General features: G+C 59.6%; 53 protein-coding genes (2 of these 53 running past the window's edge). 26 read left to right on the forward strand and 27 right to left on the reverse strand.

The window, feature by feature from the left end:
- From PspS49_RS12095 to PspS49_RS12110, 4 genes are all read right to left on the reverse strand, one after another.
- Positions 1-49: the 5' end (the start) of a monovalent cation/H+ antiporter subunit D gene (locus tag PspS49_RS12095; protein ID WP_160039455.1), read on the reverse strand. It extends 1,631 nt beyond the left edge of the window; only the first 49 of its 1,680 coding nucleotides appear in the window; it begins with the start codon at positions 47-49; the stop codon falls past the left edge of the window.
- Entirely contained in the window at positions 46-390 is a 345-nt protein-coding gene (locus tag PspS49_RS12100) for a Na+/H+ antiporter subunit C (RefSeq protein ID WP_007910763.1), read from the reverse strand. The genes PspS49_RS12095 and PspS49_RS12100 overlap by 4 nt, the downstream gene beginning before the upstream one ends.
- Positions 390-3,308, reverse strand: coding sequence for a monovalent cation/H+ antiporter subunit A (locus PspS49_RS12105; protein ID WP_160039457.1), 2,919 nt, complete (start codon positions 3,306-3,308; stop codon positions 390-392). The genes PspS49_RS12100 and PspS49_RS12105 overlap by 1 nt, the downstream gene beginning before the upstream one ends.
- A 247-nt stretch (positions 3,309-3,555) precedes the next feature.
- Positions 3,556-4,491, reverse strand: coding sequence for a DMT family transporter (locus PspS49_RS12110; RefSeq protein ID WP_150773917.1), 936 nt, complete (start codon positions 4,489-4,491; stop codon positions 3,556-3,558).
- An 85-nt stretch (positions 4,492-4,576) separates the two neighbouring features.
- Here PspS49_RS12110 and PspS49_RS12115 point away from each other — a divergent pair, with 85 nt between their 5' ends.
- The 3 genes from PspS49_RS12115 to PspS49_RS12125 all read left to right on the forward strand — a co-directional run bounded on the left by PspS49_RS12115 (position 4,577) and on the right by PspS49_RS12125 (position 7,009).
- The gene (locus tag PspS49_RS12115; protein ID WP_127926819.1) at positions 4,577-5,140 is read left to right on the forward strand and encodes an XRE family transcriptional regulator; all 564 of its coding nucleotides are present in this window, start codon (positions 4,577-4,579) and stop codon (positions 5,138-5,140) included.
- Positions 5,141-6,535 (forward strand): FAD/NAD(P)-binding protein, encoded by a 1,395-nt coding sequence (locus tag PspS49_RS12120; protein ID WP_160039459.1) that lies wholly within the window; start codon positions 5,141-5,143, stop codon positions 6,533-6,535. It begins immediately after the preceding gene.
- A 135-nt stretch (positions 6,536-6,670) separates the two neighbouring features.
- Positions 6,671-7,009, forward strand: coding sequence for a hypothetical protein (locus tag PspS49_RS12125; protein ID WP_127926821.1), 339 nt, complete (start codon positions 6,671-6,673; stop codon positions 7,007-7,009).
- Positions 7,010-7,128: 119 nt separating this feature from the next.
- Here PspS49_RS12125 and ppnN read toward each other — a convergent pair whose 3' ends face one another.
- Positions 7,129-8,502, reverse strand: a complete 1,374-nt coding sequence (gene ppnN / locus PspS49_RS12130; protein WP_034152412.1) for a nucleotide 5'-monophosphate nucleosidase PpnN — start codon at positions 8,500-8,502, stop codon at positions 7,129-7,131.
- Positions 8,503-8,725: 223 nt separating this feature from the next.
- Here ppnN and PspS49_RS12135 point away from each other — a divergent pair, with 223 nt between their 5' ends.
- Entirely contained in the window at positions 8,726-9,253 is a 528-nt protein-coding gene (locus PspS49_RS12135) for a DUF3087 domain-containing protein (protein ID WP_150751862.1), read from the forward strand.
- A gap of 19 nt (positions 9,254-9,272) precedes the next feature.
- Here the strand turns inward: PspS49_RS12135 and PspS49_RS12140 are convergent, their stop codons facing one another.
- The gene (locus PspS49_RS12140) at positions 9,273-10,160 is read right to left on the reverse strand and encodes an NAD(P)/FAD-dependent oxidoreductase (protein WP_150751863.1); all 888 of its coding nucleotides are present in this window, start codon (positions 10,158-10,160) and stop codon (positions 9,273-9,275) included.
- Between the two features lie 133 nt (positions 10,161-10,293).
- On the opposite strand from PspS49_RS12140, the gene PspS49_RS12145 reads away from it, so the two are divergent.
- Positions 10,294-10,734: an Rrf2 family transcriptional regulator gene (locus PspS49_RS12145; RefSeq protein WP_095120329.1), complete on the forward strand. Its 441-nt coding sequence runs from the start codon at positions 10,294-10,296 to the stop codon at positions 10,732-10,734.
- Here PspS49_RS12145 and PspS49_RS12150 read toward each other — a convergent pair.
- Entirely contained in the window at positions 10,731-11,114 is a 384-nt protein-coding gene (locus PspS49_RS12150; protein ID WP_127926825.1) for a DUF2784 domain-containing protein, read from the reverse strand. The genes PspS49_RS12145 and PspS49_RS12150 overlap by 4 nt on opposite strands.
- A gap of 186 nt (positions 11,115-11,300) precedes the next feature.
- On the opposite strand from PspS49_RS12150, the gene PspS49_RS12155 reads away from it, so the two are divergent.
- Both PspS49_RS12155 and PspS49_RS12160 read left to right on the forward strand, forming a co-directional pair.
- Positions 11,301-11,999 (forward strand): AzlC family ABC transporter permease, encoded by a 699-nt coding sequence (locus PspS49_RS12155; protein WP_127926826.1) that lies wholly within the window; start codon positions 11,301-11,303, stop codon positions 11,997-11,999.
- Entirely contained in the window at positions 11,999-12,310 is a 312-nt protein-coding gene (locus tag PspS49_RS12160; protein WP_174244501.1) for an AzlD domain-containing protein, read from the forward strand. Before PspS49_RS12155 ends, PspS49_RS12160 begins: the two co-directional genes overlap by 1 nt.
- 247 nt (positions 12,311-12,557) lie before the next feature.
- Here the strand turns inward: PspS49_RS12160 and PspS49_RS12165 are convergent, their stop codons facing one another.
- From PspS49_RS12165 to PspS49_RS12180, 4 genes are all read right to left on the reverse strand, one after another.
- On the reverse strand, positions 12,558-12,830 hold the full coding sequence (locus PspS49_RS12165) for a hypothetical protein (RefSeq protein WP_077573339.1): 273 nt from the start codon (positions 12,828-12,830) through the stop codon (positions 12,558-12,560).
- 331 nt (positions 12,831-13,161) lie between these two features.
- The gene (locus PspS49_RS12170) at positions 13,162-13,842 is read right to left on the reverse strand and encodes an SOS response-associated peptidase family protein (protein WP_160039461.1); all 681 of its coding nucleotides are present in this window, start codon (positions 13,840-13,842) and stop codon (positions 13,162-13,164) included.
- Positions 13,843-13,871: 29 nt separating this feature from the next.
- Positions 13,872-14,714: an ABC transporter permease gene (locus PspS49_RS12175; protein ID WP_150773910.1), complete on the reverse strand. Its 843-nt coding sequence runs from the start codon at positions 14,712-14,714 to the stop codon at positions 13,872-13,874.
- A 61-nt stretch (positions 14,715-14,775) separates the two neighbouring features.
- Positions 14,776-15,756, reverse strand: coding sequence for an aliphatic sulfonate ABC transporter substrate-binding protein (locus tag PspS49_RS12180; protein WP_127926829.1), 981 nt, complete (start codon positions 15,754-15,756; stop codon positions 14,776-14,778).
- Positions 15,757-16,050: 294 nt separating this feature from the next.
- Here PspS49_RS12180 and PspS49_RS12185 point away from each other — a divergent pair, with 294 nt between their 5' ends.
- The 3 genes from PspS49_RS12185 to PspS49_RS12195 all read left to right on the forward strand — a co-directional run bounded on the left by PspS49_RS12185 (position 16,051) and on the right by PspS49_RS12195 (position 18,373).
- Entirely contained in the window at positions 16,051-16,998 is a 948-nt protein-coding gene (locus tag PspS49_RS12185; protein WP_150751869.1) for an ABC transporter substrate-binding protein, read from the forward strand.
- Between the two features lie 131 nt (positions 16,999-17,129).
- A complete protein-coding gene (locus tag PspS49_RS12190; RefSeq protein ID WP_160039463.1) occupies positions 17,130-18,029 on the forward strand; it encodes a polysaccharide deacetylase family protein in 900 nt (299 codons plus the stop codon).
- A 101-nt stretch (positions 18,030-18,130) separates the two neighbouring features.
- A complete protein-coding gene (locus PspS49_RS12195; protein ID WP_127926832.1) occupies positions 18,131-18,373 on the forward strand; it encodes a DUF1652 domain-containing protein in 243 nt (80 codons plus the stop codon).
- A 4-nt stretch (positions 18,374-18,377) separates the two neighbouring features.
- Here the strand turns inward: PspS49_RS12195 and PspS49_RS12200 are convergent, their stop codons facing one another.
- Positions 18,378-18,740 carry an NUDIX hydrolase gene (locus PspS49_RS12200; RefSeq protein WP_127926833.1) on the reverse strand — a complete coding sequence of 121 codons (363 nt, stop codon included), beginning with the start codon at positions 18,738-18,740 and terminating at the stop codon, positions 18,378-18,380.
- A gap of 223 nt (positions 18,741-18,963) precedes the next feature.
- Here PspS49_RS12200 and PspS49_RS12210 point away from each other — a divergent pair, with 223 nt between their 5' ends.
- Positions 18,964-19,161: a DUF2188 domain-containing protein gene (locus tag PspS49_RS12210; protein ID WP_127926834.1), complete on the forward strand. Its 198-nt coding sequence runs from the start codon at positions 18,964-18,966 to the stop codon at positions 19,159-19,161.
- A 64-nt stretch (positions 19,162-19,225) separates the two neighbouring features.
- On the opposite strand, the gene PspS49_RS12215 is transcribed toward PspS49_RS12210, so the two are convergent.
- The gene (locus PspS49_RS12215; RefSeq protein ID WP_065259780.1) at positions 19,226-19,465 is read right to left on the reverse strand and encodes a hypothetical protein; all 240 of its coding nucleotides are present in this window, start codon (positions 19,463-19,465) and stop codon (positions 19,226-19,228) included.
- Positions 19,466-19,649: 184 nt separating this feature from the next.
- Here PspS49_RS12215 and PspS49_RS12220 point away from each other — a divergent pair, with 184 nt between their 5' ends.
- Positions 19,650-19,985: a hypothetical protein gene (locus PspS49_RS12220; protein WP_127926835.1), complete on the forward strand. Its 336-nt coding sequence runs from the start codon at positions 19,650-19,652 to the stop codon at positions 19,983-19,985.
- A gap of 266 nt (positions 19,986-20,251) precedes the next feature.
- Positions 20,252-20,857 carry a DUF6338 family protein gene (locus tag PspS49_RS12225; protein ID WP_150773903.1) on the forward strand — a complete coding sequence of 202 codons (606 nt, stop codon included), beginning with the start codon at positions 20,252-20,254 and terminating at the stop codon, positions 20,855-20,857.
- Positions 20,858-20,995: 138 nt separating this feature from the next.
- On the opposite strand, the gene PspS49_RS12230 is transcribed toward PspS49_RS12225, so the two are convergent.
- Entirely contained in the window at positions 20,996-21,895 is a 900-nt protein-coding gene (locus PspS49_RS12230) for a LysR substrate-binding domain-containing protein (protein ID WP_127926836.1), read from the reverse strand.
- 118 nt (positions 21,896-22,013) lie between these two features.
- On the opposite strand from PspS49_RS12230, the gene PspS49_RS12235 reads away from it, so the two are divergent.
- A complete protein-coding gene (locus PspS49_RS12235; protein WP_127926837.1) occupies positions 22,014-23,381 on the forward strand; it encodes an MFS transporter in 1,368 nt (455 codons plus the stop codon).
- 30 nt (positions 23,382-23,411) lie between these two features.
- Entirely contained in the window at positions 23,412-24,686 is a 1,275-nt protein-coding gene (locus tag PspS49_RS12240; RefSeq protein WP_160039467.1) for a glucarate dehydratase family protein, read from the forward strand.
- Positions 24,687-24,783: 97 nt separating this feature from the next.
- Here the strand turns inward: PspS49_RS12240 and PspS49_RS12245 are convergent, their stop codons facing one another.
- Positions 24,784-25,668, reverse strand: coding sequence for a LysR substrate-binding domain-containing protein (locus PspS49_RS12245; RefSeq protein WP_150773901.1), 885 nt, complete (start codon positions 25,666-25,668; stop codon positions 24,784-24,786).
- A gap of 157 nt (positions 25,669-25,825) precedes the next feature.
- Between PspS49_RS12245 and PspS49_RS12250 the strand changes: the two genes are divergently transcribed.
- Complete coding sequence (locus tag PspS49_RS12250; RefSeq protein ID WP_160039469.1) at positions 25,826-28,852, forward strand: FAD-binding and (Fe-S)-binding domain-containing protein; 3,027 nt, start codon at positions 25,826-25,828, stop codon at positions 28,850-28,852.
- Here the strand turns inward: PspS49_RS12250 and PspS49_RS12255 are convergent.
- Together PspS49_RS12255 and PspS49_RS12260 are read right to left on the reverse strand one after the other, a co-directional pair.
- Positions 28,785-29,471, reverse strand: a complete 687-nt coding sequence (locus PspS49_RS12255) for a paraquat-inducible protein A (RefSeq protein ID WP_160039471.1) — start codon at positions 29,469-29,471, stop codon at positions 28,785-28,787. The two genes, PspS49_RS12250 and PspS49_RS12255, sit on opposite strands and share 68 nt — an antisense overlap.
- Positions 29,468-30,064 carry a paraquat-inducible protein A gene (locus PspS49_RS12260; protein WP_077573324.1) on the reverse strand — a complete coding sequence of 199 codons (597 nt, stop codon included), beginning with the start codon at positions 30,062-30,064 and terminating at the stop codon, positions 29,468-29,470. The genes PspS49_RS12255 and PspS49_RS12260 overlap by 4 nt, the downstream gene beginning before the upstream one ends.
- A 217-nt stretch (positions 30,065-30,281) precedes the next feature.
- On the opposite strand from PspS49_RS12260, the gene PspS49_RS12265 reads away from it, so the two are divergent.
- Positions 30,282-31,451 (forward strand): DUF1624 domain-containing protein, encoded by a 1,170-nt coding sequence (locus PspS49_RS12265; protein ID WP_160039473.1) that lies wholly within the window; start codon positions 30,282-30,284, stop codon positions 31,449-31,451.
- Positions 31,452-31,455: 4 nt separating this feature from the next.
- On the opposite strand, the gene PspS49_RS12270 is transcribed toward PspS49_RS12265, so the two are convergent.
- Positions 31,456-32,346, reverse strand: coding sequence for a LysR family transcriptional regulator (locus tag PspS49_RS12270; RefSeq protein WP_160039475.1), 891 nt, complete (start codon positions 32,344-32,346; stop codon positions 31,456-31,458).
- A 131-nt stretch (positions 32,347-32,477) separates the two neighbouring features.
- Between PspS49_RS12270 and PspS49_RS12275 the strand changes: the two genes are divergently transcribed.
- Positions 32,478-33,308 (forward strand): oxidoreductase, encoded by an 831-nt coding sequence (locus PspS49_RS12275; RefSeq protein WP_160039477.1) that lies wholly within the window; start codon positions 32,478-32,480, stop codon positions 33,306-33,308.
- A gap of 132 nt (positions 33,309-33,440) precedes the next feature.
- The gene (locus PspS49_RS12280) at positions 33,441-34,985 is read left to right on the forward strand and encodes an MFS transporter (protein ID WP_160039479.1); all 1,545 of its coding nucleotides are present in this window, start codon (positions 33,441-33,443) and stop codon (positions 34,983-34,985) included.
- 157 nt (positions 34,986-35,142) lie between these two features.
- Here the strand turns inward: PspS49_RS12280 and PspS49_RS12285 are convergent, their stop codons facing one another.
- Positions 35,143-36,534: an aldehyde dehydrogenase family protein gene (locus tag PspS49_RS12285; RefSeq protein ID WP_160039481.1), complete on the reverse strand. Its 1,392-nt coding sequence runs from the start codon at positions 36,532-36,534 to the stop codon at positions 35,143-35,145.
- A gap of 103 nt (positions 36,535-36,637) precedes the next feature.
- Between PspS49_RS12285 and PspS49_RS12290 the strand changes: the two genes are divergently transcribed.
- Complete coding sequence (locus tag PspS49_RS12290) at positions 36,638-37,516, forward strand: LysR family transcriptional regulator (RefSeq protein ID WP_026000443.1); 879 nt, start codon at positions 36,638-36,640, stop codon at positions 37,514-37,516.
- A gap of 41 nt (positions 37,517-37,557) precedes the next feature.
- On the opposite strand, the gene PspS49_RS12295 is transcribed toward PspS49_RS12290, so the two are convergent.
- The gene (locus PspS49_RS12295; protein ID WP_160039483.1) at positions 37,558-38,181 is read right to left on the reverse strand and encodes a glutathione S-transferase; all 624 of its coding nucleotides are present in this window, start codon (positions 38,179-38,181) and stop codon (positions 37,558-37,560) included.
- Between the two features lie 100 nt (positions 38,182-38,281).
- Complete coding sequence (locus tag PspS49_RS12300) at positions 38,282-39,697, reverse strand: cytosine permease (protein WP_160039485.1); 1,416 nt, start codon at positions 39,695-39,697, stop codon at positions 38,282-38,284.
- A gap of 235 nt (positions 39,698-39,932) precedes the next feature.
- On the opposite strand from PspS49_RS12300, the gene PspS49_RS12305 reads away from it, so the two are divergent.
- Positions 39,933-40,844 (forward strand): LysR family transcriptional regulator, encoded by a 912-nt coding sequence (locus PspS49_RS12305; RefSeq protein ID WP_160039487.1) that lies wholly within the window; start codon positions 39,933-39,935, stop codon positions 40,842-40,844.
- Between the two features lie 18 nt (positions 40,845-40,862).
- On the opposite strand, the gene argE is transcribed toward PspS49_RS12305, so the two are convergent.
- From argE to PspS49_RS12335, 6 genes are all read right to left on the reverse strand, one after another.
- The gene (gene argE / locus PspS49_RS12310; RefSeq protein WP_160039489.1) at positions 40,863-42,011 is read right to left on the reverse strand and encodes an acetylornithine deacetylase; all 1,149 of its coding nucleotides are present in this window, start codon (positions 42,009-42,011) and stop codon (positions 40,863-40,865) included.
- Positions 42,008-42,685 carry a DUF1028 domain-containing protein gene (locus PspS49_RS12315; RefSeq protein ID WP_034152378.1) on the reverse strand — a complete coding sequence of 226 codons (678 nt, stop codon included), beginning with the start codon at positions 42,683-42,685 and terminating at the stop codon, positions 42,008-42,010. Before PspS49_RS12315 ends, argE begins: the two co-directional genes overlap by 4 nt.
- 120 nt (positions 42,686-42,805) lie before the next feature.
- Positions 42,806-43,222, reverse strand: a complete 417-nt coding sequence (locus PspS49_RS12320) for a RidA family protein (protein WP_160039491.1) — start codon at positions 43,220-43,222, stop codon at positions 42,806-42,808.
- Positions 43,223-43,279: 57 nt separating this feature from the next.
- Positions 43,280-44,599: an NAD(P)/FAD-dependent oxidoreductase gene (locus PspS49_RS12325; protein ID WP_160039493.1), complete on the reverse strand. Its 1,320-nt coding sequence runs from the start codon at positions 44,597-44,599 to the stop codon at positions 43,280-43,282.
- Between the two features lie 206 nt (positions 44,600-44,805).
- Entirely contained in the window at positions 44,806-45,072 is a 267-nt protein-coding gene (locus tag PspS49_RS12330; RefSeq protein ID WP_160039495.1) for a DUF4880 domain-containing protein, read from the reverse strand.
- A gap of 63 nt (positions 45,073-45,135) precedes the next feature.
- Entirely contained in the window at positions 45,136-45,954 is an 819-nt protein-coding gene (locus PspS49_RS12335; RefSeq protein WP_160039497.1) for an alpha/beta hydrolase, read from the reverse strand.
- Between the two features lie 182 nt (positions 45,955-46,136).
- Here PspS49_RS12335 and PspS49_RS12340 point away from each other — a divergent pair, with 182 nt between their 5' ends.
- The 5 genes from PspS49_RS12340 to PspS49_RS12360 all read left to right on the forward strand — a co-directional run.
- Positions 46,137-46,586 (forward strand): helix-turn-helix domain-containing protein, encoded by a 450-nt coding sequence (locus tag PspS49_RS12340; protein WP_095125772.1) that lies wholly within the window; start codon positions 46,137-46,139, stop codon positions 46,584-46,586.
- A 97-nt stretch (positions 46,587-46,683) separates the two neighbouring features.
- A complete protein-coding gene (locus PspS49_RS12345; protein ID WP_160039499.1) occupies positions 46,684-47,232 on the forward strand; it encodes a hypothetical protein in 549 nt (182 codons plus the stop codon).
- A gap of 48 nt (positions 47,233-47,280) precedes the next feature.
- Positions 47,281-47,691: a lipocalin family protein gene (locus PspS49_RS12350; protein ID WP_095050056.1), complete on the forward strand. Its 411-nt coding sequence runs from the start codon at positions 47,281-47,283 to the stop codon at positions 47,689-47,691.
- A 155-nt stretch (positions 47,692-47,846) separates the two neighbouring features.
- Positions 47,847-49,553, forward strand: a complete 1,707-nt coding sequence (locus tag PspS49_RS12355) for a ShlB/FhaC/HecB family hemolysin secretion/activation protein (protein WP_160039501.1) — start codon at positions 47,847-47,849, stop codon at positions 49,551-49,553.
- Between the two features lie 24 nt (positions 49,554-49,577).
- Positions 49,578-56,854: the 5' portion of a toxin C-terminal domain-containing protein gene (locus PspS49_RS12360; RefSeq protein ID WP_160039503.1), read on the forward strand. 3,229 nt of this gene lie beyond the right edge of the window; 7,277 of the gene's 10,506 nt are visible here — the first part of the coding sequence; it begins with the start codon at positions 49,578-49,580; its stop codon lies beyond the right edge, outside the window.

A 56,854-nucleotide genomic window follows, 5' to 3' on the forward strand; every position in this document is an offset into this window, starting at 1 on the left:
GCAGCGGCAGCAGAATCGGTGCGGCGATCAGGTGAGTCATCGCCATCATTCTTTAGGCTCCCGGCCGTCGACGTGGTCGGTGCCGGTCAGGCCGCGCGAGGCGAGCAGAACGACGAGGAACAGCGCGGTCATGGCGAAGCTGATGACGATCGCGGTGAGTACCAGTGCCTGTGGCAGCGGGTCGGTGTAGTGCAGCAAGTCTTGGGTGACGCCATCCTTGATTACCGGCTCCTTGCCGATGAACAGGCTGCCCATGCTGAAGATGAACAGGTTGACGCCGTACGACAGCAGGCACAGGCCCATGACCACTTGGAACGTCCGTGGGCGCAGGATCAACCAGACGCCGGACGCGGCGAGCACGCCGATGGCGATTGCGATGACTTCTTCCATCAGACGGCTCCTTTGCTGGCGACGGACTTGGGCAGCGATGCGGTCTTGTGACCCCGCACCGATTGGTGGGCGAGGGCGGTGAGGATCAACAAGGTCGAACCGACCACCACGCCGTACACGCCAACGTCGAAGAACAGCGCGCTGGCGATATGGATGTCACCCAGCACTGGCAAAGTGAAATGCCAGGTGTGAGTGGTGAGGAACGGATAGCCGACCAGCATCGCCCCCAGGCCGGTGGCGGTGGCGAACAGTAACCCGGTGCCCATCCAGCGCAGCGGCCGTAGACTCATTTGCGCCTCGACCCACTGTGTACCGGCGACCATGTATTGCAGGATGAACGCCACCGACATCACCAGACCGGCGACGAAACCGCCACCCGGCTGGTTGTGCCCGCGCATGAACAGGTAGAACGACACCACCAGCGCAATTGGCAGCAACAGACGCACCAGCACTGCCGGCACCATCATGAAGCCGAGCGCGGTGTCGCTGGCCGAACGCGGGTTGACCAGATCGGTGACCACGTCCGGCGCCAGCAAGCGTTGCTGGGCGGGCAGTTGCAGGCTCTCTTTCGGTGGGCGGAAACGCCGCAGCAGGGCGAACACGGTCAGCGCCACGGCGACCAGCACGGTGATTTCACCGAGGGTGTCGAAGCCACGGAAATCCACTAGCATTACGTTGACTACGTTGCTGCCGCCGCCCTCGGGCATGGCGCGGCTGAGGTAGAACGAGGATATGTCGTTCGGCGTCTGCCGCGTGAGCATGGCGTAGGACAGCAGCGCCATGCCACCACCGACGGCAATCGACAGCAGCAAGTCGCGCAGGCGGCGAATGCGCGCCTTGCGCAGGCTGCTTGGCAGTGGCGAGACTTCTTCGATACGGCGTGGCAACCAGCGCAGGCCGAGCAGGATCAGCACGGTGGTGACCACTTCGACCGCCAGTTGTGTCAGGGCCAGATCGGGCGCGGAGAACCAGACGAAGGTCACGCAGGTCATCAGCCCACAAACGCTGACCATGGTCAGAGCAGCGAGACGGTGATACTTGGCCTGCCACGCGGCGCCGAGGGCACAGGCAATCGCCAGCAGCCACAAGGTCACAAAAACGATCGAGCCGGGAATCTTCGGCCGGTCGCCCCAACTCAGGCTGCTGTGCAGCATCGGGATCAGGCCGGCGAGCACCGCCGCCAGTACCATCAGGAACAATTGCATCTGCAGGCGCTTGGTGCCGAGGCGCCGCTCGAGGCGGCGGGCCATGCGCATCATCACTACCAGACTGCGCTCGAACAGGCGCTTGCCGTTGAAACGACCTACCAGCGGCGGGTATTTGAAACGTCCGCGCTTGAGCTGATTGCGCAGCAACAGATAGACGACGATGCCGCCAGACATGGCGATCAGGCTCATGATCATTGGCGCGTTGAGGCCGTGCCAGATCGCCAGACTGTATTCCGGCAGCGTGCCGCCAACCACTGGCAATGCAGCAGCGGCAAGCAATGGACCGACGATCTGCGCCGGGAAAATCCCCACCAGCAAGCAAGTGAACACCAGCAACTCGACCGGCGCCCGCATCCAGCGCGGCGGCTCGTGCGGGGTGTGCGGCAGGTCGGTGGCCGGCGGGCCGAAGAACACATCGACGGTGAAGCGCAGCGAGTAGGCAACGCTGAATGTGCCGGCGATGGTCGCGACAATCGGCAGCGCCGCTTCGACCCAGGCCGTGGCATTGATGAACACGGTTTCGGCGAAGAACATCTCTTTCGACAGGAAACCGTTGAGCAATGGCACGCCCGCCATCGAGGCACTGGCAACCATGGCCAGCGTCGCGGTGAACGGAATCAGTTTGATCAGGCCGCTGAGTTTGCGGATATCGCGAGTGCCACTTTCGTGGTCGATGATGCCCGCCGCCATGAACAGCGAGGCCTTGAACGTCGCGTGGTTGAGGATGTGGAATACCGCCGCCACTGCCGCCAGCGGACTGTTCAGGCCGAGTAACAGGGTAATCAGGCCTAGATGGCTGATAGTCGAGTAAGCGAGCAGACCTTTGAGGTCGTTCTGGAACATCGCGCAATACGCGCCGAGCAACAGCGTACACGCGCCGGCCCCGCTGACGATGTAGAACCATTCTTCACTGCCGGACAACGACGGCCACAGGCGCGCGAGCAGGAAAACCCCGGCCTTGACCATGGTGGCCGAGTGCAGATAGGCGGAGACGGGTGTCGGCGCCGCCATTGCGTGCGGCAACCAGAAGTGGAAAGGGAACTGCGCACTTTTGCTGAGTGCGCCGATAAGAATCAGAGGAAGGAGAATAGGGTAGAGGGCGTGTGCACGAATCATGTCGCCGGCGGCCAGGACCTTGTCGAGGTCATAGCTGCCGACGACATGGCCGAGAATCATGACCCCCGCCAGCAGGCATAATCCGCCGGCACCAGTGACCATCAGCGCCATGTAGGCGCCGCGACGGGCGTCCGCGCGGTGGTGCCAATAGCCGATCAACAGGAACGAGAAGAGGCTGGTCAGCTCCCAGAAAAACACGATCTGAATCAGATTGCCGGAGATCACCAGACCGAGCATGGCGCCCATGAACGCCAGGAAAAACGCGAAGAAACGCGGCACCGGATCGTCCGGCGACATGTAATAACGGGCATATAAAGAGACGAGGGTGCCGATGCCCAGCACCAGCATCGAGAACAGCCAAGCGAAGCCGTCCATGCGCAGAACGAAGTTCAGACCGAGGCTGGGCAGCCACATGAACTCTTCGCGGATCACACCGCCGTGGGCGATTTGTGGGTACAACAGCGCGACTTGGACGGTACCGATCAAAGCGACCAGGCCAGCCAACAGGGACTCGGTATTACGCGCATTGTGAGGCAGCACCGCTGCCAGACAGCTGCCAATGAATGGCAGAAGCAGTAGAACTATCAGGGACATAGGCTTCTAATCTGCGGAAGTTTGTGAAGCATCATACGTGCCAGCTCCCCGATCACCAAACGCCAGGATGTCTCAGAATCCTACAAAGTAGTCTGGAATTTTCTGTTTGGCATTGTTTCAGGAAGGTCGATGTTGCTTGGAATGGCCTCATCGCGAGCAGGCGAAGGCCTACATTTGGAATGCGTTCCCCTGTAGGAGTGAGCCTGCTCGCGATAGCAATAATTCAGACTGTGAAGATTTCGGAGCTTTATCCCTGTGCTTCCCGCTCCAGCTCCGCTTCGGCTTCCGCGACCTTACCCTTGGTCTTCAACTCACTGACAATCACCGCCGCCACAATCAACCCCGCACCCACCAGCGCAATCGCCGGCAAGCGCTCTCCGGCAATCCGCCCGACAATCCCGGCCCACACCGGCTCGCCCGCATAGATCAACGTCGCCCGGGTTGGCGAGACACTCTTCTGCGCCCAGTTCATCGCCACCTGAATCGCTGCGCTCGCTGCGCCCAATCCCAGCGCAGTCACCAGCAAGGTCCAGGAAAAATCCGGAATGGCTTCACCGGTCGGCACCACCAGCAGGAACGACAGCACCGATGTGGTTGCCAATTGCACGACAGTCACTCGGCGCACATCCACCTGGCCGGCGTAGGTGCTGATCAGAATGATTTCGGCGGCAATGGCAATAGCGCTGATCAGCGTGGCGATTTCGCCCGGACTGAAATTCAGCGCTGCGCCGGATGGACCCGACAACAGCATCAAACCGGTAAACGCCAACATGATACCGATGCTCGGCATCAGTCCCGGCCGACGACCGAGCACCAGCCATTGCAGCAACGGCACAAATGGCACATACAGCGCAGTAATGAACGCCGACTGACTGCTCGGGATCGTTTGTAAACCGACCGTCTGCAGGCCGTAACCGAGCATGATCGCCACGCCGATGAAGGCGCCAGCCTTGAGTTCGAACAGCGTCAGTTCGCGCAGATGACGCCATGAGAACAGTGCGACGATAGCCGCCGCAGCGGCGAAGCGCAGGCCGACAAAAAACATCGGGCCGCTGACGGTCATCGCATGCTGAACCAGCAGGAAAGTACCGCCCCAGATCATGGTGATCAGCACCAGCACGCACTCGGCTTTGCTGAAACGAGAGAAACGAAGGGGAGTGGGGGAGCTGTTCTGCGACGTCATGACCTTGCGCACTATAAAAAGGAGGCCGCACAATGCGCCCAACGTTGCGCAGTATACTGCGCAACCTCACTGAGTGAGCAATATAGTGCACAAAGATTCAACGCAACGGGCGTCCGTCCTGCAACACGTCAGCCTGAATGTGCGACGCCTACGTCATGCCGCCGACATGAGCCAGACTGCGCTGGCGGAAAAATCCGGGGTCAGCCGGCGCATGCTGGTGGCGATCGAGGCGGGCGAGAAGAATGTCAGCCTGACCACGCTGGATCGCGTCGCCGAGGCGCTCGATGTGGCGTTCAGCGATCTGATCCAGGCGCCGGATGCCCGCGACCCGAGCCGCATCAACGAGGTGGCATGGGCGGGCACCCACCCGGGCAGCAAAGCGGTGTTGCTTTCCAAAGCCACGGCGACCCGCGAAGTCGAGCAATGGGAGTGGTGCCTGCAACCCGGCGAGGTCTATCCGTCGCAAGCGGATGCCGAGGGCTGGAGCGAGCAGATTTTCGTCTTTGAAGGTTGCCTGACCCTGATGCTCGGCGATCAGCCGCAGCACATCGGTACAGGTGAGTTCTTCATGTTTGCCAGTAACCAGCCGCATTCCTATCGCAATGATGGGGAAGTTGCGGCGCGGTTTGTGCGTAATGTGGTGATTTGAATGAGTCAGAGCGCAGACATCCTGATTATCGGCGGTGGCCTCAGCGGCACGATGTTGGCGGTGCAATTATTGCGACTGCCTGGCCGGCGCAAGGTCCTCATCGTTGAACCGCGTGCGGAACTGGGACGGGGCGAGGCGTACAGCGCGGTCGAGTTAGGTCACACACTCAATGGCAACGCCGCACGCATGAGTGTTGATCCGGATAATCCTGATGATTTGACGCAATGGCTGACCGAGCACATTGCCGGTGGTGGCTGGCCTGAATCGGCCGAGCAGGATGTGCCGGTCAGCGAACTGTTCCCGCCGCGTGGTTTGTTTGGTGTCTATGTGCAGCAACGTCTGGCTGAAGCGCGCACTGTCGGGGCGCATTATGGTTCGAGCGTTGAACACATTCGCGCGGAGGTCGTCGACCTGCAAGTCGAGGCCGATTCGGTGCAGCTCATACTGAGCAATGGTCAGGCACTGCGCGGTGGCTACGCGGTCTTGGCGACTGGAATGTTCCCTGCCGCGCGAACCCCGCAGAAAACCTCCAGCGGTCTCAACGCCACCGCGCTCGATCCTTGGGATGTCGCAGCCATGCGCCAGCTCGATCCGCAATCCACCGTGATGATCATTGGCTCCGGCCTGACCATGGTCGATGCCGTGGTATCGCTGGAGCAAGCCGGACATCGCGGGCCGATTGAAGTGTTTTCGCGGCATGGTTTGTTGCCCCATGTTCGCCGACAACCGCCGGCCTGGGTGGATTTTCTTGGCGACGATCACAGTATTCGCACGCCCCGACAGTTATTGCGCGAGTTGCGTCGGCAATGCCGGGCAGCCATTGCGCAAGGCATCGATTGGCAGGCACCGCTGGACACAGTCCGCGTACACATCGCCCGGCTGTGGAGTCAGGCGACTGACCAGCAGCGTCGACAATTCGTACGGCATGTGCGGCCGTGGTGGGAAAGCCATCATCACCGTTCACCGCCGTTGAGCGCGAAGCTGGTTGAGCGATTGCACAAAGAAGGGCGTTTGCGGATTCAGGCGGCGTCTTTCAAGGGGCTGGAGCCGAATGTGGAAGGTGGAGTGAGTATTCGCATTCGGCGTCGCGGTGAGTCGCAAACCTGCGTGGTGCAGGGCGCCGCGTTGGTCAACTCCAGTGGCATCGAATACGACTGGCGTCGGGTGGCGCGACCGTTGCCGCAACAGGTGCTGGCGCGCGGTCTGGTGCAGCCGGGACCGTTGGCGTTGGGGATTGCGGCGGCGGTGGATGGTGCGGTGCTGGATGCCGAAGGGCTTGCGGCTGACCGATTGTTTGCCATGGGGCCGCCATTGCGCGGGATGTCGTGGGAGAGCACGGCGGTGACGGATGTGGCGTTGCAGGCGAAGGCGTTGGCTTTACGACTGGTGCGTTAAAGCCGAGGTTGCCGTTGGTCGGAATAAAGACCCCACCTGTAATTTCTGACAGTTGTGGATCTTCGCCGGCATGGGCCTAATCGCTTCGTACGCGATAGCTTCGCGTGCTCAACCAATTTTTAAAGGAATAAAGAGATGGCTAAGGCTCTTGAACCACTTGTAATCAACGAAGCTGTAGACGGCATCATAAAACTGACCGATGTCCCAGATGGCGCTACTGCACGGATCCCGCCGGGTCCTCTGGCGGAGGATGGTCCCATTACCCCATTTTTCGTTCAGGTTGTTTTAGATGGCAAGTTGATCGGTGAAGGATTTACCGGTACCACTCCTCATTCGGAGACTATCGAAATAAAGGTGTCTCGCGCAGACTTACTGAAAAACATAGGCCCGCAGGGCGCTGAGTTTGCCTATAGGGTGGATTTGGGCGGAAATCCAGTGGACGCACCTTTTACGAAGTACGAAATTACTCATTAGGTTAGATGTCTGTCTGGAGAATCCATTGGCATCCGGCGTTTAGGGCGCCGCATGTCAATGGGAGTCTAACTTTGATCGCTTGCAAAACAGCTCCCAAGGTTTTGGGTGTGCTGTAAGTGTTACGCCACCACCCTATAGCAAGGCACATACGCCGCGCCGCCCGGCAGTTTCATCCGGTGCTGGGCGACGAAGGCTTTGAGCAGCGCATCGAGCGGTTGCATGATCGCCGCATCACCACGGATCTGGTACGGCCCGTGTTCTTCGATCAGGCGAATGCCCTTGTCCTTGACGTTACCGGCGACAATGCCGGAGAACGCCCGACGCAGGTTCGCCGCCAGTTCGTGCGGTGGCTGGTCGCGGTGCAGTTTCAGGTTGGCCATGTTTTCGTGGGTCGGATCGAACGGGCGCTGGAAGCCTTCGTCGATTTTCAGCAGCCAGTTGAAGTGGAACGCGTCGTTGCGCTCGCGGCGGAACTGCTTAACCGCTTTCAGCCCCTGAGTCATCTGCCGTGCCACTTCGGCCGGGTCGTCGATGATGATTTCGTAGTGTTGCTTGGCTGCTTCACCCAGGGTGGCGGTGACGAAGGCGTCGAGCTGTTCCAGATACGGCGCGGCGTGCTTCGGCCCGGTGAGGATCACCGGGAACGGCAGGCCCTTGTTGTCCGGGTGCATCAGGATGCCCAGCAGGTAGAGGAATTCCTCAGCGGTACCGGCACCGCCCGGGAAGATGATGATGCCGTGGCCGACACGCACGAAGGCTTCCAGACGTTTTTCGATGTCCGGCAGAATCACCAGCTCGTTGACGATCGGGTTCGGCGCTTCGGCGGCAATGATGCCCGGCTCGGTCAGGCCGAGATAACGACCGCCGTGAATACGCTGTTTGGCGTGGGCGATGGTTGCGCCTTTCATCGGGCCTTTCATCACGCCCGGGCCGCAACCGGTGCAGATGTCGAGGCTGCGCAGGCCCAGTTCGTGGCCGACTTTCTTGGTGTATTTGTATTCTTCGGTGTTGATCGAGTGACCGCCCCAGCACACAACGATTTTCGGCTCGACGCCGGGACGCAGAGTGCGTGCGTTGCGCAGCAGGTGGAAGACGTAGTCGCTGATGCCTTGCGAGGTGCTGAGGTCGATGCGTTGGCTGTCGAGTTCGTTTTCGGTGTAGACGATGTCGCGCAGGGCGCTGAAGAGCATTTCGCGGGTGCTGGCGATCATTTCGCCGTCGACGAAGGCGTCGGCCGGAGCGTTCAGCAGCTCCAGGCGCACGCCGCGATCCTGTTGGTGAATGCGGATTTCGAAGTCCTTGTAGGCTTCAAGGATAGTCTTGGCGTTATCGACATGGGCGCCGGTGTTGAGGATGGCCAGGGCGCACTGGCGGAAGAGGGTGTAGGTGCTGCCGGATCCGGCTTCGCTCAGTTGCTGAACTTCACGTTGAGAAAGGGTTTCCAGGCTGCCTTTCGGGCTGACCGAGGCGTTGATTACGTGTCGTTGGGTCATGCAATGATCCTTAAAACGATGTCATCACGAAGCTGAGCAATGGCATCCGAATAGTGTGTATCCATGAATGAAGATGGCACGATCTGCGCTATACCGCCATGTCCCCTTTGGACGCTGAAAAGATGAAGAGGAGCCCCAGCATAGCTAAATCCGTCGTAGAGGCGATAATGCCCCGGCCGCTTTTTTCTGTTAGCCCTTTTGTCGCTCAAGGAAGTCATTTGTGATGTTCGAGATTCAGCCGATGGATGCCGCCACCTTTCGCCAGCAGACCCGACGCAGCACGATCATCATCGCCGTGCTGTTCCTGGTGCTGGCGATGTTGTTCTCGAGCGTGGCGGTGGCGTTGTTCGGCGAACCTGGCGGCGATAACCTGCGCTTCAATGTCGGCGGGGTTTTTCTGGCATTTCTGCTGACTGCGGGGTTACTGCGCGGGCGCTTCTGGAATCAGAGCTGGATGGCGCCAGCGGTGTATAGCTGGCGACTCAAGCGCAACCTGATGAGCATCACCAATGTGATGCATCAGGTGACGGCGGCGGTGGAGCAGAACGATCCAGTGGCGATGAAGGTTTTGCGTTTCTACCACTTGGGGTTGACGCAAATGCACGAACTGGACGGTAACTCCAGCGATCATGGGCAGCTGTGGCGGGAAGTCGAGGCGCACAAGGAACGGATGCAGGTGCTGGGTCTCGACACCGAGCAGACGCGTCTGGATCCGTCCTGGCTGGAGGCGTTGAAGCCAACTTCGCGCTGAAACGTCCGCAGTATAAGTTTCAGCCAAAGATCAGTGAGCGATGAGTGCCTGCACCGGCGCGGGCCCCATCGCCAACTGCCAGCGCTACTGAACCGGCAGCCAATGCCGCATCTCCGCAGGCAAATACGCCGGCGACGCTGGTTTGTTGTGTCGCGTCAGTCTGAATAAACGGTCCCATCGGGCCATCCTCGAATGTACATCCCAGTTGTTCAGCCAGCGGGCTGGCCATGCGTGTGCGTGGCATGGCGAACAGGCCTGCAACAGCGATGACCTGACCATCGCTGAGTACCACGTCCGCACGCTCGCCACGGATGTGACTGACCGGCCGGGTTTCCAGGGTTACACCGCGGCGATCCAGTTCCGCCAATTGTTCGGCATCCGGCTCGAACACGCCGTTGGTGAAGAACGTGGTCGGGCCCCAATCCCGCAGTAGCAGGGCGTGATGAATCGACATGGGTGACGTCGCCAATACGCCGATCGCGTCTTGATTCAGTTCATAACCGTGGCAGTACGGGCAATGAAAAACACTTTGGCCCCAGCGTTGCCTGAGACCGTCGATGTCCGGCAACTCGTCGATGACGCCCGAGGCCAGGATCAGTCGCTTGGCGCTGAGCCATTGTCCGCTCTCGGTGCGCAGATCGAATCCGCTGTCAGTCCGAGTCGCTTCAACTGCTGTATCCGTTAGCCATTGCACGCTGGGGTAAGCCAGTAACTGTGCGCGTGCTTCGTCAGCAATTTGCCCCGGTGCACGTCCATCCTGGCCGAGGAAACCGTGGGATGTTTCGGCAAAACGGTTGCGTCGCAGTCCTGAATCCAGCACCAGCACATTGCGTCGGGCGCGGGCCAGTTGCAGGCCGGCGGACAGCCCGGCATAGCTGCCGCCAACGATGATGACGTCGTACACCATGAGCGAATCTCCTCTTGAATTTTCAGAGTACACCGTAAGTTACGAGAAATATTGCTGTCAATAGTCTCGTAACTTCAGACCTTGCAAGCGATACTCGGCGCATCTTCGCAACGGCTTGAAAAAAGGATCATCGATGAGAAACGACACGCGGTTATCGCGCATGCTCCATGTGTTGATTCACATGGCTCGCCATGAAAAGCGCGCGACCTCGGAAACCATCGCCGGCATGCTTGGCACCAACCCGGTGGTGGTGCGGCGCACCATGGGTTTGCTCAAGGAGCAGGGGTTTGTGACGTCAGAGAAGGGCCATCAGGGAGGCTGGGCGCTGGCCAAACCGCTGGCGCAGATCACCCTGCTGGATATCCACCAGGCGTTAGGCACGCAGTCGATTTTTTCCATCGGTTTGTCGACGGATCACCCGGAGTGTCTGGTCGAGCAAGCGGTGAACGCCGCACTGACACGCACCTTCGATGAGGCGCAGGCGCTGTTGCTGTCGCGGTTGGGTGGCATCACCTTGGCGGACCTGGCAGCGGATTTCGAGGCCCGCTTCAAGTCAGTCGGCGAGGATAATTAAAGCGGCGAAGCGGCGCGCCGATGTTTCCATGAGCGAAATGCCCGCCCATACACCAGCAGGTTGACCGCCAGCACCACGCTGCCGAGCGCCAGTTGAATCTGCGGGGTCAGCCCGGCCGGATAGATGATCGGCCAGATGTAATGCTCGATAAAACCGCCGGCGTATTCAGTCTGTCCGGCGGCGTGGCGCATGAGGTTTTCCCAGTAGGTCAGTGGGCAGGTCAGGTGCAACACCTCGACCGCCACACCCCAGGCGGCCGCCGGCAAATGCAGCCACATCACCCGTGGCCATTTGAGTACCAGCAGCCCGCCAAACAGCACGAACAGAATGAAGCACAAATGAAACAGCACCAGCCCGTCGGCTGCGATTCGGTACAGCATGTCGTCTCCCTGACGCGATTGTGAATGGCGCTATGTTACGCCGCTCAGGGCATTAAAAGTCAGTGCGAAAGTCAGCCTATTCCGCGCGCATCCGGACGATTTCCCACAAGTGCGCAAGATTGTTCAAGCCAGAAAAGCGAATTTACTGGCACAGTCGCCGACCGTTTTCCTGGTTGAAGAACGTTTATGTCTGACTCAGTAATGCCACGCAGTGCGTTCCTTCGTGGCGCAGTGGCGATCATGCCGTTGTCTCTGGCCACCGCACCGTGGGGGCTGCTGGCCGGTTCCATGGCGATCGAGGCCAACCTTACGCCGCTGCAAGGTCAAGGTTTATCGAGCATCGTGTTTGCCGGTGCCGCGCAATTGGTGGCGATCGGCATGCTCAAGGGCGGTGCGGGGATTTTCTCGATTCTGCTGACCACGCTGCTGCTGACGTCGCAGCACTTGCTGTATGGCATGAGCATGCGTTCAGTGATTGCGCCGCTGCCTGGGCGTTGGCGCATAGGCCTGGGCTTTTTGCTCACCGATGAGTTGTTCGCGTTGACCAGTCAGCATGACCGCCAGCAGTTCAATCGCTGGTATGCGCTGGGCGTCGGCCTGACGTTTTACATCGCGTGGAACCTGTTCACCCTCGCCGGCATTGTCCTTGGCAGCAGCATTCCGGGGCTTGAGCACTTGGGGCTGGATTTCTCGATTGCCGCCACGTTTATCGCGTTGATCACACCGGTGGTGCGTAACGTACCGACGGTGGTGTGTGTGGCGGTGTCGCTGTTCTGTTCAGTGCTGTTCAGTTACTGGCAATGGGGCTCAGCGCTGGTGTTGTCCGGACTGGCAGGAATGACCGCAGGGTTTATCTGCAACAAGCTGTATCGGGAGCGCACATGATGGTTTGGGCAGTGATTTTCGGCATGGGGATTCTGGTTTTTCTCAACCGCTACGTGTTTCTCGAACCGCGTTTGCCGGTACGTTTAAGTAGCAATGCACGGCAGTTTCTCGGGTTTGCGGTTCCCGGAATGCTCACCGCCATTTGCGGGCCGATTGTCTTCATGCCCGACAAACAGTTGAATCTGCAGTGGGATAATCCTTATCTGCTTAGTTCGCTGGTAGCGATCGCACTGGTGATCTACACGCGCAGTACTTTGCTCAGCATGTTGTTGAGCATGGCGTTCTTCTTTTTGCTGCGCTGGTGGTTGTAAGTTGTCTGTTCTACGCTTCAGGGATGGAGATTAACTGATAACGGGAGGTGCGCATGGCGACTGAGCAGAAGCATCCGGAGACGGATGAGCAGGAGACTGATGAGCCGACTGAAGAGGAAATAGAGCGGGAAAAGCACAAGTAGCAAACCTGGAAGCACGATGACGGCAGAGAGCTTTCAGATCCTGATCGCAAGTTTTGAGTGATTTCTACGAAAAAGCCCCGAAAATGCGGGGCTTTTTTACGGTTTCAAAGATCGTCCAACTGCGTGAAGTCGGGGTGTGTGGCCCGATATCCCAAGGTTCGATCAATCCACGCATTCAGCTCGTTGACCATCACCGGCGCATGGCCAGGATACCCTTCGAGGGTGGTGCGCAGGATGCGTTCGATATCAGGTACGGAACGCAGGTTTCGGGTCTTGATGTAGTGGCCGATAAAACAGTCGAGTTCAAAGCGTTCTGTCATGGACAGATAAATACACTCCAGGCCGCTGACCTGTTTGATTGCAAAATCGTCGCGCAACTTATTTCTCTGCAAGGCTTGTAGACGTTAGGGGGTTCCTGGTTTGTTGACTCTTTGGTCAACTGGTATACCAAATGGAAATGCGGCGCGCATGCTAGCCGTAGTGCATCTAAATGTATGTATGACGGTTGAAATGTCAGACAGGCGGTTAGTTCATTCGAACGTGTGTTTTATGTGCGCCGTCTCAAAAATGAAACAGGGTTTGTAACGGCAGTGATTCGCTTTATGAATTGCTCAAATTTGCAATAGCTTTATTTCTTATAACGCTGCGTCAAAAGATCGCAGCCTTCGGCTGCTCCTGCATTGATAGACGCGTGAAGTCGGCAAATGTTTAAGTCTGCTCAATAATCAAACTGGCCCCCTGATTGCGCACGTTACCGACAGCTTTGCCGACTTTGTACCATTCGAACACTTCGCTGCATTCACCTTCAAACAGCAGCATTTGCTCGGCGCGTTCAACCGGCGTCGCCGGATCGAGCCACTCGCGCGCCAACTCTGCGCGGAACACCACCGGTCGGCGATCATGGATATCTAGCATGCCGCCCACGGTATTGGCGGTGATGATCACGAAACCGTCGTCATCCCGGGCCGCTGTTTCAGTTGTCGTAAATTGTCCGATGGCGGCGCAGAAAACTGTCCCATGATCCGCCCGACGGATCAGCCACGGTTGTCGGGTTTTGTCCTCGGTGTCGACCCATTCAAACCAGTTATCCACGGGCACAATCAAACGATGGCGCCAGATCGCCCGGAAGAACGGGCCGTGGGCGACTTTCTCCACCCGGGCATTGATGGGTGCGGGGCGATCCTTGGCCCAGTGCGGGCGCCAGCCCCAGCGCAGATTGTCGGCATGCAGTTGCTGTCCTTGTTGATGAAGAACGGCCAGCGCGGTGGTCGGCGCCGCGTTGTAGCGACTGAGCGGCGCATCGCCGACGTGATTGATCAACGCGTCGGGAATGCTCAGCACCGCGACAAAGTCGTGAATGCCACGGTACTGCGAGAGTCTTCCGCACATGGGCTGAATCTCCGGTGGGAGATTTCAGCTTAGTCGCTGGCGTCCTGACCGGTGAAGGTGTCACGCCATTTCAACCAGCGACGTTCGAGCATGGCCAGCAAGCCGTCACTGAGTTTGCCGAGCAAGGCGAGCACGATGATCGCGGCCAGCACGATGTCCGGCCGCGAGGTTTCCCGACCGTCACTGAGCAGATAGCCTAAACCCTTGGTCGCCGCGATCAATTCCGCCGCCACCAGAAACATCCACGCCAGGCTCATGCCGCTGCGTAACCCGGTGAACAGGCCGGGCAGGGCGGCCGGCAGCAAGATCCGTCGTACCAGTTGCAAGCGGCTGAAGCCATAGATGCGCCCGACTTCCACCAGTTTGCGATCAATGTTGCGAATGGCTGCGACCACGTTGACGTACACCGGAAAAAACGCGCCGATGGCAATCAGGACGATTTTCGACGTCTCGTCGATGCCCAGCCACAACAGCAGCAGTGGCACCCAGGCCAGGCTCGGAATGGAACGCAGGGCGGCAAACGTCGGCTCCAGATACGCCTCGGCCTCACGGCTCAAGCCAACCCAGGCAGCAAACACCAGCGCCAGACTGGCGCCAATGGCAAAACCCAGCAACACGCGAATAAGGCTGGCGCCGATGTGTTTCCACAGTGCGCCTTCGGCAAGGTCGGTGAGGGTCAGGGCGATCTCGCTCGGCGCCGGCATCTGGTAGGACGGCAACCAACCGATGCGTACGATAATTTCCAGCGCGACGATGATCAGCAATGGCAAGGCCAGGCCTTTGCCGCGGCGCTGCCATGTCGGGCTGAATCCTGCCGGAAGCGGGCGCGACACGGCGAGCGGCGCGGGCAGGTCTTTGCTGTGAGTGGTCATGGCTTTGGCTCCGGTAACGACAACGCCGCGACGGGCGCGGAGTTGTTGTGAGGCTGATCAGTTACTGGTGGGCGACGGCTTGCTGCACACCGCTGTCGAGCAATTGATCGATGACTTGATCGACATTCACCCCACGGCGCACCAGTTCCTCGGAGACCAGAATTGGCGCCGCTGCCTTGGAGGCGCTGATGTCCTGCTGAGTGAGTTGCGGGCTGCTCAGGTCCGTTCGCGACAGTTGCAGCCTGGCCACATCCAGCGGTAAGCCGGACTCCTTGGCGAGGAGGGCGGCGAACTCATCAGGGTTTTTCACGGCCCAGTCGCGGGCCTGTTCGTAAGCCTTGATGACGGTGTCGATGGTCTGCGGGTGTTCCTTGGCGTATTGCTCGGTGACGCTGACCACGCCGTAACTGTTGAACGCCGGGTTGCGGTAGAGCAGGCGCGAACCGGCCTGCACCTGACTGGCGGCCATGTGCGGATCGAGTCCGGCCCAGGCGTCGACATCGCCTTTTTCCAGCGCGGTACGACCATCCGGGTGTTGCAGATGGACCAGTTCGACGTCGTCTTTTTTCAGCCCGGCCTGTTGCAGGCTGCGCAGGGTAAACAGGTAAGGATCGGTGCCTTTGGTGGCGGCGATCTTTTTGCCCTTCAGGTCAGCGACGGTCTGGTACGGCGAATCCTTGCGCACCACCAAGGCTGTCCATTCGGCGCGGCTGTAGACGTAGACGGATTTGATCGGGCTGCCATTGGCCCGACTCAGCACGGCGGCCAGGCTGGCACTGGAAGCGAAATCCACGCCGCCACTGTTGAGGTATTCCAGCGAGCGGTTGCTGCCTTGACTCAATACCCAGCTGACTTTGGTTTGCGGCAAGGCCTTTTCGAGGAAGCCGAAGTGCTTGAGCACCAGACTGACCGGCGAGTAATAGGCGTAGTCGAGATGCACTTCCGCCGGCGCGGTCTCAGTCGCATGGGCGAACGGTTGCAGGCTCAGCACCATGGCGCTGGCGGCCAGCAGTGGCTTGAAATGAGAGAAGAACGATGTCATGGGGCGCTCCGGCAAAGGCACAGGTTTCTTATGTCCAAAAAGATATTTTTATCGAATGCTTCCTGCATGACTGGAATATTGCAGGCTCTGTGCCATGTGCTTGGAAGTGCCGTTTTACAAGGGTTTGAAGGCCGGATGCAGGATTTGCGCTGTTGCATGGGCAACAGTGTGATTCGCTACTGTTGCCACGCGAACAGCAGGCATCAAGCGTGATGAGCTTATGCGTTAATCGAATTTCAACACCGAGAAATAACAGCGTTATGGTCTATGCAATTTCCCTTTGCAGGACAAGCCATGAAGCTTTCTCGTTTTCTACGCAGTGCGTTATTAACAGCACTGTTCACCTCGCCGCTTTCCTACGCAGTCGACCCATTGGTCCTGCATGTCGGTGATCAGAACTACTACAACATTCGAGCTTCAGTAGAGGCGTCCGGCGTATTGAAAGACGCGCCTTATACTGTCGACTGGAAACACTTCCAGGCCGCAGCACCCTTGGCGGAAGCCTTGCAGACCGGCTCGCTGGATCTGGGTTTTCTCGGTGATTCCGGCTTTCTGTTTCTGGCCGCCAAGCAGGCGCCAGTGAAGTTGATCGGCGTCTCGCGGCAGAATCCCGACACCATCGCGTTGCTGGTGCCGAAGGATTCTCCGGTGAAAACCATCGCCGACCTGAAAGGCAAGAAAGTCGCTTACTGGCCGGGTGCCTGGAGTCAGCAGTTGACCTTGCGCGCCCTCGAGCAGAGCGGTCTGCCGGAAAACTATGTCGACTTCGTCAAGCTGATGCCGATCGATGCCGCCGCCGCGTTGCCACAGGGCAGTATTGACGCCTTTCCGGTGTGGGAACCGTACATTTCCCAGCAGATCGTGTTCTCCGGCGCGCGGCCAATCCTGACCGCAAAAAACCTGATGCCGGGGCTCAGCGCTATCGCCGCGTCGACGCCGTCCATCGACAGCAAGCGTGCCGCCATCGCGGATTTTCTCGGCCGTTTGAAACTGGCTCGGGCCTGGGTCGACAGCCACACCGATGAGTACGCCGATCTGTGGGCAAAGAAAGCCAATCTCGATCAGCAGGTGTCTCGGCACTGGTTGCGTCAGGCGCACATGACGGTCGGGCCGGTGGATCAGCAGGCTGCGACGGACCTGCAAAGCACTGCCGACTTCCTGTTCAAAGTGAAAGCGCTGCCGGTGCCGTTGGCCACCGCCGCCATTATCGACACGTCTTTTCAGCAGGCATTGACGCACTGAGCGAGCGCCGGAACCAAACCCTGTGTACCTTATCCAACCTCCGCTCGTGTATCGGAGCGCAGGGATGGATAAGGGCGAGGGAGTTTTGCCAATCGACCACATGACGGCCGTCGCCGTGCTCAAGGCAAAACATGACATCCGGATTCAAACTTCTTTGTGCTGCGCTGATTGCGCTTGGGCTGGCCGGTTGCATCGCCGCCCCGATAGAAATGACCGCGCAAACCGAAACGCGCCTGAAGACCCAGGCGCCGGTGCGTTTTCTGTTGACGTTCGACGATGGCCCCAGCGCTTCGAGTTTGTGGAATCCGTCGGCCACAGTGCTCGACAGTCTCAAGGACAATCCGCTGCAGCCAGACATCAAAGCGGTGTTCTTTGTGCAGACGCGTGCGCCACGAGCGGGCAACAGTGAAATTGGTCGCAGCATCATGCGTCGTGAACATGATGAGGGGCACATTCTCGCGTTTCACACCGCGACCCACTGGCACACCAATCATCGTTTGCTCGACCCGCAAGAACTCGAAGAGTCGCTGAGCAACGGCACGGCTGATATCGCCGCCATCACCGGCGCGCCACCGACATTGTTGCGCCCACCGTTCTGGAACTACGACAAACGCACCTTTGCCGCCTATCAGCAGCACGGTTTGCATGTATTGCTTACGGACTTGAGCGCCAACGACGGCAAGATCTGGGGCTTCAATGCCAGCCCGCGGCGCCGGGCAAACATGCTGCGACAGTTATCGCAGGTTCGTGAACGTATTGCCCTTGGCGAATTGCCAACCGTGGACGGGGTCATTCCGGTGGTGGTGACGTTCCATGATCTCAACCGCTATACCGCGCGGCACACGCGCGAATACCTGCAGATTTTGCTGGATAGCGCCGCCGCCACGGGCGTGAGGCTGGCGGACAAGCCTTTTTATGACGATCACGTCGCGCTGGAGAAAGCGGCGCTGGCGCGCACGGTGGAAAAAAGCTCGGAAGCGGTGAGTTTGCCGGGGATGTGGAACTGGATCTGGGATCATGACGCGCACTGACGAAGTTGTGACGCGCTTGGCATTTTTGTGTCGAGCAAGACACAAATTGCTCATCTATGCTCTACGGATTCAGCGAATCATCGCCTGCGAGGCGTCCACCCATGCTTGTCATTGCCGATATTTGCCGCATCGTCGAGTCTGGCTTTCCGGCACGTAAATGTGACTGCACCCCCTCCGCGCAGGGGCTCCTGCAGATCAAGGTTTATGACCCGGAAAGTGGGCGGGTGGATTTATTGCTCAATGGCGTTTCCCCCGAGCATCTGGTCACCGTCCGTGACATTTCCAACTTCATCGGTGAATTACGCACCGAAATGAGCGCCGGTCGTCGCGCGTTCGCTGGCTAAGCCCTCATAAACGTCGTTGAAACGCTTGAACAATGCGCAGCGTCGCTTCGCTGGTGTTCAGATTGCGCACCGCATCCAGCGGATGCCAGATGCAATCGATGATCTCGTTTTGCGGGCGCACCTGCTCAAAGTCCTGCACGGACGCCTCGTAGACATGATGCCGCGTGCTGCCGCTCTGCAGTTCCATCAAATACAACACCTCGTCGGCATCCAGGCCGGTTTCTTCCTGCAATTCGCGCACGGCAGCCTGCGCCCGGGTTTCCCCTGGCTCGACCTTACCGCCGGGCAATGTCCAGCGGCAGCGGTGTTTGCGCACCAGGAGAATGTGGCGATCCTGTTCGCATATAACGGTTGCACGTACTTTCATCTGTTACCTGGTTTAATGACTGTCACAAAATAGAAATAAAACTGCAATATTTGAGCCGGGCCTTGAGGTAAAGGTTTCATGGGGATTTGGAGAGCTGATTTTCGGGAAAAGTGCCGGATCCTTGACTGCTGGGCTGGCGACACCCGGTCGGCCATTTGTGCGAATGCGGGTGTAAGGTAAAAGCGTGAGCTGGATCTGACCGTTAGCAAAAATGGAGGTGTCCATGAGCATGCCGATGTTGAACAAGATGCACATGAACGGCTATGACGTGCTTAGCGTGAACAATGGCCCATGGCGGGTTTGCACCCAAGGCGATCGGCTGGCGTCGTTTGGTAGCAGGGAGGAGGCGCTGGCCTACGCCGCTGCATTGCCCGGCTACAAAAAACGCTCGACGCGCGCGCAAAGTCACAAAAGCCATTGACGGGTTGTAACGAAAGAGCCCCGGCATGTGTCGGGGCTTTTATTTGGGGGAAAGGGCGGGGCGGTCAGTGGACCTTGGTACGGCTGATGGCGCGGGCCTTCACTTCCCTGGCATAGAGTTGCAGCCGTTCTTCATCGCTTTGCAGCACCTCGCAGGATCTCAGCACAGTTTGCGCATCCGCCTCGTTGCCGGATTTGCGCAGTTGTTCCGCGATACGTTTCAGGTCGACCGCCGACCATCGCAGGTCCGATGCAACGCTTTGCAGGTCGCGTTGAAGTTCGTGTTCGTATTCATTGAGCCGCATGATCACCTCCAGAACATTCTCGGTAGAAAAGAGTAGTCGCATTTTTCATCGATGGGCAAAGCGCGTTCGTCAGCACGCCGAGCGGTTGTGAAAAGTTGTGCAAATTACGCTGACGGCGCGGTGCCACGATGGATGTGCGCCGGCTTACGCGCTACATTCACTTTTTTCAGATCAGGAAAACACTATGCGGATATGGATCGGGACGTTGGCGTTGGCCCTGTTGGCGGGTTGCTCGTTGCCGGCGTCGTTGGTGCCGGGTGAGCCGAATGTCAACAAGACCAGTGACAAGGCACCCAAGGACTATGCCGCGTGTGTATTACCGTTGTGGCAGAAGGATGTCGCCAAAACCTCGCAGACATCGATTTCCAACGGCTATCGCATCACCGCGCCAAGCATCATCACGGCCGATGAGATTCTCGACATCGTCAAATACAAGAATGGCAGCCGGGTTTCGTTGTATCAGGGGCCGCCGTGGGCGAAGTCCGGGTCGTTGCGCCAATCGGTACGTGATTGCCTGTAACGGCATTTCCGGACGCAAAAAAAGCAGAAACAGCATGGGCGGTTTCTGCTTTTTTTTGGTTGCTTGCGGGCTGAAGGTCAGTCGGAAATATCGGTCAGGGAAATGCTGCGGCTCAATTTGCACGACAAGAATCCCGCGCCCTGCGTGGATTTGATTCGCGAAATGAACGGTGACAGTTGCTCGCGAGGATTTGCAGTTGTGTGCACTAGGCTTTTGAGGGCTGGTGGATAGTCAGGCCAGTACGACCTTTCAAGGAGCCACGGATCATGGACGATCTGGTCAAAGAAGTTATTCCGCTGTTGCAGTATCTGATTCCCGGGTTTTTGTCAGCGTGGATTTTTTACTCACTGACGGCGTTCAAACGACCGGATACGTTCGGGCAGATTGTGCAGGCGCTTATTTTTACGTTTGTGATTCAGGGCGCGGTACTGGGGATTGGGGCAATTTGTCTGTGGGTGGGGTCGAAAGGCTTTTCCGTAGGGAAATGGGATGCTCGGGCGGAGGCATTGTGGGCATTTATTGTTTCAGTATGTCTCGCCGGGCTTTTCTGTTATTTGGCTTCAAACGGGGTGTTGCATGTGTGGCTACGCAAGCGAAACCTGACACGTAAAAGCTCCCATCCCAGCGAGTGGTACAGCGCTTTTGAGCGACAGGATCGCCTTGTCACTTTGCAACTGAATGACGAGAGGCGATTGTTTGGCTGGCCCTTGGAGTGGCCTTCTGGCCCCTCGGAAGGGCAATTTATCTTGCTGAATCCACAATGGCTTGGCGATGGTGGCGAGGTGCTCACTTTTGGCGCCGAATCAATGGTGATAGATTCCTCAAAAGTTCAGTGGGTCGAATTCAATTCTGTCGAGGAGGTTGTTTCATGAGCGCAAAAGCACCCAACCCCATGCCGCCTCACGTGGCGCGTCTCTTCGTAGGCCCAGACGGCAAGCCGTTGGCAAAACCGCTGGTCAAAGGGCCGAGTGCGCCTCCACCGCCAAAGCGCTGATCAGCGCCGCCAGCCACTAGCCCCAACCCTCAGCCACCGCCCGGCGAATCGCTTCCAGCAACATCGCAAACGCCGGGTTGTCGTTGTTCTCCCGCCAGATCAGATGCAGCTCGCTCTGCACCCCTTCGCCCAGATCGATATCGCGAAACACCACATTCTTGAACACCACACTGGTAGCGCAACGCGGCACCAGCGCCAGGCCCATGCCGGCGTTGACCAAGGCCAGAATCGTCAGAGAAGAACCCAGCCACTGCACATAATCCGGCGCGACCCGTGCCGAGCGCAGCATGCCGGTCAGCAGTTCATTGAACGGCGGATACGCGGCGTGGGAATACATCAGGAACGGTTGTTTATCCAGGTCACTGACCGCCACTTCAGCCGCCGTTGCCAATGGATGTCCACTCGGCACCGCCAGTACAAACGGCTCGCGCACCAGGCATTCGGTGGCGTAGCCCGGCTCCAATAACGGCGCACGGGCGATGCCCAGATCGATGCGGCGGGCGCGCAGGGCTTCGTGTTGCTGGTAAGTGTTCATTTCCGACAGATCGATTTTCACCTGCGGCTGTTTCAGTCGCGCCTCGGCGATCACCTTGGGCAGAAACTCATACACCGCGCTGCCGACAAAACTGATGTTCACCGAGCCGATATCGCCCTCGGCAAACCGTCGGGCGGTGACGGCTGCCTGCTGCGCGCGCTCCAGCAGGTTCTGTGCTTCGATGAAAAATGCACGGCCGGCGGCGGTCAAGGCGACGCTACGGGTGCTGCGGGTGAACAGCTCGACGCCGAGATGATGCTCGAGCAGCTGGATCTGCCGACTCAGCGGCGGCTGCGTCATGTTCAGTCGCTCGGCGGCGCGGCGAAAGTTGAGTTCGGTAGCGACAGTGGTGAAGCAGCGTAGCTGGGTCAGTTCGAACATTGATCTAATCCGGGTATCAATCGAATGCCAAGTTAGATTAGACGGGATCAATGATCGCCGTCCATGATCGGTCCATCGCTTTACGCCATCCCTAAAAAAACAAGATCGGGAGTCGCCCTTGAAAACCCTCCAGAGTCCGCTGGACGTCACGGTTCTCGCCCGTGCCGCCGCCAAGGTCAAGCGTCACGTGCTGCCGCTGTTCGTGGTGATGTTCATCGTCAACTACATCGATCGGGTCAACATCGGTTTCGTACGCAGCCACATGGAAACCGATCTGGGCATCGGCGCGGCGGCTTACGGCCTCGGCGCCGGTTTGTTCTTTGTGGGCTACGCGCTGTTCGAAGTGCCGTCCAACATGCTTCTGCAGCGTTATGGGGCGCGGGTCTGGCTGACGCGGATCATGTTCACTTGGGGCGCAGCGGCCATGGCCATGGCCTTCGTCAGAGGGGAAACCAGTTTCTATGTGTTGCGCTTTATTCTCGGTGCGGCGGAGGCGGGGTTCTTTCCGGGAATCATTTATTACTTCACCCAATGGCTGCCGGCCTCCGAGCGCGGCAAGACCATGGCGGTGTTTCTCAGCGGTTCGGCCATTGCCTCGGTGATCTCCGGCCCGGTCTCCGGTGCGTTGCTGCACATCAGCGGCCTCGGCCTGCATGGCTGGCAGTGGATGTTTTTGATTGAGGGCGCGGCTTCAGTGGTGCTCTGCGCATTCGTCTGGTTCTGGCTGCAATCGCATCCGCGTCAGGCCAAGTGGCTGAGCGAAGAAGAGCGCGAAGCGCTGGTGGCGGCGATTGCCGAGGAGCAGCGCGCTCGTGAGGCGTCGCAGGTGGTCAAACCGTCGATGTTCAAGCTATTGGCGGATCGGCAGATTGCGCTGTTCTGTTTCATCTATTTCTCCATCGCACTGACCATTTACGGCGCGACGTTCTGGCTGCCGAGCATGATCAAGAAGATGGGCAATCTCGGTGACTTCCAGGTCGGCCTGCTCAACTCGATCCCGTGGATCATTTCGATTGTCGCCATGTACGGTTTCGCGGCGATGGCCGGCAAGTGGAAATTCCAGCAAGCCTGGGTCGCCCTGACGCTGGTGATTGCGGCGATCGGCATGTTCATGTCGACCACCGGCGGGCCGATCTTCGCCTTCGTCGCGATCTGCTTCGCCGCCATCGGCTTCAAGGCTGCGTCGGCATTGTTCTGGCCAATTCCGCAAAGCTATCTGGATGCGCGTATCGCCGCTGCGGTGATCGCCCTGATCAACTCCATCGGCAACCTCGGCGGCTTTGTCGCGCCGACAGCGTTCGGCTTCCTCGAAGAAACCACCGGCTCGATCGAGGGCGGGCTGTATGGCCTGGCGGCGACGTCGCTGATCGCGGCGGTGGTGATCTTTTTCGCCCGCACGGCGCCAGGAACCAAAGGCAAAACCCCGGCAAAGCCGCATGACGACACCGCCGTTATTGCGACGGCCAGCCCGGCCGCGAGCCATTGAATTGATTGTTGATCTGTCAGGAGTCTTATCTTGAAAATCACCCGCGTAACTGTGACCCCGATTGCCTTTCGCGATCCGCCGCTGCTCAACGCCAGCGGCATTCATGAACCCTTCGCCTTGCGCTCGATCATCGAGATCGAAAGCGACAACGGCTACATCGGCCTCGGCGAAAGCTATGGCGATGCCCCGGCGCTGGCGATCCAGCAGCAGTTGCAGGCGCAACTGATCGGTCTCGATCCGTTCAACCTCAACCAGTTACGCGCGATCGTGCAGGCCACCGTTGCCGCCAACAAACCCGCCACTATTGCCGGTGCCGAACTCGCGCCCGGTTCTCATGCCAGCAAAGCGGTGAGCAATGCTTATTCGGCGTTCGAAGTAGCCTTCCTCGATTTGCAGGCGCATTACCTGAATGTGCCGCTGGTGGACCTGCTCGGTGGCGCGATTCGCGATGAGGTGCCGTTCAGCGCCTATCTGTTCTTCAAGTACGCGCAGCATGTCGATTCGCCCTACAAACCGGACAACTGGGGCGAAGCACTCAGCGAGCAGCAGATCGTTGCGCAGGCCGCGCGGATGATCGAGGCGTACGGTTTCAAAAGCATCAAACTCAAGGCCGGGACGTTGCCGCCGGAGCATGAAGTGGCGTGCATCAAGGCGTTGAAAAAGGCCTTCCCCGGTTACCCGCTGCGCATCGATCCGAATGGCAATTGGTCGCTGGAAACCTCGATTCGCATGGCCGAGTTGCTCGGCGATGATCTGCAATATTACGAAGACCCGACCCCGGGCCTCGACGGCATGGCCGAGCTGCACAAGCGCACCGGTCTGCCGCTGGCAACCAATATGGTGGTCACCGATTTCGACGAATTGCGCCGCAGCATCGCGCAAAGCAGCGTGCAGATTGTTCTCGCCGACCACCATTACTGGGGCGGCCTGCGCGACACGCAGACCCTGGCGAAGATGTGCGACGTGTTTGGCCTCGGCGTGTCGATGCATTCCAATTCACACCTGGGCATCAGCCTGATGGCGATGGCGCATGTCGCGGCGGCGGTGCCGAATCTGGACTATGCCTGCGATACGCATTACCCGTGGCAGGAGCCAGATGAAGAGGTGATCAAGGGTGGCAAGCTGCCGATTGTCGATGGTTGCGTGAAGATCACCCGCGCACCGGGGCTTGGGCTGGAGCTGGATCATGATCAGTTGGGCAAGCTGCATGATCAGTACCTGACGTGCGGGATTCGTCAGCGTGATGATGTGCGGCAGATGCAGCGGTACAAGCCGGACTGGAGGGCGGTTAAACCAAGGTTTTGAGGTGCCTGAATTGGCGCCATCGCGAGCAGGCTCACTCCTACAGGGAAACGCATTCCAACTGTAGGAGTGAGCCTGCTCGCGATTGGCGTCCTCACGGTTACAACGTTTCTACCAGCCAATCCCGAAACGCTTTCAGCGACGGCAAACTCTCATTGCGTGGCGGATACACCAGGTAGTAGCTGCGCCGGCTGTTGATCGGCTCGCCCAGTTGCAGCAACTCGCCGCTGAGCAATTCATCCTCGACCAGAATCCGTGGCACCAGCCCGACACCGATATTCGCCCGCACCGCCTGAATCAAGTGCGAAGTCATTTCAAAACTTGGCCCGATGCGCATACCGCGATGCGGCAATCCGTGATGGCTGAACCATTCCGCCCACGCCTGCGCATTGCTGCTGACGTTGAGCAGCAGTTGCCCGGCGATGTGTTGTTCGGCGTCGTCGCGCTCAGCGTCGGACAGTTGCGCACTGGCGATCACCACCAGTTCCTCGGTGTGCAAGGGCAGGGCCGTCAGCCCCGGCCATTCACCGCCACCGACGCAGATCGCCGCATCGATTTCGCTGGTATCGAAGTCGATTGCTTCGATCCGCGAATGCAAATGCACGGTCATGCCCGGATGCGCGGTGTAGAAATCTTTCAATCGTGGCAGCAACCATTTCGAGCCGAAGGTCGGCAGCGTCGCCAGGCGCAGACTGTGAATGCCCGAGCCAAACGCCATCGCCTGCAATGTCGCACTACGGATCTGACCCAGCGCTTCGGCAAGTTCGCGTTGATACATGCGGCCGACATCGGTCAGTACCACTTGCCGGCCTTCACGGCTGAACAAACGCATGCCGAGCATCTTCTCGAGAATCTGCACCTGCCGGCTGACCGCACTCTGCGTCAGCGACAGTTCGTGGGCGGCGCGGGTGTAGCTTTCATGGCGCGCGGCGGCCTCAAAGGCCAGCAATAACGACATGGAAGGAGTGAGCGTGCGCGGATTCATTCGTAAAAGTCATCAATAACGGGTCGAATTTACGGTTGTCCCGGCGTTCGCCAGCAATGAACATGGGCACCATGAGATGGCGGAGCCTGACGCAATCATTCGTTGCGTACAACTGTTCACCGCCACGCGGCCCGATTTGACCGAGATAACCTGACCGATGATTGCCCAGCTGTCCCCCGCCAAAGCCCTGACCAGCGATTACCAACAGTTCCTCAAAGCCCTGAAAACCAGCGGCTTTCGCGGTGAAATCAGCGCTGATTACGCCAGTCGTGTGGTACTGGCGACTGACAATTCGATCTATCAGCGCCTGCCGCAAGCGGCGGTGTTTCCGCTGGACGCCGAGGACGTGGCGCGGGTGGCGCGGTTGATCGCCGAGCCGGCGTATCAGCAAGTGGTGATCACCCCGCGCGGTGGCGGCACCGGCACCAACGGCCAATCACTGACCGACGGCATCGTCGTCGATCTGTCGCGGCACATGAACCGCATCCTCGAAATCAACGTTGAGGAACGCTGGGTGCGCGTGCAGGCCGGGGTCGTCAAGGATCAGCTCAACGCCGCGCTGAAGTCCGCCGGGCTGTTTTTCGCCCCGGAATTGTCGACCTCCAACCGCGCCACCGTCGGCGGCATGATCAACACCGATGCCAGTGGCCAGGGCAGTTGCACCTACGGCAAGACCCGCGACCATGTACTTGAACTCGACATGGTTTTGCGCGGTGGCGAGCGTCTGCACGGTTTGCCTCTTGAGGAAAGCGAACTTGAAGCACTGTGCGCCCGCGAAGATCGCGTCGGTGAGGTCTATCGCTGCGCGCGGCAGATCATTGATGAGCAGGGTGAGCTGATCAAAGAGCGTTTCCCCGATCTCAACCGTTGCCTGACCGGTTATGACCTGGCGCATCTGCGTGAGGCGGATAACCGTTTCAACCTCAACAGTGTGTTGTGCGGCGCTGAAGGCTCGCTGGGTTTTGTGGTCGAAGCGCGGCTGAATGTATTGCCGATCCCCAAGCATACGATGCTGGTGAACATCCGCTACGCCGGGTTCATGGACGCCTTGCGCGATGCGCGGGCCTTGATGGCGCTCAAGCCGTTGTCGATCGAAACCGTCGACTCGAAAGTGCTGTTGCTGGCGATGCAGGACATCGTCTGGCACGGCGTCGCCGAGTATTTCCCGGAAAGCGCCGAGCGCCCGACGTTGGGCATCAATCTGGTGGAGTTCTGCGGTGACGATCCGGAGGATTTGCAGCGCCGGGTCGAAGCGTTCGTCGACCACTTGAGCTGCGACCGCACGGTTGAGCGTTTGGGCCACACGCTGGCGATCGGTCATGCGGCAGTGAACAAGGTCTACGGCATGCGTAAACGTGCGGTGGGCCTGCTCGGCAACGTCGCCGGTGAAGCGCGGCCGCAGCCGTTCGTTGAAGACACCGCAGTGCCGCCGCAGCACTTGGCCGAGTACATCGCCGAGTTGCGCGACCTGCTCGACAGCCACGGTTTGCAGTACGGCATGTTCGGTCACGTCGACGCGGGCGTGCTGCACGTGCGGCCGATTCTCGACATGAAAGACCCGCAGCAAGCGGCGCTGGTGCGCCCGGTATCCGATGGCGTCGCGGCGCTGACCCAGCGTTACGGTGGCCTGTTGTGGGGCGAACACGGCAAAGGCTTGCGCTCGGAATACGCGCCGGCATTTTTCGGTGAGCTGTATCCGGCACTGCAAGCCTTGAAGGCCGCGTTCGACCCGTTCAACCAGTTCAACCCGGGCAAGATCGCCACCGCGGCGAACACCGGCGCGGCGCTGCTGAAAATCGACGAAGTCACTTTGCGTGGTGAACTCGATCGGCAGATTGACGAAAAAGTCTGGCAAAGCTACGGCGCGGCCATGCATTGCAACGGCAACGGCGCTTGCTACAACTTTGATCCCGACGACGCGATGTGCCCGTCATGGAAAGCCACCCGCGAGCGTGCTCAGTCGCCCAAGGGCCGCGCCTCATTGATCCGTGAGTGGCTGCGTTTGCAGGGCGAGGCGGGCGTTGATGTGTTGTCCGATGCGATTCGCAAGCCGGCGTTTTTCAGCACGCTGTGGCAGCGCTGGCGCAACAGCCGTACGCAGGCCGAGGACTTCTCCCACGAAGTCTATGACGCCATGGCCGGTTGCCTGGCGTGCAAATCCTGCGCAGGGCAGTGCCCGGTCAAGGTCAATGTGCCGGAGTTTCGCTCGCGGTTTCTGGAGCTGTATCACAGCCGTTATCTGCGCCCGGCGCGGGATTACCTGATCGCCTCGCTGGAGTACAGCATCCCGTACATGGCGCGGATTCCGGCGCTGTACAACGGGTTGATGGGCGCCTCATTCGTTCGCAGCTTGTTGGAACGGGTCGGTGGCATGATCGATGTGCCGTTGCTCAGTCGTTTTGATTTCCATGCAGCGATGCGCCGTTGGCAGGTGCAACCGGCGAAGGTTTCGATGTTGTCGGCGCTGACCCCGGCGCAACGCGAGCGCAGCGTGGTCATCGTGCAAGACGCTTTTACGCGTTACTTCGAAGCGCCGTTGTTGGCCGATCTGGTCGAGTTGATTTCGCGTCTGGGTTATCAGGTCTATCTCGCGCCGTTCAGCGCCAACGGCAAGCCGTTGCATGTGCAGGGCTTCCTCTCGGCGTTCAACCGCGCGGCGTTGCGCAATGCGCGGCAGTTGCGTGAATTGGCCGATGTGGGCGTGCCGTTGTTGGGCCTCGATCCGGCGATGACGCTGGTGTATCGCCAGGAGTACCTGAAAGTGCCGGGCATGGAGCAATGCCCGGAAGTGGCGCTGGTGCAGGAGTGGTTGCTCAAGGTGATGCCAGAGCAGGCGGTGCAGGATAAAAGCGCATCGTTCCGCTTGCTCGCGCACTGCACCGAGAAAACCAACGCCCCGGCCGCGACGCGGCAGTGGGAGCAAGTGTTCGAGCGTGCGGGTTTGAAGCTGGCCACGCAGGCCACCGGTTGCTGCGGCATGTCCGGCACTTACGGTCACGAGGCGCGCAATCGCCAAACCTCAGCGGTGATCTACGAGCAGTCCTGGGCACGTCAGGTAGCGGCGTCGGCAGAGCAGGGCGAAGCCTTGGCGACCGGTTATTCGTGCCGCAGTCAGGTCAAGCGCCAGTCGGATCAGGCACTGCGTCATCCGTTGCAGGTGCTGCTTGAGGTTCAACGTCGCTGAGGTCCTCGCCCGTGTCCTTGTCCCAGATCAGGCGCGGATCGAAACTCATCGCTGCGAGCATGGTGAACACCACGACCAAGCCGAAAAACAGAATGCCCGGTCGTGGCTCGATATCGCCCAGCGCCTGAAACTTCACCAATGCTGCGACCAGCGCCACCACCAGCACGTCGAGCATCGACCAATAGCCGATCAGCTCGACGAAACGGAACAGCTTCGAACGCTCCTTGCGCGCCCAGGCGCTGTCGCGTTGCACGGTCATCAGCAGCAGCGTCAGGGCGACGAACTTGACTCCCGGCACGGCGATACTGGCGATGAAAATGATCAGGGCGATGTCCCACGCGCCGTGTTCCCAGAACTCCAGTACACCGCTCATGATCGTGCTGTCGGCGCCGCTGCCGAGCATGGTGGTGTTCATCACCGGCAGCAGATTGGCTGGCACGTAGAACGCCAGCGCCGCGAGCATGTAGGCCCAAGTACGGGCCAGCGAGTTGGTTTTGCGCCGGTGCAGTGGCGCATCGCAGCGCGGGCATTCATGCGGCTCGTCGGTCATGTCGCAGGCCAGGCCGCAGCTGTGGCACAGGCACAGATTGAGTTCGCGGGCAGTCGGTGGCCGTTTCATAGAATGTCCCAGAGATCGCGGATATCGCGGCCGGCAATCCTGATCATCATCAGGCTCAGCACGGCCAGCGCGAACAGGCCGATGCCGGGCAACACATCGAGCAATCCGGCCAGTTTGAACACCGCCACCATCGCCCCCAGCAGGCAGACTTCGAGCATGCTCCACGGCCGCAGGGTTTCCAGCCAGCGCATGCACAGCTTGAAGCCCGGTGCACGTCGCGATGACAGCGCGAAGCTGAGCACCCAGATCAGCAGCACCAGTTGAAACGCCGGGGCAATGATGATCGAGATCGCCGCGACCATCGCCATAAAGGTGATCGGCCCCTGACTCAGCGCCAGCACCGAATCCCACAGCGTCGCGCTGTTTTTCAGGCCTTTGAGGCTGATGCTCATCACCGGATAGAAGTTGGCGAACAGCCACAGCATCGCCGCCGTGAACGTCAGGGCCAGACGCTGTTCAACAGTCAAACCGTTGAAGCGCTGCAGCACGCCACCGCAGCGCACGCACGAGGTTTTCTGGTGTTTGGCCAGCACGGCTTTTTCGTACACACAATCGCAGTGCTCGCAGATGATCAGGTGTTCGGTGTTGACCATGGACAGCGCTCGACAGCAGGCCGCAAGGGCAGGGGACTTGATCACTATAGAAGCCTGAGGCTATTGGGCAACTTGCCCGGCTTGATCGGCTGAGGTTTTTCTGAGAATCGCTATCGATTGGGCTTGGGTTTTTGCTGGTTATTGTTATAAGGTAACGCGAATTTCAGGGGTGGTCCTTGTAGGCACCCGGTGTTATCCCTTCGATTGCGAAACGCTCATGACGATTGTGCTTCCTCGTTCTGCCCCGTTGGCCACTGGCCGGCTGATGTCCATTGACGCCCTCAGAGGCCTGGTCATTCTGTTCATGCTGCTCGACCACGTGCGCGAAACCTTCTTGCTGCACCGTCAGGTCAGCGACCCGATGGACATTGCCAGCACGGAACCGGCGCTGTTTTTCAGCCGCACGTTGGCGCATTTGTGTGCGCCGGTGTTTGTGTTGCTGACGGGATTATCGGCGTGGTTGTTCGGAGAAAAGTACGCGGGCAAGTCCGATGTCAGCGCCTTTCTGTTCAAGCGGGGCCTGTTTCTGGTGCTGCTGGAGTTCACCTTGGTGAACTTTGCGTGGACCTTTCAGCTGCCACCGAGCGTGATTTATCTGCAAGTGATCTGGGCGATCGGTTTGAGCATGATTGCCTTGTCGCTGCTGGTCTGGCTGCCGCGCTGGCTGTTGCTGACGTTGAGCCTGATGATCATCGCCGGACACAACCTGCTCGACACTGTGCATTTTCCGCTGGAGTCAGCACTGCACGTGCCCTGGGCGATTTTGCATGATCGCGGCTGGATCGACGTCAGCGACACTCTGCGTCTGCGCACCTCCTATCCGTTGTTGCCATGGATCGGTGTGATTGGTCTGGGTTATGCGCTGGGACCGTGGTTTGCTCGCGGCGTTGAAGCGAGTTTGCGTCAGTGGCAACTGCTGATCGCGGGGAGCGCAGGACTGCTTGGCTTTGTCGGGCTGCGGTTGATCAACGGCTATGGCGAGAAACCGTGGGCCGTGGGCGACACGTCGGTGCAAACCCTGATGAGCTTTTTCAACATCACCAAGTACCCACCGTCGTTGCTGTTTATCGCGCTGACCGCGAGCGTCGGGCTGTTGCTGCTACTGGCATTCGAACGCTTGCAGGATCGTCGCTGGATTCGCTGGTTGACCGTGTTCGGTTCGGCACCGATGTTTTTCTATCTGCTGCACCTGTACGCGTTGAAGGTGTTGTACCTGATCGGCGTCGCCCTGTTCGGGCTGAATCAGGGCAGCTATTTCGGCTTCTCCTCGGTGGCGGCGATCTGGCTGGTGTCGGCCATTCTGGCGATCGGGCTGTTCCCGGCCGTGCGCTGGTTCTCGGCATTGAAGGCCCGTCGTCGCGACATTGCCTGGCTGAAGTATTTGTAAGCACCTAACGCCGGTTGCGCACGAAGTCGACAAAGGCTTTGAGCGGTGCCGGCACATGGCGCCGGCTCGGGTAGTACAGGTGCAGGCCCGGATAGAACGGGCACCAGTCTGCCAGCACTTGCACCAGCCGCCCGCTGGCGAGGTGTTCGCTGACCATGTCTTCGAACACATAGGCCAGGCCCAGCCCTTGCAGCGCAGGGCCGACCATCAGGCTGACATCGCCGAGGGTCAGCGGGCCGTTTACCTCGAGTTCCTGGGCGATGCCGCCGCGTTCAAGTTCCCAGCGATACAGCGATCCGCTGGGAAAACGGTGGCGGATACACGGCAGTGCGTGCAGGTCCTCGGGCTTTTGCGGTGCCGTGTGGCGCTCGAAAAATGCCGGTGAACCGACCACCACCGAGCGCATTGTCGGGCCAATCGGCAGCGACACCATGTCGGCCTCCAGGCGATCGCCGAAGCGCACGCCGGCATCAAAGCCGCCCGCGACGATATCCAGCAGCGCATCGCTCTCGACCACTTCCAGGCGAATGTCCGGATATACCTGCAAAAACTCACTGGCAATCGGTAGCAGCACCAGCTCACAGGCTTGCCGCCCGCAGGTGATGCGCAGGTTGCCTGAGGGTTTATCGCGGAAATGGTTGAGGTCTTCCAGCGCATCGTCAATATCACGGAACGCCGGTTTCAACCGCGCATACAGACGCTCGCCAGCCTCGGTCAATGCCACGCTGCGGGTGGTGCGATTGAACAGGCGCACGCCGAGCCGGTTCTCCAGCGCTTTGACCGAATGGCTCAGGGCCGAGGGCGTGAGGCCGAGTTCGATAGCCGCTTTGCTGAAGTTCAAGTGCTGCGCGGTGTACAGAAAGACCGACAGATCGGCTGCCGAAGGTGATTTCATCTGTGAATACCTTTCACAAAGCCATGCAAAATTGTTGGGATTATCACATCAGTAGCACGGCCTTAAAGTCGCATCAACTCATCAAGAAGACCTGGCACCCTCGCCAAAGGTCGCAGACAGGAGGAGTTGAAATGCGTACCTGGTTTATTACTGGCGCTTCCCGTGGTTTTGGCACCCTCATCGCAGAACGCGCCTTGCGTGCCGGTGACGCTGTGATCGCTACCGCGCGCAACCCGCAAGACATCACCGATCGTCTCGGCGAGCAACCGAACCTGCTGGCGGTGCGCCTCGACGTCACCCGCGAGGACGAAGCGCATCAAGCGGTTGCTGAAGGGATCAAGCGGTTTGGCTGTATCGATGTGCTGATCAACAACGCCGGGTTTGGCGTACTGGGCGCGGTAGAAGAAACCAGCGCCAGCGAGACCGAGCGCCTGTTCGCCACCAACGTGTTCGGCCTGCTCAACGTCACCCGCGCCGTGCTGCCACACATGCGTGCACAACGCAGTGGCCGGGTAATCAACATCTCTTCGATTGGCGGCTATCAGGCGTACATGGGCTGGGGTGTCTACGGCGCGACCAAGTTCGCCGTCGAAGGCATTACCGAAGCGTTGCATCAGGAACTGGCACCCTTGGGCATTCAAGCCACGGTGGTCGAGCCGGGTTTCTTCCGCACCGATTTCCTTGATGAACAGTCGTTGATCAAAACGAAACTTGAACTGCCGGACTACGACGAAACCGTGGGCAAGATGCGAGTGTTCGCCGAAGCGGCCAATCATGCACAACCGGGTGATCCGCTGAAGTTTGCCGAAGCGATGCTGGCACTGGTCAATGCGCCGAACCCACCGCTGCGACTGGCATTGGGCAGTGACACGGTGGCGCGGATCGAGGCGAAGAATCGGCTGGTGGCGCAGGAGTTGGCTGATTGGAATGAGCTGGCGCTGTCCACCGACTTCGCCAACTGAACGCCTGAGCTGTGAGAGCGAGGTTGCTCGCTCTCATCTCTTTCGTGCGCAGACTTCGGTGGATTTTTCTGTGTATTTCGCGCCTTATTCGCTGCGTGACGCAGCTTTGTGATTTCTCAAAGGATGGAACGAATGATTTCTTTGACTCAGCCGCACGGAACGCGCGACAAGTTGCTCATACTCGCGGCCGTGTGCCTCTCGGCACTGGTCTTGCCGTTAAGTTTTACTGGCGGCGCGGTAGCGACACCGGCCATCGGCCGTGACTTGGGCGGCAGTCCGGTGGCGCTGACCTGGATCACCAATGCGTTCATGTTGTCGTTCGGCAGTTTGCTGATGGCCGCCGGCGCATTGGCTGACGTGTACGGACGCAAACGCCTGTTCACCTACGGCATGTTGCTGTTTACCGCCGCCTCGATCGCGCAGAGTCTGGCGCCTTCGGTGTTCTGGCTGGACGTGTTGCGTGCCGTTCAAGGTGTGGCGGGGGCAGCGGCGCTGGCCAGCGGTTCGGCGGCACTGGCGCAAGAGTTCGAGGGGCATGCCCGGACCCGGGCGTACAGCGTACTCGGCACGACGTTCGGCATCGGTCTGGCCTTCGGGCCGCTGGTGGCGGGCGCGCTGATCGAGGCGTTCAACTGGCGGGCGATTTTTGTCTTCACCGCGTTGATTGGAATCATCGCGTTGGTTTTCGGGGTGCCGCGTATGCGCGAAACCCGCGACCCGGATGCCAAAGGGCTGGACTGGCCGGGCACGCTGCTGTTCAGCGCAATGCTGGCGCTGTTCACGTTTGGCCTGATCCAGGCACCGGACAGTGGTTGGGACAGTCCGCAGGTGATCGGTTTGCTGGGCGCTTCGGCCGTGTTGCTGGCAGCTTTCGTGATCGTCGAAATGCGTGTCGAGCGGCCGATGCTCGATCTGACCCTGTTCCGTTATCCGCGATTCATTGGCGTGCAGATGCTGCCGATCGGCACTTGTTTCTGCTACATCGTGCTGGTGGTGATGTTGCCGCTGCGCTTTATCGGCGTTGAGGGCCTGAGCGAGATCGACGCCGGTCTGCTGTTGCTGGCGTTGTCGGCGCCGATGCTGGTGGTACCGATGCTAGCCGCATCGATGGCGCGCTTCGTTTCCGCCGGTATCTTGTCCGGTGCCGGCTTCCTGATTGCCGCCGTGGGCCTGCATTGGCTGAGCCTGTACAACGTCGGTGACGCGAAATTTGCGCTGGTGGTGCCGATGCTGCTGATCGGTATTGGCGCCGGTTTGCCGTGGGGGCTGATGGATGGATTGTCGGTCAGCGTCGTGCCGAAAGAACGCGCCGGCATGGCAGCGGGCATCTTCAGCACTGTGCGAGTGGCGGGAGAGGGCATTGCCTTGGCGATTGTCGCGGCACTGCTGGCGTCATTGCTCCACGCTGATCTGTCGAGTGCCGTGCACGCGCTGGCGGGCAGTGCCGAGGCGTCGCTGATTGCCGAGACCGCGCACCGGGTGACCACCGGCGATATGGCGCATGCGATCAACACCGTTCCGGGGCTGGCCAACGGACGTCTGGTAGAAGGGTACGCTGCGGCGTTTCAGTATCTGCTGCACATCCTGACGGTGATCACGCTGGTGTCGGCGGCGGTGGTGCTGGGGTTGTTGAGCAAGGATCGCAGCGTCGCAGCACCACAACAGGCTGCCGCATAAACCCACTGTGGGGGCGAGCCACCTATTTTCAATCTGTCTGCAAATCCCTGTGGGAGCGAGCCTGCTCGCGAAAGCGGTGAGTCAGACAATGCAGATGTTGACTGGACCGGCCTCATCGCGAGCAGGCGAAGGCCTACAGGGTTTTCCGGTGTGTGGATTATTTGCGATCCAGCCAAACGGTCTGGGCGTTGCAGAATTCGCGCACGCCGAAGTGCGACAGCTCACGACCGAAGCCGCTCTTCTTCACACCACCAAAGGTCACGCGCGGATCGCTGGCCGAGTAGCCGTTGATGAACACGCCGCCGGTGTCCAGTTCGCTGGTCAGTTGCTGGGCCAGTGCCACGTTGGCGGTGTAGATCGTCGCGGTCAGGCCGAATTCGCTGTCGTTGGCCAGGGCCACGGCATGCGCGCAATCGCGGGCGGTGATGATCGACGCGACCGGGCCGAACAGTTCCTGTTTGAACGAGGTCATGCGGTCGGTGACGTCGGCCAGCACGGTCGGTTCGTAGTAGTTGCCCGGGCCTTCGGACTTGCCGCCGCCGAGTAGCAGGGTCGCGCCTTCTTCCAGGGTGTCACGCACTTGCTGGTCGAGTTCATCACGCAGATCAAAACGCGCCATCGGGCCGATGTAGGTGTCGGCGGACAGCGGATCACCGACCTTCAACTTGCGCGTGGCTTCGACGAACTTGCGGGTGAATGCTTCGACCACGCCTTCTTCGATGATCAGACGCTTGGCCGCTGCGCAGACTTGCCCCGAGTTCTGATAGCGGCCGATGACTGCTGCCTGCACGGCTTCGTCGATATCCGCATCGTTGAGCACGATAAACGGATCGGAACCGCCCAGTTCCAGCACGCATTTCTTCAGTGCGGCACCGGCCTGAGCACCGATCGCCATACCGGCACGCACGCTGCCGGTCAGCGTCACGGCGGCAATGCGTGGGTCAGCGATGGCGGTGGAAACGCCTTCCGGGGTGACGTTGATCACTTCAAACACGCCTTCAGCGAAACCGGCGCGGGTAAAGGCATCGCGCAGCAGATAGGCGCTGCCCATCACGTTCGGCGCGTGCTTGAGCACGTAAGTGTTACCGGCAATCAGCGCCGGAACGGCACCGCGCAATACCTGCCAGATCGGGAAGTTCCACGGCATCACCGCGAGAATCGGGCCGAGCGGACGGTACTCGATGCGCGCCTTGCCACCTTCAACCTGCGTCGGCTCAGCGTCGAGCATCGCCGGGCCGTGTTCGGCGTACCACTCGCAGAGCTTGGCGCATTTCTCGATTTCACCACGGGCTTGAGCAATCGGCTTACCCATTTCCAGGGTGATCATTGTGGCCATGGCTTCGCTGGTTTCACGCAGCGCACCGGCGAGGGCGCTCAACAAACGCGAGCGATCCTGCAACGGCTTGCGCTTCCACTTGCCAAAGCCATAGGCAGCGCGGGTCATCGCGGCGTCGAGGGCGGCAGCGGATTCAAACGCGTAATGACCGATCTGCTCGCCGTTGGCGGGATTGATCGAGATGGCGTGGGTCTGGCTGGAAATCTGGCTCATGGCATCGTCCTGCAGGTTCGTCGGATGAGCCTAGAGTAGGGTGGTGTTTGTTTTCTGGAAACTGAATAATAAAGATCGTTTCTTTCACGATTGGAGAATGACTGTGGATCTGGTGCAGCTGGAAATCTTCAAAGCCGTTGCCGAACACGGCAGCATCAGCGCCGCCGCCGCGCAGATCCATCGCGTGCCGTCGAACCTGACCACGCGGATCAAGCAGCTTGAGCAGGATCTCGGGGTGGATCTGTTTATCCGCGAGAAAAGCCGTCTGCGTTTGTCACCGGCGGGATGGAGTTTTCTCGAATACGCGCGACGGATTCTCGATCTGGTGCAGGAGGCTCGGGCCACGGTGGCGGGGGAGGAGCCGCAGGGCGCATTTCCGTTAGGCTCGCTGGAAAGTACGGCGGCGGTGCGCATTCCCGAGTTGCTCGCGGCGTACAACCAGTTGCACCCGAAAGTCGATCTCGATCTGTCCACCGGACCGTCCGGCACGATGATCGATGGCGTGCTCTCCGGGCGCCTCGCCGCAGCGTTTGTCGACGGCCCGGTGCTGCATCCGACGCTGGAAGGCGTGCCGGCATTCGAGGAAGAAATGGTCATTATCGCGCCGCTCAATCACGCCCCCGTAAAACGTGCAGCGGATGTGAATGGCGAGAATATCTATGCCTTCCGCTCCAACTGTTCCTACCGTCACCACTTTGAAAAATGGTTCAGCACCGATGCCGCTGTGCCGGGCAAGATCTTCGAAATGGAGTCGTACCACGGCATGCTCGCCTGTGTCAGCGCCGGCGCCGGACTGGCGCTGATGCCGCGCAAAATGCTGCAGAGCATGCCCGGCAGCGCTACCGTCAGCGTCTGGCCGCTGGCGGCGGACTTTCGCTATCTGACCACGTGGCTGGTGTGGCGGCGGGGCACGGTGTCGCGCAGTCTGAGCATGTTTGTGCGGTTGCTGGAAGAGCGCGGGGTGGTGCGGGCTGAGGAGTAAATGCTGCACAACCGCTGCCCTTGGGCGCAGCGGTTTTTTCGTTATGGCGTGCCGTTGCGGCCGTACAGGCGATAGCCGTCGCGTTGCTGCAAACGGTCGTAGTAGGCACTGACGGCGGGCAAGTGTGGATGCTTGAGTGGTGTTTCGAACCAGCGGTTCACCGACAATCCGATGGGAATGTCCGCCAGTGAAAATGTCTCTCCGCTGACGTAGGCACCGGTCGACTCCAACTGTCGATCAAGGATCGCCATGTTCTTCGACCATTGCTCGATTCCGACGGCCAGCGCCGCGCTGTCCTGATGCTCCGGCGATTGCCGCACCAGCGACAAAAACGCATACGACCACGAGCGATTCAGCTCCGAAGCCTGCCAGTCGATCCACTGATCAATCCGCGCCCGAGCCATCGGCTCCGTCGGATAAAACTGCGCGCCGTCGTAGCGCGATACCAGATAACGAATGATCGTGTTCGACTCCCACAGCGTGAAATCACCGTCCTGAATCACCGGCACCATGGCGCAGGGATTCAGCGCGAGAAACGCCGCATCGTTGGTCGATTTGAACCCTGACCCCCAGTCTTCCCGCGTGAAGGGAATCTGCAATTCAGCGCATGTCCACAGCACTTTGCGCACGTTGATCGATGAGGCTTTACCGAGTATTCGCAGCATTGGATGTCCCTTTCCTCAGAGTCTTCAGACTTGAAGAAATACCATACCGAAATAAAGAAGGCCCGCACTAAGCGGGCCTTGGTTTTTCATCAAATCAATCTCACAGACTGCTCGCCAGTTTCCCGCCCATCATCCGCCGACGGTAGGACGTATCCCGATTCGCCAGCCAGAAGTACAACGGCGAGGTCACTAGCAGTCCCACCAGCCACGACAGATCCGCGCCGTTGATGTGTGCCGACACCGGGCCGACGTACAGCGGCGTGTTCATGAACGGGATCTGCACGGCGATGCCGATCGCGTAGGCCAGCAGCGCCTGCGGGTTGTAGCGGCCGTAGATGCCGCCATCGACCTGGAAGATCGACTGGATGTCGTACTGGCCTTTTTGGATTGCGTAGAAGTCGATCAGGTTGATCGCCGTCCACGGCACCAACACCACCAGCAACACCAGCACCATGTCGACGAAGTGGCCGATAAAGTCTTTCGAGGCGCCGACGGCGGCGAAGCAGCAAGCCAGCAACACAATGATCGAGATCACTGCGCGGCTCTTGGCGGTGGGGATCCAGCGGTAGGCGAAGGTCTGCACCAGGGTGATCAGCGACAGCACCGCGCCGTACAGGTTGAGAGCGTTGTGACTGATCACGCTGAGCAGGAACAGCACCAGCATCAGCGGGCCAATCGAGCCGGTGGCGAGTTTCACCGCGTCCATGGTGTCCATGCCCACCGGTGTCGCCAGCACGGCGACGGCACCGAAGATGAACGCCAGACTCGAGCCCAGCGCCGAACCCAGATACGTCGTCCAGAATGTCGACGAGACTTTTACGTCCGCCGGCAAGTAACGCGAATAGTCGGACACGTAAGGCGCAAACGCGATCTGCCACAACGCCGCCAGCGACACGGTGGCGAGCCAGCCGGACAGGTTGAAGCTGCCGCGAGTGAGGAAGTCATCGGTTTGAATGTGGGTGAAGATGTAGCCGAAGCCGACCACGATACCGATCCCTAACACCCAGGTGCCGATGCGGTTGAGCACGTGGATGAAGCGGTAGCCGATGATGCCGATGATCCCCGAACCGAGCGCACCAATGACGATGCCGACCGGCACTGGAACGCTGTCGACCACGCCATGCAGCGACTTGCCGGCGAGGACGATATTGGAAGCGAAGAAACCGATGTACATGACGCCGGCAATCAACACCACCAGCAGGGCGCCGAGAGAGCCGAACTGGGCGCGACTCTGGATCATCTGCGGGATGCCCATCTGCGGGCCTTGTGCCGAGTGCAGCGCCATCAGCACGCCGCCGACCAGATGGCCGACGAGAATCGCGACGATGCCCCAGACCAGATTCAAGTGGAACAACTGCACGCCCAGCGCACCGGTGACGATGGGCAACGGCGCGATGTTGCCGCCGAACCAGAGCGTGAACAGATCCCTGACCTTTCCGTGGCGATCTTCGGGGGGCACGTATCCTATCGTGTGTTTTTCAATCAGCGGAGCGGAGGATGCTGCAGGGGTAGCCATGACGAACTCCAAGGCAAGGATGAGTACGTGGACGTACTTCGGCGAGCGCCGGCACGGGCGGCGCATTTCTTGTTGAAGTGATCATGTGCAAAGCGTCGGGATAGATAAATTAGTAAGTTTGTTGCTTCAGACCTTAAAAAAAATATGCTTCGGATGGCGCGGGCGTCCGGTATGTTCAAACCTGATCGTGCGCCAGGGAAACAGGGCGAACACCCGCGCTCTTTTGGAGACTCACATGGCCGCCTACAACCTGCGCCAGCTCAAGTACTTCGTCACTACCGCCGACTGCGGCAGCGTCGCCGAGGCCTCGCGCAAGCTCTACATCGCGCAGCCGTCGGTATCGACCGCGATCAAACATCTGGAAGAAAGCTTTGGGGTGCAGTTATTTATCCGCCATCACGCCCAAGGGGTTTCCCTGACGCCGAGTGGCTCGCGCTTTTATCGCAAGGCGCTGGAACTGCTGCGGGTGGCCCATGAGTTCGAGCAGAACGCTTTGGCCGACAACGACGTGGTCGCGGGGCAGATCGATATCGGCTGTTTCGAAACCGTCGCGCCGCTGTATCTGCCGCGCCTGATCGCCGGGTTCAAGGCGCGTTGGCCGGGGGTGGAAATCCGCATTCGTGACGGTGAGCAACAGGAGTTGGTGCAAGCGCTGACCGCCGGCAGTATCGATGTGGCGATGATGTTCGAGCACGATCTGGACAGCACCATCGAAACCGCACCGCTGATGCCGCCGCAACAGCCTTATGCGTTGTTGCCGGCCAGCCATCGCTTCGCGCAACAGGCGAAAGTTTCGCTGCATGATCTGGTGCTGGAACCGATGATCCTGCTCGATGTAGTGCCGAGCCGCACCTATTTCGTGAGCATTTTCGAAGAGCGCGGGCTGGCGCCGAATATCGTCTTCAGCTCACCGTCGATCGAAATGGTGCGCGGCATGGTCGGCAACGGTTTCGGCTTTTCGATTCTGGTGACCAAACCGTTCAGCGACTACACCTACGACGGTCAGCAAGTCGTCTGTGTGCCGCTGGCGGAAAACGTCACCGGATCGGGATTGTCGGCGGCCTGGCTGCGCCGCGTGCAACTGACCAAACCGGCGCAGTTGTTTGTCGATCATTGCCGCGAGGAGTTGGCCCGACTGCACTCGTGAGTGCCGTCGAGCCGATAGTCAGAGGCTGATAAACGCCAGCATGCGCAGGAGCATTTCATCGCACGCCTGCAACTGTTCGAGGCTGACAAACTCGTCGGGTTTATGGCCCTGGTCCATGCTGCCGGGGCCGCAGACCACCGTGGGAATCCCCACCGCATCAAACAGACCGCCTTCAGTGCCAAACGCCACGGTGCCGAAATCCTTTGAACCGCAGAAGGCGGAAATCAACTCGGCAGCCTGGCTTTGCGCATCGGTGGCCAGCCCCGGATACGCCGACAAGGCGCTGAAGCGGATATCGCTTTGTGCACTGACGGCGCGCATACGCGGCAGTACTTCGCGCTCGGCATAGGCTTTCAGCGCCTCGGCAACCAGCGCCGGATCCTGCGAGGGCAGGGCGCGGATTTCGAAATCGAAACGGCATTCGGCAGGCACGATGTTCAAGGCTTTACCGCCGCTGATCACGCCGGTTTGCACCGTGCTGTAAGGCGGATCGAAGCGCGCATCGTGATGCTCCGGCGCTTTCAACTGCTGGCCGAGCCGGCCCAGTTCAGCGATCAGTTCGGCGGCGTATTCAATCGCGTTGACCCCGAGCGGCGCATAGGCCGAATGGCACGGATGGCCGTGCACATCGCAGCGCATCGCCAGTTTGCCCTTGTGACCAAGCACCGGTTTCAGCTCAGTCGGCTCGCCGATGATGCACAGCAACGGTTTGATCGGGCGTTGCTGCAAGACCTCAAGCAACGAGCGCACGCCGAGGCAGCCGACTTCTTCGTCATAAGACAGGGCAATATGCACCGGCAGGCGCAACGACGCCTGCACCAGCGCCGGCACCAATGCCAGCACGCAGGCGATATAGCCCTTCATGTCCGCGGTTCCGCGCCCGAAAACCTTGCCGTCGCGCTCGGTCAATTCGAACGGCGGCAGCGTCCACGGCTGGCCATCGACCGGCACCACATCGGTGTGCCCGGACAGCACAATGCCCGGTTGATCCACCGGGCCGATCGTGGCGAACAGGTTGGCTTTGCTGCGCTCATCGTTGTAGATCAGCGCGCACGGTACGTCGAAACCTTCGAGGTAATCGCGAACGAATTCGATCAGTTGCAAGTTGGATTCACGGCTGGTGGTATCGAACCCCACCAGCACTTTGAGCAACTCGACGCTGTTCATCGGTCATCACCGGCCACGCCATAACCCGGCGCCTTGGCCGGATCGAGGGCGCGGTCGATGTAGTCCTGAAGCTGCGGCTCGTAAGCGTTCCAGAGTTTTTGCAACTGACCGATCGGGTCTTCATCAGCCCAATCCACGCGCAGGTTGACGATCGGCCAGGTCTGTTCGCCGACCACCACGACCGCGGCCGAATGCACCGGGCCGGCTTCGCCACCGAGCGCTTGTGCGGCGTGCAGGGCTTTGAGCAGACGATCAGCGAGTTGACCTTCGCCGTCCTCAAAAGCACTGACCATCGCTTCGATCACCGAACGCCCGGCGAGCATGTTGCCGGCGGCGACGCACTGCTCGCCGGTGACGGCGTTGTGCACACCGAGGGTTTGCGCACCGCTGAAATGTGCGGTCTGGCCGAGGTGGTTGATCGCGGTGATCTGGCGGTACTGGCTGTAGCCGTTGCGGGTCAGGACTTTGTCCAGCGCATCATCGGGGGCCAGGCCTTGCTCCATCAGCGCAAGGACTTCCGGGCCGAGGGACGGCAGGGTGATGTTCTGGCTCGACACCGCGCCAACGCCTGGCAGCAGCCACGGGCAGCGGGCACCGACGGCGATGCTGGAGGAACTGATGGCGACCCCGAACTGGCCGGTTTCGGCGCAGCGAGCTGCGATTGAAAAGGTCATCTAATGAACTCCTTCTGTGTCTGGACTGGCCTCTTCGCGAGCAGGCTCGCTCCCACATTTGAAATGCATTCCATTGTGGGAGCGAGCCTGCTCGCGAAGGCCATAACGCGGTGAACCTGCTTACTCAGGAATCACCGCAATCACATCAATCTCCATCAGCCACTGCGGCTGCCCGAGCGCCGACACCACCAGCCCGGTGGAAATCGGGAACACGCCTTTGAGCCACTTGCCGACTTCGCCATACACCGCCTCGCGGTAACGCGGGTCGATCAGGTAGGTGGTGGTTTTGACGATGTGGCTCATGTCGCTGCCGGCTTCTTCGAGCAGTTGCTTGACGTTGCGCATGGCCTGTTCAGCCTGCGCACGCGGATCACCCAGACCGATCAGATTGCCGTTGAAATCAGTGCCGACCTGCCCACGGACATACACGGTGTTGCCTGCACGCACGGCCTGGCACAGGTCGTTGTCCAGCGTCTGGTTCGGGTAGGTGTCTTTGGTGTTGAACATGCGGATGCGAGTGTGGGTTGGCTTGCTCATGTGCAGCTCCTGAAAGAGGGGTTGCCCGGCGCAATCGGCGCCGGAGCGAAAAGGGCATCAAGCGTCGACGGTGTCAGCGGCCTTGTTGTGGGCGTTCGAATGCAGTGCGGCTTCACGCTGCTCGGCATCGCGATAGTCCAGATACTTGCGCTGGGTGGCGATGTGATCGGCGACGTGCTTGGCGTCGTGCCACACGCCCCAGATGAACGACGAACCGCGGCGCGACTGCCACGGCAAACCAAGGAAATACACGCCCGGCTCACTCGACACACCGCGCTGATGCACAGGCTTGCCCTTGTCGTCGAACGCCGCGACTTGCAGCCACGAGTAATCCACGGCAAACCCGGTGGCCCAGATGATCGAGGTGATGCCAGCCTTGGCCAGATCCAGATCGGCCAGTGGGTTTTTCACGCATTCAGGCTCAGGGTAGGTTTCGCGCGCTTGCGGTTCTTCCGGCAGATCCAGCCCGTTGCGCTCGATGTAGGCATCGGCGGCATCCAGCAGCGCGAGATAATTTTCGTCACCGCGATTGAGATTGCCGACCAGGTCCTGCTTGAAGGTCACCACGCCGTTATTGAACGACTCGGTAACGCCGACCAGGGTCATGCCGCGATGGGCCAGACCACGAAAATCAATGGTGCGCCCGCCATGGGCGCCGCTGACCGCGATGGTCACGTGCTCGCGTCCCGGTTTCATCGCCGCTTGATCCCACTCGCCGAGCACGCCCAGCCACCAGCAGAAATCACGATTGCGATAGGCGCGCGGTGGGCGGTCGTGGGCGCCAACCGACAGGTAAACCTGCTTGCCGGAACGTTGCAGTTCATCGGCGATCTGCACGCCGGAAGAACCGGCACCGACCACCAGCACGGCACCCGCCGGCAATTGCTGCGGGTTGCGATAGTCAGCGGAATGGATCTGTAACAGACGTGCGTCTTGGGGGGCAATCGCCGGGATCACCGGTTTCTGAAACGGTCCGGTAGCGGCGACCACACGGTTGGCTTCGATCACACCTTCGGACGTCTCGACAGTGAAACCCGGGCGACCGACATTGCGCACCACGCTTTTTACGTCCACGCCGGTACGGATCGGTGCATTGAATTTCTTTGCGTAGGCTTCAAAATAGTCGGCCACGCGTTCTTTCGGGGCGAAGCCGTCAGGGTCGACGTCATCGAATTCCAGGCCGGGAAAGCGGTCGTGCCACGCCGGGCCGTTGGCCACCAGCGAGTCCCAACGCCCGGTGCGCCAGCGTTCGGCAATGCGATTGCGCTCCAGCACCAGGTGCGGCACGCCGAGTTTGCTCAGGTGCTCGCTCATGGCGACGCCTGCCTGGCCGGCACCCACGATCAGCGTGTCTGTTTTTATTATTTCAGGGGTCATCTCTACATCCTTCCTAGCAAGGCAGTGGGATTCGGGCCGCTGTTGGCTTGTCCGTTTGGCTTGAGGTCAGACTAGGGAGAGGGGGGGTATCGGTAAAATATTATTAAGCTGGGATGTGAAGATAAAATTCTGATGCAGAGAGCCGAAAGCCTTTAACGATGCGGGCTACAGCTTTGCAGGCGGGAAGGGAGGGGTGAACCTGACTCTTAAATTTCACGCTTGTGTTGTGGCGCCAGCCCATGACCGGTGAGGAGTTTTTTCGCCGTCTCGGGCTCATCCGGCAATTGGCCGCTGAGATCCCAGATATCGAGCATTTTGGCGTACTCGAAAGCGTGGCGCGGGTCGCGCTCTATCCAGCGCTGGAAATCCTGGCGTACAGCCGGCGGACAATCGTCATCGTGCAGACGCATGCACCAATCGGCGGCTTGCAGAGAGAGGTCTTCGTCCATTTCGTTGCGGTCGGAAGGGGTCATTGAACGAGGGTAACAAAAAAGTCCGTCAAGCCGATGCCGACGGACTTTTTTAATGCCGAATTTTCAGCGTTTGAGAAACGCTAGCAAATCCTCATTCAATGCCTGCGCATGCGTCACCGCAAAGCCATGTGGCGCCCCGGCGTAAACCTTCAACTCGGCGCCTTTGATTTGTGCAGCAGCCTGTTTGCCGGTGGTTTCGAACGGCACGATCTGGTCGCCGTCGCCATGGATCACCAACGTCGGCACGTCGATTTTCGCCATGTCCGGACGGAAGTCGGTTTCCGAGAACGCGGTGACGCAATCCACGGTGCCTTTGAGCGACGCCAGCAGGGCGACGTTCAGCGTTTGCGTGAGCACGCCGTCGGAGACTTTCTGGCCCTGGTTGGTGCCGTAGAACGGCGCGGCGAAATCAGCGATGAACTGCGCACGATCTTGCAGCAAACCAGCCTTGATGCCATCGAACACGGCGGTATCGACGCCCTGTGGGAAGTCGGCTTTCTTGCCGAACAGCGGCGTCACCGCGCCCAACAACACCAGGCCGGCAACGCGCTCGCTGCCATGCCGGGCGATGTAGCGGCTGACGTCGCCACCACCCATCGAGAAGCCCACCAGTGTCACGTCGCGCAGGTCCAGGTGGTTGATCAGTTGCGCGATGTCGTCGGCGAAGGTGTCGTAGTCGTAACCGGTCCACGGCTGATCGGAACGGCCGAAACCACGGCGGTCGAAGGCGATGGTGCGGTAACCACGGCTGCTCAGGTATTCCATCTGGTATTCCCACATGTCGGCATCCAGCGGCCAGCCGTGGCTGAACAGCACGGGTTTACCGCTGCCCCAATCCTTGAAGTAAATCTCGGTGCCGTCTTGCGTGGTGAAAGTGCTCATGGAAACTCCTGCTTCAGGGTTCGCGATAGTGCCGAAATGGCGGTATTCACTATCAGCGCAAAGCGATCTGGCTACTTGTATGCAGGTGCTGGTTTTACGCCGGCACAGTCGTGGATCTGCTGCAGAGTTGTATGATGCAACCCAAAGCCACACGTTCGGCCACTGAAAGGGAGTACGTTTACGTGAAACGCAAAAGCCTGCAGGGCAATGCCTGCCCGGTCGCCCGGACGCTGGACCTGATCGGCGACTGGTGGTCGTTGTTGATCATTCGTGATGCGCTGGATGGCATCTGTCGCTTCAATGATTTTCAGAAGAGTCTGGATATCGCCAAGAACATGCTCAGCGCGCGCCTCAAGGGGCTGGTGGAGCAGGGGATTCTGCAGGCGATGCCAGCTGCCGACGGCGGCGCCTATAAGGAGTATGTGCTGACTGAGCGCGGCAAAGCCCTGCAGACCGTGATCGTCGCGCTGTCGCAGTGGGGCGGCGAGTTCATGTACGCGCCGGGTGAGCCGGGGTCGGTGATGGTTGATGCAAAGGATCGTCAGCCGATTCGCAAGCTGGAATTGATCTCGGCCGATGGTCGGTCGCTGGCTCCGGAGGACGTTGCGACGCGACTGGGTGTTGAGCACTGACCAACAAAGGTTTGACGCCAAAATGATGGCCAACTAGTATCGCGCCACTATTTTGATGTCATTCTTGGCGCCCGTCCTTAATCGAGAAACTTCGTCCGTGAATAAACACGCATTACTGCCTCTGGCTGTGATTTTTACGCTGGCAGGCTGCCATTCCAATGTTCGGGATTCTTCTCCAAGCCTGCTGAAAGATGGTGTTCAACTAGGCCAGAACAAAGTGGCAACGGATGACCAGCACGCCAAGGTCATCATGAAAGCCTCCGGTGGCACCCATCCGGTGGAGTTTTCCATCCGGCGCGCGGATGATCCTGACCGTCGAATGGAGGTCCTTGGCACCGTCGTCGATTCAGGTCGGGGCCATGTTTTCGGCTGGATCGCCAAACTCAATGAAGTGGCGAACAGCGCCACGGTCAAGCGCTTCCCGCAAGTGGAGGCACAAGCGGATGCCGACAAGCCCTTTGAAGTTTCGGGGTATTCGAACAGCCGGGTTACGGGAGGTATTTATACCTGCGGGCCGCTGACCACTGTTTTCACTCCCGAGCGTGGCAAGGTCTACCAGGTGGAGTTCCAGTTCAGCGGTGAGCATTGTGAACAGCACGTTTATGACGTTACTCAGCCCCGGCAGCGCACGCTCGTAAAGAGTTGAGTCGGCACGCACAGCGCACTGAATTTATCGAAAAAAAGGAAACACCCTGTGAAACGGAATCTCTCCCTGGCACTTATTATTCTGGCCGCGACATTGTCTGGCTGCGCCACTAATAAGCCGGTCGTTGACCCATCGCTGGTCGGTTCATGGAAAGGTCAGCGCGACGAAAACGGCAAATGCCAGTTCATGTCCTGGAAAAACCAGTTCAACGCCGACGGTACTTTCTCCATCACCTTTTTCCGCGACGCCAAGCAGACACAGAAGGTGCAAACCGAGCATGGCACCTGGACAGCTACCAATGGCAAAAGTGTGCTGAGAACCAATGGCGTCGCCGCACCTGATGTTTACACCTACAAGCTTACTGATGCTGACACGGTGCATTACGTCAATGTGGAGAAAGGCCCTTCGGCGGATTGCCAGGAAGATTATGCTTTTGATGAGCACCGTATTCGCGGGTAAGCCAGTCAGAAGCATTGCGGGGCTGCAACGGTCCCGTTTGTTCAATCCTTGATACAAACCCGACAAAAGGTCGAAACGATTGTTTGACGTCAAAATGATGGCCATCTAATATCGCGCCACTATTTTGATGTCACTTTCGTCTCGAGGGATCGAACATGTCCTCACCCGCCCTCGTGGCGAGGTTGTGCGTAGCTTTGCTGTGCCTGTCTCCACTTCAGATTGCCGTCGCCGCTCCTACCCCCGGTGACACTGACCTTATCCGTGACCGCCAGAACCGCCTGCTCGAAGAGCAGCAGCGGCGCCTCGAAGAACTCAAGGACCTGCCCGGCAAGGACGCCAAGCCTGCGCAACCGGCAGCCCCCACCGATACCCGCTGTTTCCCGATCAAAGACATCCAACTCAAAGGGGCCGACAGTCTTTCCGAGCGCGACAAGACTCGTCTGCTCAAACCCTATATCGGTGAATGCCTCGGTGTGCCGCAGCTCAACGAGCTGCTCAAAGTCATCACCGATCACTACATCGAGAAAGGCCTGGTCACCAGCCGCGCCTACCTGCCGCAGCAGGATCTGTCCTCCGGGCATCTGCAAGTGCTGGTGGTCGAAGGCAAACTTGAAGGCATGAAAGGCGCGGAAAACAGCCAGCTCTCGGAGCGCGAACTGGCCATGGCCTTTCCCGGCAAAACCGGTGACCTGGTCAATCTGCGCGAGATCGAGCAGATGGTCGATCAGCTCAATCGTCTGCCATCCAATCAGGCAAAAATGGAGCTGGCGCCCGGCCAGAACGTCGGTGGCAGTGCAGTGCTGGTCAACAACACCCCGCAGAAGCCATGGCGAGTCGGGCTGTCACGCAACAACGACGGCCAGCGCAGCACCGGTGAGCAACAGTGGGGCACCACGTTTGACTGGGACAGCCCGCTTGGCCTGGCCGATCAGTTGAGCCTGCGCGGTGGTCACGATGCGATGACTGACCATCAGCACACCTCGCGTAACGCCATGCTCAATTACAGTTTGCCGTGGGGCTGGTGGACGTTCAGCTACACCTATAGCCAGAGCGAATACCGCTCGCAAATCGCCGCCAACCTCTACAACTTCAAACAGACCGGCGACAGCGAAAACCATCAGTTGCGCGCCGAGCGGGTGATCCACCGCGATGCCGTCAGCAAAACCTCGCTCAGCGCTGGCCTGTCGTACCTGCGCACCAATAACTTCATCGAAGACAGCAAGCTCAAACTGAGCAGCAACCGCATCAGCGAAGCGCAGTTCGGCTTCAACCACGGTCGCCGCGTCGGCAGTGCTTTCGTCAACTTTGACGCCGGCATGCAAGAGGGCATTGGCGCCTTCGACGCTCAAGGCAGCCATGATCCGGGACCGGGTGAGCCGAATGCGCGCTATCGCAAATACACCGCCACCCTGAGCTACCTGCAGCCGTTCAAACTGTGGGGCGAGTCCTTCAGCTTCAGCAGCCTGATGACCGGCCAGCGCAGTGAAGACGTGCTGTTCAGCCCGCAACGCACCAGCCTTGGCGGCTCGTCGTCGATTCGTGGTTATAAGGACCAGTCGCTGTCCGGTGACAGCGGTGGTTACTGGCGCAATGACCTGCGCTGGAGTCGTCCGGTGACTGTCGAGTGGCTGCAACCGGTGTTCTCCGAATACGGCACTAGCCTCGGTTACGACCAGGGTGTGATCCAGAACGGTCGCTATAACGGCGATCAGCACGGGCGCATGTCGAGCAATTCGCTGGACCTGTTTGCCCGTGGTCAGCACGTCGCCGCCAGCGTGACCTTTGCCCATTCCCTGGAACGCCCGGACGCGCTGACCGAGCGTGAAGCACCGATCTATTTCCGTCTGGATTTCTTCCTCTAATACCGCCCGCCCCGAGATTCTGAAATGGACATCCTTCAACCGGCCTTTCTGGCCGGTCAGCCTGCTGCTGCCGAAAAAAACCGCGAACACTTCCTCGGCATGCCCAAGCGCGGGCTGGCGTTTCTCTTGGCGAACGTCATGTTCTGGCAACCGATGTGGGCGCAGGCCGACGGTATTGTGGTGGCCAATCCGAACACCTCGCTGGATCGCGCCGGCAACGGCGTGCCGATCATCAATATCGCCACGCCCAATGCCAGCGGCCTGTCGCATAACCAGTTCCATGATTACAACGTCGGCGCGCAAGGACTGATCCTCAATAACGGCTCGACGCAGAATACGATCACGCAATTGGGCGGGCATATCGTCGATAACCCGAACCTGAAAAACAGCGGTTCGGCACAGGCGATTCTCAACGAAGTCATCAGCGGTAATCCAAGCCAGTTACGCGGTTACACCGAAGTGGCGGGGCAGTCAGCACGGGTCATTGTTGCCAACCCTTATGGCATTACCTGCAACGGTTGCGGGTTCATCAACTCGCCACGGGTGACGTTGACCACCGGCAAACCGGTGCTCGACAACGGTCGGCTAGACCGTTTTCAGGTTGATCAGGGTTCGGTGGCCATCGAAGGTGCAGGCCTTAACGCGACCAATGTCGACCGCTTCGAAATCATCACCCGCAGCGCAAAGATCAACGCGCAACTTCAGGCGCAGAACCTGACCATCGTTGCCGGTCGCAATGACGTCAACGCACAAACCCTCGATGCCACGGCCCGCGCCGATGACGGTAGCGCCAAACCGCAACTGGCCATCGACTCCTCGGCGCTGGGCGGCATGTACGCCGGGGCAATCAAACTGGTCGGCACCGAGGCAGGGGTCGGGGTGAAACTCGACGGCAAACTGATTGCCAGCGGTGGTGACATCCAGCTCGATGCCAACGGCCAGTTGAGCCTCGCAGAAACCTCGGCCACTGGCGCAGTCAACGTCAAAGCCGCCAGCCTCGACGCGCAAGCTGCGGTCTATGCCGGCACCGCGCTCAACGTGCAAACCCAAGACAACCTGACCAACCGCCAGACCCTCGCGGCTCGCGACAGCATCAGCCTCAGCGCGGGCGGGCAACTGACCAACGCCGGCACCATCGAAGCGGGCGTCAACGCCGACGGCAGCCGCAATGCCAGCGGCGATCTGAGCCTGACCGCTCAGCATCTGGACAACACCGGCAAGAGCTTGCTCGCCAGCCGTAATCTGACGGTCAACGCCGCCACCCTGAACAACCAGAACGGTACGCTCAGTGCAAAAAACATCGCCCTCACCGGCGGGTCTCTGGACAACCGCAGCGGTCAGATTCTTGGCGATCTGGGCCTGAACATCGATCTCAGCGCGGCGCTGGACAACCGTGATGGCGTGCTCGGTTCCGGGCGGGCGGTAGACCTCAAAGCCGCCAGTGTCGATAACCGCGATGCCGGCTCGGTGGTCAGCGATGGTGGTCTGACGCTGCGCGTCAGTGGCTTGCTCGACAATCGCAACAAGGGCGAGATTACCGCCAAAGGCGCGACGAGCCTGACCAGCCAAAGGCTGGACAACAGCGGCGGCAATTTCAGCAGTCTCAATGGCTTGGTGATTACGCTTGATGATGCGCTGACCAATGCTGGCGGCGTCATCAGCAGTGAAGGCACGCTGACCCTCAACGCCGGGCGTATCGATAACAGCACCGGCAACCTGAGCAGTGCTGGCAAGCTCACGATCACCAGCGCGGGAGCATTGCTGAATCGGGCAGGTTCGATCAGCACCGATAGCCTATTGGCCGTCAACAGTGCAAGCCTGGACAACAGTCAAAAAGGCCTGATCATCGGTAAACAAGACAGCCGGGTCGATACCGGTCTGTTCGACAACAGCAATGGTCAACTCCTCGGGCAACAAGGTTTGACGTTGCGCGTAGCGCAAGCTTTGAACAACGTCAAAGGGGTGATTTCCGGCGCGTCCGTGGACAGCCACAGCGCCAGCTTCGACAACCATGATGGTCTGATCAGTAGTCGCGGTGTGTTGCTGCTGACCACCGACAAAACGCTGGATAACCAGCAGGGTACGGTGATTGCCGACGGCCAGCTCACGCTCGCGGCCGGTGTTCTGGACAACCGGGTCGGTAACATCGCCGGCAAGTCGGACGTCAGCGTGCAGGCACAGAACCTCAACAACCAGAAAGGCAAGTTGATCGCCACCGGCGTGTTCAAACTCAACGCCGATCAACTTGATAACCGTCAAAACGGTCTGTTGGGCTCGACCAAAGCCATGACCTTGACCGTTGGTGAACTGGACAACCGTGGCGGCGAAATCAGCACCAACAGCGATCTGCTGCTCACCGGTAAAAAACTCGACAACAGCGATGGCGGCAAGCTGTTTTCCGGCAAGGCGCTGAAGCTGACCATCGATGAAGTAATCAACCGCAACAAAGGCCTGATCGATGCGGGCACGCTCTTGAATGTGCAAGCGCGTACTCTGGCCAACAACGGCGGTGAATTGCGCAGTCAGCAAACCATGCTCCTGACCGCCGCCGACGCCTTTGATAACACCCAGGGCAAGGTCAGCAGTGAAGCGACGTTGACGGTCGACGCCGCGCAGATGAGCAACGCTCAAGGCAGTCTTTCCAGTGCCACTGATTTGAAACTGGTCAGCCGTGGCGGCGTGGATAACCAGGGCGGCAAGGTTGTCACCGATGGTGCACTCCTCATTGAAAGCGCCAGCCTCGACAACCGCCAGCAGGGCACGCTCAGTGGTAAAGGTGCCGTCACCGTTACCACCGGCGCCTTCGATAACAGCAACGGCCTGCTCAGCAGCGCCGATACACTGAACCTCGTCGCCGCTCAGGTCACCAATGCTGGTGACGGCATTATCGGCAGTCAAGGTGCTTTGACGGCTTCGGTTACAGGACTCGATCAACAGGGCGGCAAGCTGTTCAGCAACACGCGTCTTAGCCTGGATTTGAATCACGGTCAGTTGAACAACGGCGGTTTGATCAACGCCCCTGGCGCACTGCTGCTCAAACAACTCAACGGCGTCAACAACCAAGGCGGGACGATTTCCAGCGCTGAAGCTTTCACGCTGACCGCGCAAAGCCTGGATAACGGCAACGGCAATCTCTTGAGCAATCAGGGCCTGACCCTGCGCATTGCCGCAGCACTGGATAACGTCAAGGGCATGATTGGCGCCGCTTCCATTGATGTCCGCGCGGGAAGCGTGAACAACGGCGGTGGTGGCCTGATCAGTCGTGGCGATCTGGACATCACCGTCGACGGCCAACTGCGTAACGACGCCAAAGGCCTGATCAGCGCTGCAGAAGCACTGCGCATCGACAGTGCCGAGCTCAACAACCGTGACGGTGGCTTGATCAATAGCAAAGGCAATCTGACGCTGAAGGCGACGGGGCTCGACTCCAGCAATGGCGGCGAAGTCTCCGCCAACGGTGACGTTGACCTGACACTGACCTCGTTGACCCAGAACGGTGGGCGACTGCTGAGTGACCAATCGATCACCGTGGATCTGGCCAACGGCGACCTCGACAACCAAAACGGTCTGCTCACCGCCAAAGGCCCGCTGACTCTCAAGCGCCTGCGCGATCTGAGTAACCAGAACGGCGAAGTCTCCAGCAACCTCGGTTTTGACCTCATCGCCCGGGCGGCAAACAACAGCGCCGGCAAAATCATCAGCGGTGAAAAACTGTTGGTACGCGGCACCGAACTGATCAACCAGAAAGGCCTGCTGTCCGGCTGGCAAGGGCTCACTGTCAACGGCAACAGCCTCGATAACCGCGACAGCGGCACGCTATCCAGCAAGTACGCCGATGTCACTGTTGATCTCAAGGGGGCGCTACTCAACAGCGGCGCGGGTGCCGTGGTCGCCCAGGGCAATCTGAGCGTCAATGCTGGCAGCGTCGATAACAGCGACAAGGGCAACCTCAGCAGTGGAGCAGGGCAGACCCTGACGCTGGCCGGTGCGCTTAATAACAATCAGGGCGGCCTGATTGCCAGTGGCGCAGCGCTGGATATCGTCAGCACGGCATTCAGCAATATCGGCGGTGTGATCAATGCACAGCAGCTCTTCAATGCCACGGCATCGAGCCTCGACAATCGTGGCGGACAGATCGCCAGTAACGATGCGATCACCCTCAACCTGAGCGGTGACCTGAACAACAATGCCGGTAAACTCGCTGCTGCCGGTCCGCTGTTGATCAAGGGCGTAACTGATCTGCACAATCAGAACGGCCAGCTCGCCAGCCAGAAAACCCTGGAACTGCGTACCGGCTCGCTGGATAACAGCAACAAGGGCACGCTCGCCGCCAACGACCACTTGCTGATCACCGCGACGGGCGCCGTCAGCAACCATGCCGACGGCCTCATCTACAGCAAGAATGCCGATGTGCAACTGCACGCGGCCAGGCTGCTCAACGGCAAAGGTTCGTTCCAGAGCGACAGCGGTCTGACCCTGGAAATCAGCGGCGACTTCGACAACCAGAGCGGCAAAGTCATCGCCCAGAACGGTGATGTGCTGATCAAGGCTGCCAACATTGATAACCGTGGCGGTACGCTCGCCAGCATCAAAGGTGCACTGGAAGCGCGCACGGTTGGTGTTCTGCGCAATGGTTTCGACCTGAACAACAATCGTCAGGGCGGCATCATTCAGGCACAGAGCCTGACGCTGACGGCATTGGCGGGCCTCAACAACAACGGCGGGCGGATCTCGGCGCAAGCGGCAGACAGCAGCATCACCACGGCGGCGCTGGATAACGGCGCTGGTGTGCTTTATGCGAAAGGGCTGCTGGGTGTTACCGGCGCGAGTCTCGATAACAGTGGCGGACAGATCGCCGCCGAGCGTATCGACTTCGGCCTCAGCGGTGCGCTGCGCAATGGCGCGGGCGTCATCGAAAGCAACAGCCAACTGAGTGTCAAAGCCAGCGCGGTTGATAACCAGAACGGTCGCCTGCGCTCGCTGGGTACCACCGGCAAGACCGAATTTCAGATTGGCGGCCAGCTCGACAACCGCAATGGCGTACTGGAAACCGCCAACACTGACATGACCCTGGCGGTCGGTAGCTTCCTCAACAGCGGCGGGCAGCTCAACCATGTTGGGCGCGGCAAGTTCGATATCTCCACAGCCAATGTGCTTGGTGCTGGTGGCAGCATCGTCACCGGTGGGCTGCTGGAACTCAATGCCGATACCTGGAACAACACCGGCGCGATTCAGGCCGGTCGCCTGAACGTGAACGTGCGCGAATTCAGCCAGAGCGCGAGCGGCAAACTGCTGGCTTCGGAGTCTTTGCAGGCTCGGGGCGGCAACTGGACCAACAACGGACTCATCGCCAGTGATGGCACCCTCGACATGCAGTTGGGCGGTGTTTATGCGGGCACCGGCCGCTTGACCAGCCTGCGTGGCAGCGAACTGACCGTTGCACAGATGAATATTGGTGCGGGCGGCAGTTTCGCTGCAGGCGCGACATCGACCCTCCGTGTCGGCGGGCAATTGCTCAACTCGGGACGCATTTCCTCAAGCGAAGATCTGACCGTCAACGCCGGCAGCGTTGTCAACTACGGCAGCCTGGGGGCGGCGCAGAACCTGTCCATCAACACGCCTTCATTGCTCAACGATCGTGGACTGATTTTCAGCGGCAATGACATGACGCTCAGCGTCGGCAATCTCACGAACCAGAACGGTGATTTCTACGGGCTGGGTAACGTGACCGTAAAGGGTTACGGCACCGCGCAAGCCAGCCAGGTGTTGAACCTGTCGGGTTCGATGGAGAGCGGCAAAACCTTCAAGATCGACGCTGCCAACTTCGCCAACCGCACGTCCGGTGACGACGGTACCCAAAACTTTGCCCTGAATCGCAAGCTGGTTTCCGGGTTTATCGCCGTTCAGTGTGGCGATTGTTCGGGCAGCACTTACGACGTCAACTTTATTGCTCGTGAAGTCTTCGAGGGTGGTCAGGACAACGACAATACGGCCTCTTCCTTGCTGACTGCCGGTGGCGATTTTGTCTTCAACGGCGGTGAGTTCCTCAACAGCAAAAGTACGCTCAGCGCTTCCGGCAACATCACCATCAATGCCAACAACCTGAGGAACGTCGGCGCGGTCAGTGGCAGCATCGAGCGCACCCGAATCTACCATACTGGCGCAATTTACTTAGGCACTTTCAACGCCTTCATGCCTGAGGTGATTGGCTACAACCAGCGCAATAACCCTGACTTTCCGAACGTCTATTACATTGACGGCAGCGGGAACATCGCTCAGGGTGTCGTTTCATCGGCAAAAGGGCGAGAGCCTGGCCATGATGGCGGCACGACCTATGTCGTCGTAATCAAGGATTCGGTGACCAACAAGTCCGTCTCCTCCTTGACCCAGTCCGGATATTCGTGGGGAAATACCAGTCCTCAATCCCAATACGACCCCAACAACCTCGTGGAAATGCCCACCAGATTGCAGGGGTTCACGCTGACTGATGATAAAGAGCGTCCCCTGGACGGCGCAAGTACTGCTGCCGGTCGCAATGCGGTTATCCAGGCAGGCGGCAAAGTCGCGATCACGGCCGCCCGGACCATTGAAAACGCCGTCATCCATGAGGACTACGGCTCAACCGGCGGAACCAACAAAGTTGCCGACACCAAGGTCGGGAACAGCGGCACCACTGTTATCCGCATCAACAGTCAACTGCCACCAGACCTCGCGCAGCAGCAAGTCAATCCACTGAGCTTGCCAGGCTTCTCCCTGCCCACCGGGGAAAACGGCCTGTTTCGTTTGAGCGGGCAGGGCAGCAGCACTTCATCGTCCGGCAACGGTCCCGCGCCAACCTGGACGGTGGGCAGTGAAGCGATCAGCGCTCAGGACCATATGGCCGTCGCTACCAGTGGCGGTCCGCGCAATCTGTTTATTGACGCGCCGGCCCAGGTCTCCGACAGCACCCGCGCAGTCGATACATTCCGTCGCACGCCGAGTGTTGGTAACGACGCCAAAGACTCGATCGACAACCGCCCGGTGACCCGCGTCACCGGCCTGCCGGACACGAAGGCACCGTCCAACGCGCACAAATACCTGATCGAAACCAACCCGGTACTCACCGACCTTAAGTCGTTCATGAGCTCCGACTACCTGCTGGAAAAACTCGGCTATGACCCCGACCAAAGCGCCAAGCGCTTCGGTGACGGTCTCTACGAACAACGCCTGATCCAGCAAGCCGTCACTGCGCGCACCGGTCAGGCCTTCCTCGACGGCCAGACCTCTAACGAGGGCATGTTCAAGTACCTGATGAACAACGC

The sequence above is a fragment of the Pseudomonas sp. S49 genome (genome assembly GCF_009866785.1).
In the GTDB taxonomy this organism is placed as follows: Bacteria; Pseudomonadota; Gammaproteobacteria; order Pseudomonadales; family Pseudomonadaceae; genus Aquipseudomonas.

Excerpts from the sequence above, each read along its gene's own strand:
- PspS49_RS12100 (WP_007910763.1), bottom strand. The coding sequence starts at position 390 with ATGGAAGAAGTCATCGCAATCGCCATCGGCGTGCTCGCCGCGTCCGGC.
- PspS49_RS12105 (WP_160039457.1), bottom strand. The coding sequence starts at position 3,308 with ATGTCCCTGATAGTTCTACTGCTTCTGCCATTCATTGGCAGCTGTCTG.
- PspS49_RS12110 (WP_150773917.1), bottom strand. The coding sequence starts at position 4,491 with ATGACGTCGCAGAACAGCTCCCCCACTCCCCTTCGTTTCTCTCGTTTC.
- PspS49_RS12120 (WP_160039459.1), top strand. The coding sequence starts at position 5,141 with ATGAGTCAGAGCGCAGACATCCTGATTATCGGCGGTGGCCTCAGCGGC.
- PspS49_RS12125 (WP_127926821.1), top strand. The coding sequence starts at position 6,671 with ATGGCTAAGGCTCTTGAACCACTTGTAATCAACGAAGCTGTAGACGGC.
- ppnN (WP_034152412.1), bottom strand. The coding sequence starts at position 8,502 with ATGACCCAACGACACGTAATCAACGCCTCGGTCAGCCCGAAAGGCAGC.
- PspS49_RS12135 (WP_150751862.1), top strand. The coding sequence starts at position 8,726 with ATGTTCGAGATTCAGCCGATGGATGCCGCCACCTTTCGCCAGCAGACC.
- PspS49_RS12140 (WP_150751863.1), bottom strand. The coding sequence starts at position 10,160 with ATGGTGTACGACGTCATCATCGTTGGCGGCAGCTATGCCGGGCTGTCC.
- PspS49_RS12145 (WP_095120329.1), top strand. The coding sequence starts at position 10,294 with ATGAGAAACGACACGCGGTTATCGCGCATGCTCCATGTGTTGATTCAC.
- PspS49_RS12150 (WP_127926825.1), bottom strand. The coding sequence starts at position 11,114 with ATGCTGTACCGAATCGCAGCCGACGGGCTGGTGCTGTTTCATTTGTGC.
- PspS49_RS12155 (WP_127926826.1), top strand. The coding sequence starts at position 11,301 with ATGTCTGACTCAGTAATGCCACGCAGTGCGTTCCTTCGTGGCGCAGTG.
- PspS49_RS12160 (WP_174244501.1), top strand. The coding sequence starts at position 11,999 with ATGGTTTGGGCAGTGATTTTCGGCATGGGGATTCTGGTTTTTCTCAAC.
- PspS49_RS12170 (WP_160039461.1), bottom strand. The coding sequence starts at position 13,842 with ATGTGCGGAAGACTCTCGCAGTACCGTGGCATTCACGACTTTGTCGCG.
- PspS49_RS12175 (WP_150773910.1), bottom strand. The coding sequence starts at position 14,714 with ATGACCACTCACAGCAAAGACCTGCCCGCGCCGCTCGCCGTGTCGCGC.
- PspS49_RS12180 (WP_127926829.1), bottom strand. The coding sequence starts at position 15,756 with ATGACATCGTTCTTCTCTCATTTCAAGCCACTGCTGGCCGCCAGCGCC.
- PspS49_RS12185 (WP_150751869.1), top strand. The coding sequence starts at position 16,051 with ATGAAGCTTTCTCGTTTTCTACGCAGTGCGTTATTAACAGCACTGTTC.
- PspS49_RS12190 (WP_160039463.1), top strand. The coding sequence starts at position 17,130 with ATGACATCCGGATTCAAACTTCTTTGTGCTGCGCTGATTGCGCTTGGG.
- PspS49_RS12195 (WP_127926832.1), top strand. The coding sequence starts at position 18,131 with ATGCTTGTCATTGCCGATATTTGCCGCATCGTCGAGTCTGGCTTTCCG.
- PspS49_RS12200 (WP_127926833.1), bottom strand. The coding sequence starts at position 18,740 with ATGAAAGTACGTGCAACCGTTATATGCGAACAGGATCGCCACATTCTC.
- PspS49_RS12210 (WP_127926834.1), top strand. The coding sequence starts at position 18,964 with ATGAGCATGCCGATGTTGAACAAGATGCACATGAACGGCTATGACGTG.
- PspS49_RS12215 (WP_065259780.1), bottom strand. The coding sequence starts at position 19,465 with ATGCGGCTCAATGAATACGAACACGAACTTCAACGCGACCTGCAAAGC.
- PspS49_RS12220 (WP_127926835.1), top strand. The coding sequence starts at position 19,650 with ATGCGGATATGGATCGGGACGTTGGCGTTGGCCCTGTTGGCGGGTTGC.
- PspS49_RS12225 (WP_150773903.1), top strand. The coding sequence starts at position 20,252 with ATGGACGATCTGGTCAAAGAAGTTATTCCGCTGTTGCAGTATCTGATT.
- PspS49_RS12230 (WP_127926836.1), bottom strand. The coding sequence starts at position 21,895 with ATGTTCGAACTGACCCAGCTACGCTGCTTCACCACTGTCGCTACCGAA.
- PspS49_RS12245 (WP_150773901.1), bottom strand. The coding sequence starts at position 25,668 with ATGAATCCGCGCACGCTCACTCCTTCCATGTCGTTATTGCTGGCCTTT.
- PspS49_RS12250 (WP_160039469.1), top strand. The coding sequence starts at position 25,826 with ATGATTGCCCAGCTGTCCCCCGCCAAAGCCCTGACCAGCGATTACCAA.
- PspS49_RS12255 (WP_160039471.1), bottom strand. The coding sequence starts at position 29,471 with ATGAAACGGCCACCGACTGCCCGCGAACTCAATCTGTGCCTGTGCCAC.
- PspS49_RS12260 (WP_077573324.1), bottom strand. The coding sequence starts at position 30,064 with ATGGTCAACACCGAACACCTGATCATCTGCGAGCACTGCGATTGTGTG.
- PspS49_RS12265 (WP_160039473.1), top strand. The coding sequence starts at position 30,282 with ATGACGATTGTGCTTCCTCGTTCTGCCCCGTTGGCCACTGGCCGGCTG.
- PspS49_RS12270 (WP_160039475.1), bottom strand. The coding sequence starts at position 32,346 with ATGAAATCACCTTCGGCAGCCGATCTGTCGGTCTTTCTGTACACCGCG.
- PspS49_RS12275 (WP_160039477.1), top strand. The coding sequence starts at position 32,478 with ATGCGTACCTGGTTTATTACTGGCGCTTCCCGTGGTTTTGGCACCCTC.
- PspS49_RS12280 (WP_160039479.1), top strand. The coding sequence starts at position 33,441 with ATGATTTCTTTGACTCAGCCGCACGGAACGCGCGACAAGTTGCTCATA.
- PspS49_RS12285 (WP_160039481.1), bottom strand. The coding sequence starts at position 36,534 with ATGAGCCAGATTTCCAGCCAGACCCACGCCATCTCGATCAATCCCGCC.
- PspS49_RS12295 (WP_160039483.1), bottom strand. The coding sequence starts at position 38,181 with ATGCTGCGAATACTCGGTAAAGCCTCATCGATCAACGTGCGCAAAGTG.
- PspS49_RS12300 (WP_160039485.1), bottom strand. The coding sequence starts at position 39,697 with ATGGCTACCCCTGCAGCATCCTCCGCTCCGCTGATTGAAAAACACACG.
- PspS49_RS12305 (WP_160039487.1), top strand. The coding sequence starts at position 39,933 with ATGGCCGCCTACAACCTGCGCCAGCTCAAGTACTTCGTCACTACCGCC.
- argE (WP_160039489.1), bottom strand. The coding sequence starts at position 42,011 with ATGAACAGCGTCGAGTTGCTCAAAGTGCTGGTGGGGTTCGATACCACC.
- PspS49_RS12315 (WP_034152378.1), bottom strand. The coding sequence starts at position 42,685 with ATGACCTTTTCAATCGCAGCTCGCTGCGCCGAAACCGGCCAGTTCGGG.
- PspS49_RS12320 (WP_160039491.1), bottom strand. The coding sequence starts at position 43,222 with ATGAGCAAGCCAACCCACACTCGCATCCGCATGTTCAACACCAAAGAC.
- PspS49_RS12325 (WP_160039493.1), bottom strand. The coding sequence starts at position 44,599 with ATGACCCCTGAAATAATAAAAACAGACACGCTGATCGTGGGTGCCGGC.
- PspS49_RS12330 (WP_160039495.1), bottom strand. The coding sequence starts at position 45,072 with ATGACCCCTTCCGACCGCAACGAAATGGACGAAGACCTCTCTCTGCAA.
- PspS49_RS12335 (WP_160039497.1), bottom strand. The coding sequence starts at position 45,954 with ATGAGCACTTTCACCACGCAAGACGGCACCGAGATTTACTTCAAGGAT.
- PspS49_RS12355 (WP_160039501.1), top strand. The coding sequence starts at position 47,847 with ATGTCCTCACCCGCCCTCGTGGCGAGGTTGTGCGTAGCTTTGCTGTGC.